The sequence below is a fragment of the Collimonas fungivorans Ter331 genome, assembly GCF_000221045.1.
GTDB classification, from domain to species: Bacteria; Pseudomonadota; Gammaproteobacteria; order Burkholderiales; family Burkholderiaceae_D; genus Collimonas; species Collimonas fungivorans_A.
Genome location: NC_015856.1, coordinates 3,326,321 through 3,383,991 on the forward strand (window position 1 = coordinate 3,326,321; position 57,671 = coordinate 3,383,991).

Annotated in this window: 49 protein-coding genes and 1 pseudogene (2 of these 50 running past the window's edge); 19 read left to right on the forward strand and 31 right to left on the reverse strand. The window is 60.2% G+C overall.

Annotated elements, in window-relative coordinates; all coding sequences use genetic code 11:
* Positions 1-1,277, reverse strand: the beginning of a protein-coding gene (locus CFU_RS14450; protein ID WP_041742100.1) for a xanthine dehydrogenase family protein molybdopterin-binding subunit. Its footprint begins 1,552 nt before the window's first position; the window shows 1,277 of its 2,829 coding nt (coding positions 1-1,277); it begins with the start codon at positions 1,275-1,277; its stop codon lies beyond the left edge, outside the window.
* A gap of 313 nt (positions 1,278-1,590) precedes the next feature.
* Here CFU_RS14450 and CFU_RS14455 point away from each other — a divergent pair, with 313 nt between their 5' ends.
* Positions 1,591-2,715 (forward strand): glycerophosphodiester phosphodiesterase, encoded by a 1,125-nt coding sequence (locus tag CFU_RS14455; protein WP_041742101.1) that lies wholly within the window; start codon positions 1,591-1,593, stop codon positions 2,713-2,715.
* Between the two features lie 77 nt (positions 2,716-2,792).
* Here the strand turns inward: CFU_RS14455 and CFU_RS14460 are convergent, their stop codons facing one another.
* From CFU_RS14460 to CFU_RS14510, 11 genes are all read right to left on the reverse strand, one after another.
* Positions 2,793-3,056 (reverse strand): PAAR domain-containing protein, encoded by a 264-nt coding sequence (locus tag CFU_RS14460; RefSeq protein WP_014006782.1) that lies wholly within the window; start codon positions 3,054-3,056, stop codon positions 2,793-2,795.
* 10 nt (positions 3,057-3,066) lie between these two features.
* Complete coding sequence (locus CFU_RS14465; protein WP_014006783.1) at positions 3,067-4,737, reverse strand: type VI lipase adapter Tla3 domain-containing protein; 1,671 nt, start codon at positions 4,735-4,737, stop codon at positions 3,067-3,069.
* Positions 4,734-7,034 (reverse strand): T6SS effector phospholipase Tle3 domain-containing protein, encoded by a 2,301-nt coding sequence (locus CFU_RS14470; protein WP_014006784.1) that lies wholly within the window; start codon positions 7,032-7,034, stop codon positions 4,734-4,736. Before CFU_RS14470 ends, CFU_RS14465 begins: the two co-directional genes overlap by 4 nt.
* A 19-nt stretch (positions 7,035-7,053) precedes the next feature.
* Positions 7,054-9,855, reverse strand: coding sequence for a type VI secretion system Vgr family protein (locus tag CFU_RS14475; RefSeq protein ID WP_014006785.1), 2,802 nt, complete (start codon positions 9,853-9,855; stop codon positions 7,054-7,056).
* 512 nt (positions 9,856-10,367) lie between these two features.
* The gene (locus CFU_RS14480; RefSeq protein ID WP_041742102.1) at positions 10,368-10,580 is read right to left on the reverse strand and encodes a SymE family type I addiction module toxin; all 213 of its coding nucleotides are present in this window, start codon (positions 10,578-10,580) and stop codon (positions 10,368-10,370) included.
* A 223-nt stretch (positions 10,581-10,803) separates the two neighbouring features.
* Positions 10,804-11,655 carry an ABC transporter permease gene (locus CFU_RS14485; RefSeq protein ID WP_014006787.1) on the reverse strand — a complete coding sequence of 284 codons (852 nt, stop codon included), beginning with the start codon at positions 11,653-11,655 and terminating at the stop codon, positions 10,804-10,806.
* A gap of 34 nt (positions 11,656-11,689) precedes the next feature.
* A complete protein-coding gene (locus CFU_RS14490) occupies positions 11,690-12,499 on the reverse strand; it encodes an ABC transporter ATP-binding protein (protein WP_014006788.1) in 810 nt (269 codons plus the stop codon).
* Between the two features lie 106 nt (positions 12,500-12,605).
* Positions 12,606-13,643, reverse strand: a complete 1,038-nt coding sequence (locus CFU_RS14495) for an ABC transporter substrate-binding protein (protein ID WP_014006789.1) — start codon at positions 13,641-13,643, stop codon at positions 12,606-12,608.
* 177 nt (positions 13,644-13,820) lie between these two features.
* Positions 13,821-14,417, reverse strand: coding sequence for a recombination mediator RecR (gene recR / locus CFU_RS14500; RefSeq protein WP_041742103.1), 597 nt, complete (start codon positions 14,415-14,417; stop codon positions 13,821-13,823).
* Positions 14,418-14,471: 54 nt separating this feature from the next.
* On the reverse strand, positions 14,472-14,792 hold the full coding sequence (locus CFU_RS14505) for a YbaB/EbfC family nucleoid-associated protein (RefSeq protein WP_014006791.1): 321 nt from the start codon (positions 14,790-14,792) through the stop codon (positions 14,472-14,474).
* 98 nt (positions 14,793-14,890) lie between these two features.
* Entirely contained in the window at positions 14,891-17,002 is a 2,112-nt protein-coding gene (locus tag CFU_RS14510) for a DNA polymerase III subunit gamma/tau (RefSeq protein WP_014006792.1), read from the reverse strand.
* Positions 17,003-17,236: 234 nt separating this feature from the next.
* Here CFU_RS14510 and CFU_RS14515 point away from each other — a divergent pair, with 234 nt between their 5' ends.
* Positions 17,237-18,883, forward strand: coding sequence for an isovaleryl-CoA dehydrogenase (locus CFU_RS14515; protein ID WP_014006793.1), 1,647 nt, complete (start codon positions 17,237-17,239; stop codon positions 18,881-18,883).
* Between the two features lie 92 nt (positions 18,884-18,975).
* On the opposite strand, the gene CFU_RS14520 is transcribed toward CFU_RS14515, so the two are convergent.
* The 4 genes from CFU_RS14520 to CFU_RS14535 form a co-directional block, all read right to left on the reverse strand.
* Positions 18,976-21,423: a penicillin-binding protein 1A gene (locus CFU_RS14520; RefSeq protein WP_014006794.1), complete on the reverse strand. Its 2,448-nt coding sequence runs from the start codon at positions 21,421-21,423 to the stop codon at positions 18,976-18,978.
* A 62-nt stretch (positions 21,424-21,485) separates the two neighbouring features.
* The gene (locus tag CFU_RS14525) at positions 21,486-22,313 is read right to left on the reverse strand and encodes an alpha/beta fold hydrolase (RefSeq protein ID WP_148264849.1); all 828 of its coding nucleotides are present in this window, start codon (positions 22,311-22,313) and stop codon (positions 21,486-21,488) included.
* A gap of 133 nt (positions 22,314-22,446) precedes the next feature.
* Positions 22,447-24,867, reverse strand: coding sequence for a DNA internalization-related competence protein ComEC/Rec2 (locus CFU_RS14530; protein ID WP_014006796.1), 2,421 nt, complete (start codon positions 24,865-24,867; stop codon positions 22,447-22,449).
* Positions 24,868-24,883: 16 nt separating this feature from the next.
* Positions 24,884-25,681 (reverse strand): TatD family hydrolase, encoded by a 798-nt coding sequence (locus tag CFU_RS14535; protein ID WP_014006797.1) that lies wholly within the window; start codon positions 25,679-25,681, stop codon positions 24,884-24,886.
* Between the two features lie 149 nt (positions 25,682-25,830).
* Here CFU_RS14535 and CFU_RS14540 point away from each other — a divergent pair, with 149 nt between their 5' ends.
* The 5 genes and pseudogenes from CFU_RS14540 (at position 25,831) to CFU_RS14560 (ending at position 31,495) form a co-directional block, all read left to right on the forward strand.
* Positions 25,831-26,820 carry a flavin reductase gene (locus tag CFU_RS14540; protein ID WP_014006798.1) on the forward strand — a complete coding sequence of 330 codons (990 nt, stop codon included), beginning with the start codon at positions 25,831-25,833 and terminating at the stop codon, positions 26,818-26,820.
* 65 nt (positions 26,821-26,885) lie between these two features.
* Positions 26,886-27,836: a LysR family transcriptional regulator gene (locus CFU_RS14545; protein ID WP_041742105.1), complete on the forward strand. Its 951-nt coding sequence runs from the start codon at positions 26,886-26,888 to the stop codon at positions 27,834-27,836.
* A gap of 228 nt (positions 27,837-28,064) precedes the next feature.
* Positions 28,065-29,351 carry an MFS transporter gene (locus CFU_RS14550; RefSeq protein WP_014006801.1) on the forward strand — a complete coding sequence of 429 codons (1,287 nt, stop codon included), beginning with the start codon at positions 28,065-28,067 and terminating at the stop codon, positions 29,349-29,351.
* A 67-nt stretch (positions 29,352-29,418) separates the two neighbouring features.
* Positions 29,419-30,105, forward strand: a complete 687-nt coding sequence (locus tag CFU_RS14555) for a DUF2848 domain-containing protein (protein ID WP_014006802.1) — start codon at positions 29,419-29,421, stop codon at positions 30,103-30,105.
* Positions 30,106-30,137: 32 nt separating this feature from the next.
* Positions 30,138-31,495: pseudogene (locus tag CFU_RS14560) on the forward strand (amidase).
* 69 nt (positions 31,496-31,564) lie between these two features.
* Here CFU_RS14560 and CFU_RS14565 read toward each other — a convergent pair.
* From CFU_RS14565 to CFU_RS14580, 4 genes are all read right to left on the reverse strand, one after another.
* The gene (locus CFU_RS14565) at positions 31,565-32,446 is read right to left on the reverse strand and encodes a DUF1223 domain-containing protein (protein WP_014006805.1); all 882 of its coding nucleotides are present in this window, start codon (positions 32,444-32,446) and stop codon (positions 31,565-31,567) included.
* A gap of 26 nt (positions 32,447-32,472) precedes the next feature.
* A complete protein-coding gene (locus CFU_RS14570) occupies positions 32,473-33,228 on the reverse strand; it encodes an SDR family oxidoreductase (RefSeq protein ID WP_050808752.1) in 756 nt (251 codons plus the stop codon).
* A gap of 83 nt (positions 33,229-33,311) precedes the next feature.
* Entirely contained in the window at positions 33,312-33,614 is a 303-nt protein-coding gene (locus tag CFU_RS14575; RefSeq protein WP_041742106.1) for a 4a-hydroxytetrahydrobiopterin dehydratase, read from the reverse strand.
* Between the two features lie 79 nt (positions 33,615-33,693).
* On the reverse strand, positions 33,694-34,692 hold the full coding sequence (locus tag CFU_RS14580) for an alpha/beta hydrolase family protein (RefSeq protein ID WP_014006808.1): 999 nt from the start codon (positions 34,690-34,692) through the stop codon (positions 33,694-33,696).
* A gap of 115 nt (positions 34,693-34,807) precedes the next feature.
* Here CFU_RS14580 and CFU_RS14585 point away from each other — a divergent pair, with 115 nt between their 5' ends.
* A complete protein-coding gene (locus CFU_RS14585; RefSeq protein ID WP_190275260.1) occupies positions 34,808-35,377 on the forward strand; it encodes an NADPH-dependent FMN reductase in 570 nt (189 codons plus the stop codon).
* A 162-nt stretch (positions 35,378-35,539) separates the two neighbouring features.
* Here CFU_RS14585 and CFU_RS14590 read toward each other — a convergent pair whose 3' ends face one another.
* Entirely contained in the window at positions 35,540-35,896 is a 357-nt protein-coding gene (locus CFU_RS14590; RefSeq protein WP_014006810.1) for a DUF1304 domain-containing protein, read from the reverse strand.
* Between the two features lie 86 nt (positions 35,897-35,982).
* Entirely contained in the window at positions 35,983-36,633 is a 651-nt protein-coding gene (locus CFU_RS14595; protein WP_041742107.1) for a glutathione S-transferase family protein, read from the reverse strand.
* A 370-nt stretch (positions 36,634-37,003) separates the two neighbouring features.
* Here CFU_RS14595 and CFU_RS24565 point away from each other — a divergent pair, with 370 nt between their 5' ends.
* The gene (locus CFU_RS24565; RefSeq protein ID WP_014006812.1) at positions 37,004-37,405 is read left to right on the forward strand and encodes a hypothetical protein; all 402 of its coding nucleotides are present in this window, start codon (positions 37,004-37,006) and stop codon (positions 37,403-37,405) included.
* A gap of 9 nt (positions 37,406-37,414) precedes the next feature.
* Here the strand turns inward: CFU_RS24565 and CFU_RS14605 are convergent, their stop codons facing one another.
* The 6 genes from CFU_RS14605 to CFU_RS14630 all read right to left on the reverse strand — a co-directional run bounded on the left by CFU_RS14605 (position 37,415) and on the right by CFU_RS14630 (position 43,548).
* A complete protein-coding gene (locus CFU_RS14605) occupies positions 37,415-37,633 on the reverse strand; it encodes a hypothetical protein (RefSeq protein WP_148264850.1) in 219 nt (72 codons plus the stop codon).
* A gap of 47 nt (positions 37,634-37,680) precedes the next feature.
* Complete coding sequence (locus CFU_RS14610) at positions 37,681-37,905, reverse strand: 2-phosphosulfolactate phosphatase (RefSeq protein WP_148264851.1); 225 nt, start codon at positions 37,903-37,905, stop codon at positions 37,681-37,683.
* A gap of 104 nt (positions 37,906-38,009) precedes the next feature.
* Complete coding sequence (locus CFU_RS14615) at positions 38,010-39,899, reverse strand: S53 family peptidase (protein ID WP_050808602.1); 1,890 nt, start codon at positions 39,897-39,899, stop codon at positions 38,010-38,012.
* 504 nt (positions 39,900-40,403) lie between these two features.
* Positions 40,404-41,396 (reverse strand): DMT family transporter, encoded by a 993-nt coding sequence (locus tag CFU_RS14620; RefSeq protein ID WP_014006814.1) that lies wholly within the window; start codon positions 41,394-41,396, stop codon positions 40,404-40,406.
* 157 nt (positions 41,397-41,553) lie between these two features.
* On the reverse strand, positions 41,554-42,309 hold the full coding sequence (locus tag CFU_RS14625; RefSeq protein WP_014006815.1) for a 2OG-Fe dioxygenase family protein: 756 nt from the start codon (positions 42,307-42,309) through the stop codon (positions 41,554-41,556).
* Positions 42,310-43,548, reverse strand: a complete 1,239-nt coding sequence (locus CFU_RS14630) for an argininosuccinate synthase-related protein (protein ID WP_041742110.1) — start codon at positions 43,546-43,548, stop codon at positions 42,310-42,312.
* Positions 43,549-43,685: 137 nt separating this feature from the next.
* Between CFU_RS14630 and CFU_RS14635 the strand changes: the two genes are divergently transcribed.
* Positions 43,686-44,639, forward strand: a complete 954-nt coding sequence (locus tag CFU_RS14635) for a LysR family transcriptional regulator (RefSeq protein ID WP_041742111.1) — start codon at positions 43,686-43,688, stop codon at positions 44,637-44,639.
* Between the two features lie 396 nt (positions 44,640-45,035).
* On the opposite strand, the gene CFU_RS14640 is transcribed toward CFU_RS14635, so the two are convergent.
* Genes CFU_RS14640 through CFU_RS14650 form a run of 3 tightly spaced genes read right to left on the reverse strand, consistent with a single transcriptional unit; the run spans position 45,036 to position 48,234 of the window.
* Positions 45,036-45,563: a response regulator gene (locus CFU_RS14640; RefSeq protein ID WP_041742112.1), complete on the reverse strand. Its 528-nt coding sequence runs from the start codon at positions 45,561-45,563 to the stop codon at positions 45,036-45,038.
* Positions 45,560-47,464 (reverse strand): ATP-binding protein, encoded by a 1,905-nt coding sequence (locus CFU_RS14645; protein ID WP_014006819.1) that lies wholly within the window; start codon positions 47,462-47,464, stop codon positions 45,560-45,562. Before CFU_RS14645 ends, CFU_RS14640 begins: the two co-directional genes overlap by 4 nt.
* A complete protein-coding gene (locus CFU_RS14650) occupies positions 47,461-48,234 on the reverse strand; it encodes a helix-turn-helix transcriptional regulator (RefSeq protein ID WP_014006820.1) in 774 nt (257 codons plus the stop codon). The genes CFU_RS14645 and CFU_RS14650 overlap by 4 nt, the downstream gene beginning before the upstream one ends.
* A gap of 159 nt (positions 48,235-48,393) precedes the next feature.
* On the opposite strand from CFU_RS14650, the gene CFU_RS14655 reads away from it, so the two are divergent.
* From CFU_RS14655 to urtE, 9 genes are all read left to right on the forward strand, one after another.
* Complete coding sequence (locus CFU_RS14655; RefSeq protein WP_041743528.1) at positions 48,394-48,891, forward strand: SgcJ/EcaC family oxidoreductase; 498 nt, start codon at positions 48,394-48,396, stop codon at positions 48,889-48,891.
* Between the two features lie 478 nt (positions 48,892-49,369).
* Positions 49,370-49,600: a hypothetical protein gene (locus CFU_RS14660; RefSeq protein WP_238531317.1), complete on the forward strand. Its 231-nt coding sequence runs from the start codon at positions 49,370-49,372 to the stop codon at positions 49,598-49,600.
* 45 nt (positions 49,601-49,645) lie between these two features.
* Positions 49,646-50,590, forward strand: a complete 945-nt coding sequence (gene dapA / locus CFU_RS14665) for a 4-hydroxy-tetrahydrodipicolinate synthase (protein ID WP_014006823.1) — start codon at positions 49,646-49,648, stop codon at positions 50,588-50,590.
* A 166-nt stretch (positions 50,591-50,756) separates the two neighbouring features.
* Positions 50,757-51,839 (forward strand): calcium:proton antiporter, encoded by a 1,083-nt coding sequence (locus tag CFU_RS14670; RefSeq protein ID WP_041742113.1) that lies wholly within the window; start codon positions 50,757-50,759, stop codon positions 51,837-51,839.
* A 347-nt stretch (positions 51,840-52,186) separates the two neighbouring features.
* Entirely contained in the window at positions 52,187-53,440 is a 1,254-nt protein-coding gene (gene urtA / locus CFU_RS14675; RefSeq protein ID WP_041742114.1) for an urea ABC transporter substrate-binding protein, read from the forward strand.
* A gap of 157 nt (positions 53,441-53,597) precedes the next feature.
* Positions 53,598-55,202: an urea ABC transporter permease subunit UrtB gene (gene urtB / locus CFU_RS14680; RefSeq protein WP_041742115.1), complete on the forward strand. Its 1,605-nt coding sequence runs from the start codon at positions 53,598-53,600 to the stop codon at positions 55,200-55,202.
* Entirely contained in the window at positions 55,199-56,344 is a 1,146-nt protein-coding gene (urtC, locus tag CFU_RS14685) for an urea ABC transporter permease subunit UrtC (protein ID WP_014006827.1), read from the forward strand. Before urtB ends, urtC begins: the two co-directional genes overlap by 4 nt.
* Positions 56,341-57,207 carry an urea ABC transporter ATP-binding protein UrtD gene (gene urtD / locus CFU_RS14690; RefSeq protein ID WP_014006828.1) on the forward strand — a complete coding sequence of 289 codons (867 nt, stop codon included), beginning with the start codon at positions 56,341-56,343 and terminating at the stop codon, positions 57,205-57,207. Before urtC ends, urtD begins: the two co-directional genes overlap by 4 nt.
* Positions 57,208-57,213: 6 nt before the next feature.
* Positions 57,214-57,671: the 5' portion of an urea ABC transporter ATP-binding subunit UrtE gene (urtE, locus tag CFU_RS14695; RefSeq protein ID WP_014006829.1), read on the forward strand. It continues 241 nt past the right edge of the window; only the first 458 of its 699 coding nucleotides appear in the window; the start codon lies at positions 57,214-57,216; the stop codon falls past the right edge of the window.

Sequence of the window (57,671 nt, forward strand, 5' to 3'; positions counted from 1 at the left end):
TAAATCGATTGCGCGGCAGTGGCGCCCACCATCGCTACCGACGGCGAGAAATTGGCGCGGCCGCCGCCGTTGGCTTCGAACTCGCCCTTGAACGATTGCAGCAGGCCGCTCTTGCGGTCGACCGCGATGCGGTAGTGCATCTTGAAGGCGTGGCGCTTGATCGAAGTCTGGAACTGTTCGTAGCGGTCGTTGGCCAGGCGCACCGGCTTGCCGTCCGCATACAGCGAGGTCAGCAGGCCGTAGAACGGGAAGTTGTAGTGATCCTTGGAGCCGTAGCCGACCGTATAACAAGGATGGAGAAACAGCTGCTTGAGCGGGAATTTTCCCTTCTTCATCATTTCGATGGCGCTGTCCACCACTTCGCTCGGCGACTGGGTCGGCACCACCATGTGCAGGGCCTGGCTGGCGCTGTCGTACCAGCAGTTGGCGTTGTCCGGCTCCAGCGCCGCGGTATCCACCGACTGCGTATTGTAGTTGCGCTCCATGACCAGCCAGTCGGCCGGCGGATGGTCGAGCTGCTGCTGGATCTGGGCCGCGTAGAACATGCCCTGCTCGCCCAGCTTGCCGTGTTCCTGGCCGTCCGGCCAGACCGGCTGGTGCTTGCGCATCATGCTCGGGAATACCGGCGCATTCTTCAGGCTGGAGAAGACATCGTCGTCGAACGATGTCGCGCCGCCTACCCGCACGAAACGGAAAGTGCCCCAGGGGTCGCGCTCCAGCGGGCCGCTGACGGGGCCGTACTGGATCACTTCATCCTTGAATTGCAATTTGTCCTTGGCAAAGCGGAAGCGTGCAAAATCGTTGTAGATCAGGATCGCCACTGCATGGCCCAGATAGGCAGCGGTCTTGCCGGCCGGCAGCAGCATGTCTTCACCGTAGAACGCCGGGAAAGCCAGGCCGTCGCGCGCCAGGTCGGCGGCGGTGACTACGCGGTCAGGCTTGAGCTCGTCGCCGAGCAGGCCGAGGTCGAAGCCGAGGAAGTTGCGGTCGGCCTTGGTGGCGCGCAGGATGAAGGCATGCGCTTGCTGGTCCGGCCAGTGCGGCATGTCGCGGGCGCGTACGTCGCGTGCGAACACCTTGGCGCCGGTGACCTTGGCGATGCCATCGATACGAAACTTGACCTGGCCGTTGCTGCTGTCCCACTGGATGGGCGTCAGGATTTTTTCTTCAAACAGGGCGGCGAACGCTTTGCCGCTCATGGGCGCCACGTAAACCGACACCCCGGCCACCACGCTGGCCTTCAGAAAACTGCGACGCGAAAGGTCGAGTTTTGTCATGTATTTCTCCTCAAAAGCCAAGGAGCACCCCAACCGTCGTTCGCTAGCGGTTGTTGCAGATGCTCATCGGATCCATCAAAAGCCCCTGCCGGGCATTCATCTGGGGGTCGGCATTTTATTACATTGGAGAACTGGCAACATAAGCACTATGACATGATGAGAATAGATGATTTGACAGCATACGCAATCGATTTTGTAGCTAATTGCCGTGTGGCTGCAAGGATAGCCGTTTATTTGGTTGAAAGAATGTCATGTCTCTGTAACAAGTTACCCATACAATCACACACTCTCCCCCCACTCCATCTATCCAACCATGATACGAATCCGCATCCTTGGCCTGCCGCTGGCGCTGGCCGGCCTGTTTTCCCTGTCCGCCTGCGGCGGCGACGGCGGCGACCTGGCAAACAACGGCAATATCCTGGTCATCGGCCATCGCGGCGCCAGCGCATTGCGGCCGGAACATACCCTGGCTTCCTATACCAAGGCGATAGAAGACGGCGCCGACGTGATCGAACCGGACCTGGTGGCAACCAAGGATGGTTTCCTGGTGGCGCGCCACGAGAATGAAATCTCCGGCACCACCAACGTCGCGACGGTGGCCAAGTTTGCCGGCCGCAAGACCAAAAAGGTTATCGACGGCAATACGCTGGAGGGATGGTTCACCGAGGATTTCACGCTGGCGGAAATCAAGGAATTGCGCGCCAAGGAAAGAATCCCCCAGATCAGGCCGGACAATACCCAGTACGACGGCCAGTTCGAGATCCCTACCGTGGCCGAGATCATCGCCCTGGCCAAGAGCATGTCGGCCAAGACCGGCCGCACCATCCACCTCTATCCTGAAACCAAGCATCCAAGTTATTTCCAGTCGATCGGCCTGCCGCTGGAAGACCGCCTGCTGACAGCATTGGCGCAAGACGATTACAGCGCCAAGCGCGCCGTGATTTTCATCCAGTCGTTTGAAACCGCCAACCTGAAAACCCTGCGCGGCAAGATCGGCAAAAATCATCCGACCTACCGGCTGGTCCAGCTGATGGATGACGGCAGAGTGCAACCGCCCGACTTTGTGCTGGCTGGCAGCAAACGGACTTACGGTGACCTGATGACTGTTGAGGGAATGAAGGAAGTAGCGGCCTACGCCGATGGCGTCGGCCCTAACAAGCTGAGCATCATCCCGCAAGACAGCAGCGGCAACCTGGGCCAGCCCACCGCACTGGTCGGCAACGCCCACGCCGCAGGCTTGCGGGTGCATCCCTACACCTTCCGGCCGGAAAACAACTTCCTGCCGGCCAGCCTGAAAAGCAATGCGTCAGCCGCCACCCGCAATCCGGATGGGCTGGCGGCGGAAATCCAGGCTTACCTGAAAGCAGGTATCGATGGTTTCTTTACAGACGATCCGGCCGTTGGCCGGCGTGCGGTGGATACATTTAAACGCAGCTGATACCCGACCACGCTTATTCTTTTCCAAGTGACGGGGAGTTGCGGTCGCTTTAGGGGCGGGTAAGGGATGAGCGACCGTCACGTCCTTCCTGACGACGTAATGCTAGAGATCAGCGCCGCCCCGCAGGATGTCTTGTGGCCGTCGAAAGCCACGTTCTTGCCGTCGATTTGCACAGCCGGGTCGCCTTCCACGATCACGCAGTCATGATGGCCCGGCATCGGACAGGTGCAACGATCGCCGACGCAGGCCACAGGCCGCTCCATCACCAGCGATTTTTCCTGCCCGGTCACGACTTTGCCACCGTGGCTGGTTGAGTCACCTTTACGAATCACCCCGCGCATCGCATCGCTCTCATTTAAACGGGCTCACGCCACCGTGATTCTGCGCCCATGCGGCCTTGGTCGCCTCGTCCGGCGGACTGACCATCACAATGCTGGCCATGCCGTTCGGGCGCCGGTTCACCGTCGCGCTCGCCCCGCCCTGCTGATAACTGGCGATCAGTCCAAGCCCGATCTGCACCATGGGGGAACTGGTGCCGGTATTGCCAATGCGGGCGCCGATGTCATAACCCTCCTTCACCTCGTCCGGATGGGGGGCGGATGTACCTACTTGCGCCAGTGCCTGGTTCAGCGGAATCACCCATTGCTTGCTACCTGTGGTGTCGTAGAACAGGCGTTTGGGTTCTTTATTGTCTGGGAGCACAGCGACGGCCTGTTCCCAGCCGGCCTTCAAGGCTTCGGCCTGCAGAGCAGTCTTCAGTGGCTGGCCGTGATCGTCGGTCAGCTTGACATCCACCGGGCGGTGTAAATAGCCCAACAAAGGCGCGCTGTCGAATTGCTTGAGCTGCCAGTCAGTCCAGCGCACCGGGATATAGGGTGTCGGTTTAAACTCGCCCGGTCCCTGGTTGCCTATCGTTTGCCACAACTCCGGCAACTGCGCTTGCCACCAGCTTGACGACATCGTGCCCGAAGAAGTACTGGTAACTCCAGCTGCTTTTTGTTCCGCTCTGAAATGGGCCTCAAAGCTTTCGGGGCTTCGATCATCATTTTTTTTCCAAAAGAAATTCCACAGCTTGACGACGTCGTACTCGGTATTGGTTTTATTGATATTGGCCGTTTGCGCTACGGCAAACGGTCGGATCAATTTGTCTACACGATCTGAACGCGACACCAGAAACGCGCCTACACTGTCCGGCATGGCTGGAATAACATGACCTACCTCGGGAGTGTCCACGTTGCCTGGAGTCTCAATCAGCGAGCGCGTCATCGAACCGTCGGTGCTAAATATCAGTGCTGCCGGCACGTCCGGATGAGTGTCGAAGAAGGCAAACAGCTTTTCGATCATGGCTGCGCCGTCATCAGTATTGGCATCCTCCTGCCACAGGAGCAACGTCACGCCAAGGCTCGCCTGCTGGCGCCACCCCGCCAAGCTTGATGCTGGCCGAGAAGCTCTTTTCGCCTTCGGCGGCTCCCATAAAATGACGGGCAGCGGCCACTGCTCGACTGCATGGCGTGCGCCTCTCTTAAACGACAGACCTGTCACAGCACCTAGATCGGACACGCGTTGGCCTGCGCTATTCGTGTAATCTTCAGGGTTCTGCGACACATAGCTTGCGTAATTATCGGCTTTCTTTTCAATAGCCTGCCAGATTTCCTCATCGGTATTTTCGCCAACAACGACTCCCATTCCCCGCACTTCCAGTGCAAACTTCTTTCCCGTTTGCGCAAGCATTGCCTGCGCGCCTGGAAGGCTCGACACCACTGCAGCGGAAGCAGCCTGTTTTTGCGAAGACGAATCCGCGGAGGCATTCGACGACCGATGCATCCACGCCAAACTCCCACCGTAAGCCAGGAGGGCAATGCCGAGCGCAGCCAATACACCATTTCTAATACTGCTTCCCATATACATCGTCTCCTGTCCTGTTGCTTGCCAATGGTGGTAATTGCCAACCATCACATAGACGGTCCAGATGATTGCCACCAGTAAGAATCCAGCAGCATACGGCCAAATGCGCGGCCTCATCGCATGTTACCCAAATTTGCCATCCCCTGGGCGGCTTGATTCTGGTAAAAGCGCATTTCCGCTTCTCTCTGCAGGTCAGCTGCCTGTTGCTGTGCCGCCGTAGCCTTTGGTGTCAATTCACTGGTCACGAGCGGCGGCATCGTCATGGAGACAAACTGTTCGCCGGGAAATGTGCCCGTCTGATAATAATCTTTACATGCCTCAATAAAATCCCTTGCTTCCTGAGACAACCGATCTGTGTAGGCTTTGTTCTTCGTAATCACGTTAAAAGCCGCTGGATCCAATTTCCAGTCTGCAATGGCCACCAGCAGTTCCCGCCAGACAGGATCGTCCATCGTCACAGCCTGTCCGATCGCGACATCCATCGCCGTTACCCAGCGGTGATTTTCTGCAGCATGCAGCAAGCCAGAATGATAGTTATTGGCTTCGTGGGCGTCCTCGTCGGTCATCATCCGTTCACGCGCTTCTCTCGGCGTTTCTTCGCGTTCCACTGCGTATCCGGGGAGAAGACTAGCACCCATGCGCCATTTATGGGATTGGTCGTCGACATCTGTGTACTGTTTATTGAACTCCGCTTTCCTTTTTTCCAGGTCATAAAAGGGATTGATCGTATGTTCTACCGTTTTCCATTCCAGACCCGCATACTGATTGCCCAAGATCACATTCTTGGTGACGTCGTCCGGCGCCATCATCCCAGCCCTATCAGCATGTCCAGGCCTGGCGCCGCCGGTTTTACCTTTGACCTCACCGCCATACATGTCAGGTTCGCAGGGCGGTTTCAACTCTTCTCCGTTGATGAAACGGATATCGTTGCGTTTAAAGCTCGCCTGCAGTATGGCGTTCTTGCCTTGATCCCCCGCACTGGCGTCGGGACCAGGCGACAAGCGTTCGTATTGATCACGAACCGGCACCCGTGCCGGCTTGACGCCTACCAGCACTTTCTTGTACTTGCCATCGAAATTGTTGTCGCGCGTCATCCGCGTCCACATCCGCTGAAAGAAGCGCTTGCTCTCCAGAATCTTCATGGCGTCCATGGTCTGCTTGTTTGCTTTTTTTGCCGCGCCGTCGGCAGGCACTTCATCGGGAACCCCGAAAGTGCCGATGCCATGGATTTTCTTCAGCCCCACGACAGTATCCTCGGGGCAGAAGTACAAATACACCTTGCCGCGGTTATCGCGTTCGTCAAATGTCACCCAGTTCTTGCCGCTCTTGTCCAGGCGCTTGCCTTGCGTCTTGCTCCAGTCTGTCCCGGCGCGGCCACCGTGCTTGTCATGGTTGATCATCATGTCGGCCAGGTCGGGAATCGTGTAGGGCTTTTTCGTCACTTCATTGACGATGTCGATCAAAGTCTTGAGTTTGGCGTGGCCGGTTTGATTGCAGTCGTCAGTCTGGTAGAGGCTGTAGGGAGTATCGACCATTATGATGCAATCGACGCAGCGCTGCCCCTTCTGTTTCAGGATGGCCTGCGCCAGCAAGGTCAGGATCGTTCCCTGGCTATGCCCCATGATGGTGATCGTTTCATGTTCAGGCTGCATGCCTTGCGCCGCGGCAAGCGCGGAGGGCTTGACCGATCGAATCATGTTGATCAGATGCGCCAGACGCGTCGCCGCCAGGACAAAATAACGGCGCTCCGGTGCGTCAGCGGCATACATCGAGTTCCCACCCAAGGCATACTTGGTCACTGAGCGCGCGGCAAAGTCCGCTCTGAACCCCTCACCGTACATTTGTGGGATGTTGTTCGTCGCGTTTGCGAAGAAGCCTCCCGCCTTGCCGAAATGCTTATCAAGGCGATTCCCGTGTATGTCCTGATACTGGCCGCGCGTCATCAAATTGCCGTCCTTATCAGCGACACCACCTTTTACTTCTTCGGTGTTGCTTTTCCCCCTGGAGTTGAGCCGCGCAATTTCATCGTTTTGTGCACGATACCCCCAGTAAAACGGAATGAAGCTGCTTTTGGTTGTGCCAGCAATTTCCTTGCGCTGATAAAGATAGGTATCGGGGTCGGACAGTTTTTCATCGTCGATCGTACTAGGATTTTTTTTTGCTTTCAATTGGCTATATTGAGCCCCATAGCGTCCCGGGCTCAAGTCATTCCGCGATAGCCGCTCATTAAGCCCCTTGCAAAGCCCGTCTTCGACGAACGAATATACCGCGCCAGTATCGTTGACGCCATGGAGAAAAATCACGATGCCCGGCAGATCGCGCGGCAGCTGCGCTGGGCGGTCATTCCCCCGGTCGGCATAGGTGACGGCGCCGGCGGCGCCGACAACGTGATAGTCGCTGTTGGTATCGGCCATAATTATCCTTGTTGGCTTCTCATAGTGCAGGTTTCAGGATGTCAATCTTGAGGATGCGCATGGCGTCGTCCTTGACCAGGTCGGTATGGCCGTTCGCATCGCTCTTGCCCTCGATCACCCGTCCGTCGTCCATCGTGATACGGTAAGGCTGGTGAGCCGCCGCAGCCGCCGATTCTGGCGACTCGCCGGGATAGTGCAAGCGGAAACGCTGATCCGTCGGTGCGTTGTTGAAATTTGCCTTGGCCGCCTGCTGCGTCGAGGGGCCGCCCCACTGGTGCGACGCGGAGAGCAGCTTAATATCTCCGTTGGTACCCAGCGTCACGCCGCCGCCGATCTTGATGTAACTGCCGTCTTCGGCAACGAAGCGGATCGTCGGCGCCGTGATCAGCACTTCATTTTCGTTGCTGCTGATCTTGACGCCCTTTTGTGCGTTGGCCGTCAATGCATCCGTCTGCACTTGCAGGAGCATCGGCCCTTCGCCGGCAATCGCCTGAATGCCTTTGCCGCGTGCGAACAACTGCATGCCCTGGCCCGCAGTGGCATTCAGGCGCTGGCCACTCATCAATTGCAGATGCTGCTGCGCTACCTGGTCGATGTTCTCGCCGGCATAGGTCACATGCGTTTTGGGCGTGACCGCGATGGACCCCGTGGCCGCGCCGAATGCCATGATGGCTGCTGCGTCCCCGGCGCCAGCAGATGTACTACCCGCGCCACTGCTGGTTGCATCCCAATTCTTGAGTTCTGCTGCGAGCTGATTCTGGGCAGCGCCATCCGCAGCCTGGCCGCCATGCTGGCCGGCATAGTCGCCCAGAGCCTTGAACAATTCCGTGCACTCGGAGAGCAACTGGTTCAGTTCGTCGCGCTCAAGAAAGTGCCCCGTCGCCTTGTTGCGCGCGTAGGTTGTCAGGAGGATGCCTTTCGCTGCGCGCAGCGAAGCCGCAGCATCAGTGCGCAATTCCGCGCCTTCACCGCGGGCCTCGCCACTGCCGTCCGTGCGCGGTTGCGTCAGAAAACCGAGGTTGAGCTCACTGGCCGCATGCTCGCTGGCCAGCTGGCTGCTGATCTGGCCCGCAGTGTCATCAAAACGCAACTGGTTGTAGCGGTTTCCTTTGATCTCTTTCGTCTTCACGCCGGACAGAAAACGATTGCCCGGCAGCGCGCCGGTATGACTGAATGTCGCAGGCATGTTCGGCCCGTTGTGCAATACGCCGGTGACGAACATTTTATCCGGATCGCCATTCAGGAAATCCAGGGCAACCTCCATCCCTACCCGCGGCACGGTATCGTGGCCATAGTTTTTACCGGCCCAGCTGCTGCTGACCCGCACATAGGCGCTGTCTGTCTGTGTTCCGCTCGTTCCCGCGCCTTGGGCATGCGCATGATCGTCCGGATTCAAGCCCTGTATCTGTATCTTGATGCGACCGAATTCGTCACAGTGAACTTCTTCCCCTTGCGGTCCGACTACCAGCGCCGTGATCGGATAGACACGTGGCAGATCGATGCGCGGATCGTATGCCGGAGTCAATGCTACGCCACGCCGCACGCAGGTGAAGGTGTTGTTGTAACGGGTGTCGGGTGTTCCTGGCGAGAGTGTCTGGGTGATGGTCGCCAACGAACCTGCGTGCCAGCGGCTGCTGTCAAACAATGATTGCGCGCGCTCGTTGAGCTCCTTCGGCAAGTTATTCTCGCCGCGGTGATGCAAGGCGGTGACCATGAACTGCCGCTGCTCCTGCGGTTGCAGATCCACATCGGGATGGCCAGTCAGTTCGAACCAGCGGCCGACCGCCAGATCGCGCACGCCGCTCGCGCCGTCGACGCTGGCGGCCCGTAATTCGTGCGACAGCATCCGCGCCTTGGTCAGCCGGTCGTAATCCGCCCAGGAATCCCCGGCGTGCGGCACATCAATGACGCTATCGGAGAGAAGTTGCGCGAGATCGTTGCCGGCCTGTCCCTGGTCGATGATACTGGTTTGCGACGCCTGCGCCATCTTGCCACTCTTGTAATCTGCACTGGCTCGCTGGACGCTGCCGGACACCAGTTGTTGCATGGCCGACCACAGCGTCACCGAATCGCGCTCTTCAGTAGCGGCATCACGGTGATAGCGGATCGTGCCGGCGCCCGATTGCGGCAATTTCATCGGGTCATCGAAAAACACCAGCGTATGTATCGGTAAATCGCTGTTATTGGCGTTATTGCTGGCAGACGAATCCTGTTCCCGTTGGCCGGCTGCCGTGAACCAGGCAATACCTTCGCGACGGCAGAGCCGGCGGATAAAATCGGCATCGGATTCATGAAACTGCACCGTGAGTTCGCGCACAGGATACTGACTGCGATCGGTGCCGGACAGATCAAAGTCGAAGGCCCGCGCGAGCGCAGGGCTTTTCTTCTGCCATTCCTTCAGCAAGATATCAATCACGTCCACCACATTTTTAGTGCGGAACATGCGGGTATTGATCCGTCGCTCCAGCACCGACAATGCGTCGCGGATAGTTAATTGATAGGTAGCGAGCGATCCATCCGATTGCCCCGCACGCGCGTCCGTGATGATCCCGCAAATCTGATGCAGTGCGCCTCGGTCGTTAACCAGCTGAACCGATACCGGCAGCCCGATAAACGCGTTGAGCGGCAGGTTGGAGCGCGTCGACAGACAGGTCAAATGCCCTTCGATACCTGCACAAAGGCCCTCGGTAATGTCGATGCGCTGAACGACCAGGACCTGTTCGAGGGTCGTCTGGGCATTGCCCCAGTGCAGACGAATAGGTCGGTTTTCCTGATTCAACGAACCGGAGGCAAACGCTTGCAATGCGTCGGCGAGATTCACGCTGCTGCCCTCATGTAGCGAAGAACATATACGATCGGCATTTTAGTATCCTAATTGCAATTAATGGAAAATGCAGCGGTCAGGTGGATCCGGGGCGAAAACCAAACGTGCCTTACTTAAAGTCGTACGCACCCTACACGCTTGAATATTCTTGCGTAACTGTCAAAATTATCAGGTGTTGTTTCTGAAAATACGATTACCAAACAAGCATCTTTACAAGTGGGGGAGCAGGACATTCAGTGAACTCTAGCACTGGATCAGAAGGCACATGTCGATGCGAAAAGATTAACATATTTTTAAGATTTTTGTTGCGCCTTAGAAATACGTGTTTACTGTATTCATGCCGTGTCCGGATTGCCCCTTAAAGAAACACACATTGCCGCATCACAATCTTACCTGCCATGGCCAGATGACATTGCAAACAATTGTGGCATCCAGATATCGCAAGGCATGGTCCAAAAAGCCGCTCCCCAGCAACACTGTGCATAGGCGGAGCGGCTCAATCCGGATAATCAGTTATTGGTGATCACCAGGCAGCCGAGCATGATCCTGATGCGCAACGGAGTCTCCGGCATGAAACCGGCTTGCCTGGCGGTGGAACCGCATAGGCGGACCCAGAGTGCATCGAGATCGTCCTCCTGATGGAAGAAGGCTGTGGGCCGCTGCACCTGTGTATCAACTGCTATCGGCGTGCGGGTGTCTCGCGTATGATTGCGCTTAGCCATATTCAACTCCTGTGTGTTTAAGTTGTTTGTGGTTAGCGGTGCGGGGATGTTGACGCATCCTCGCGCCGCGTTTCTTGCCTTGCCTGCCAGGTCTTTGCAGGCCTGGCGTTTAATACAGTAGCATCATCAACACAAAAAATATCGCTTAAAACGCGCCCGCCTCGTTTTTAAGAAAAGGCATAGAACAAAGGCCCGATACCAATCACGCCGCTTGCGATCTTCCTCACAAACGCTCGGTCTCGCCACTCTTCGGCTGCCATTTCATCAAGCGTTTTTCTATCATGCCCACCACGGTATCGAGCACCAGCGCAAACGCGGTGAGCACCAGGATACCGGCAAACACCGTGTTGATGTCGAAGCTGCCCTCGGCCTGAAGGATCAGGTAACCGACGCCGCGCGCCGAACCCAGGTATTCGCCGACGATGACGCCGACAAACGCCAGGCCAACCGAAGTATGCAGGCTGGAAAACACCCAGGAAGTGGCCGACGGCAGGTACACCGTGCGCAATAGCTGGCGCTGGTTGGCGCCCAGCATGCGGGCATTGGCCAGCACCACCGGGCTGACTTCCTTGACGCCCTGGTAGACGTTGAAGAATACGATGAAGAACACCAGCGTCACCGCCAGCGCCACCTTGGACCAGATGCCGAGCCCGAACCACATTGCAAAAATCGGCGCCAGGATCACGCGCGGCATGGCGTTGGACGCCTTGATGTAGGGATCGAGAATGGCCGAAGTCAGCGGCGACAGGGCCAGCCACAAACCGACGCCGAGTCCGAGCACCGTGCCTATGCCGAACGCCAGCATGGTTTCGGTCAGGGTCACCAGCAGGTGCGAATAAATCTCCGCCGGAAAAGTCAGGGTGAACCAGGTGTGGTCGCCGAAACCGACTTCCACCGAACCGCTGCCGACGGTAAACCACTGCCAGATGCGCTGCAGCACCTTGATCGGTTCGCCGAAAAAAAACGCGGTCTGCGGATTGCGCGTGGCCAGGTGCCAGATAAGAAAAAACACCAGCAGCACCAATACTTGATAGGCGCGCAGGTTCTTGTAATTCGGCTTGATGGCTTTCCACATGATCTTGTTTTATCCCTGTTTCCCGGCGCCGCCCTCAGGCGGCTTTTTTCTGTTGCTGGTAACCCTTCAGCACTTCGTCGCGCAGCACGCTCCAGATCTGCTGGTGCAGCTCCACAAACCGCGGCTCGCTGCGGATTTCGGCGACGTCGCGCGGCCGCGGCAGGTCGATCACGAATTCGCCGATCGGGTGGGTGCCGGGCCCGGCCGACAGCACGATCACCCGGTCCGACATGGCGATCGCCTCGTCCAGGTCATGGGTGATGAACAGCACCGCCTTGCGCTTGGCGCTCCATAGTTCCAGCACTTCGTTTTCCATCAGCTGCCGGGTCTGGATATCGAGCGCCGAGAACGGCTCGTCCATCAGGATGATGTCGGGATCGAGGATCAGGGTCTGGGCCAGCGCCACGCGCTTGCGCATGCCGCCCGAGAGCTGGTGCGGATAGCGGTCGCCGAAGCCTTGCAGGCCGACCCGCGCCAGCCACTCTTCCCCGAGCTGGCGCGCCTTGCTTTCATCGGTCTCACGGTACTGCAGGCCGGCGATGACGTTCTGCAGCGCGCTGCGCCACGGCATCAGGGCTTCCGCCTGGAACATGTAGCCGGCGCGGCGGTTGATGCCGAGCAGCGGTTCGCCGAACACCTTGACGCTGCCGGTCGACGGCTGCAGCAGGCCGGCGCCGACGTTGAGCAGGGTCGATTTGCCGCAGCCGGTCGGGCCGACCACGGAAACGAATTCGCCTGGCGCAATCGACAGGCTGGTATCGGCCACCGCGGTATAACGCTGGGAACGGTCATCCTTGGAGATGAAGGTGCAGCTGATATTGTCGAGAAAAAGGGCTGGAGTCATGAGAGTCGGGATGAGCTTGTAGCGAGAAGCCGGTGGGCAGGTTTTTCGCCCACGCGGACACTCGATTCAAAAAAAGCGAGATTGCGCGTGGGCACAGCTGCCCACCCTACTTGTATTTGGCGTTGGCTTTCTTTACAAACTCGTTGGTATAAGTTTGCGACAGGTCGATATTCTTGCCAGCCAGGTCGGGATCGAATGCCTGCAAGGTGCGCAGCGCGACTTGCGGCCCGGCGTCAGGAATGGTGCCGTCCGGCGAAATCGCCTCGCGCACCTTCATGAAGGCTTCGATGTACAGGGCGCGGTCGCCCAGCTGGTAGCTTTCCGGCACTGTCTTGACGATGTCGGACGGGCCGGCTTTCTGCAGCCATTTCAGCGCGCGCACCATGGCGTTGGTCAAGGCTTGCGTGGTGTTCGGATATTTCTTGATGAAGTCGGCGGAGGCGTACAAGGTGGCCGCCGGCATCGGGCCGCCGAATACCGCGTTGGTATCTTTCAGGGTGCGCGTATCGGCGATGATCCTGATCTCGTTATTCTGCTGCATCATGGTGATCAGCGGATCGAGGTTGGCGATCACGTCGATCGAGCCGGAACGCAACGCCGACAAGGCGCCGGCCGAAGCGCCGACGCCGATGTAGGAAACGTCGGTCGGCTTCAGGCCGCCCTTGGCCAGCACGAAATTGGACATCATGCTGGTCGAGGAACCAGGCGCGGTGACGCCGATCTTCTTGCCTTTCAGGTCGGCGATCGACTTGTAGTTAGGCATGGTCTTGTTGGACACGCCCATGACGATCTGCGGCGCCCTGCCCTGCAGCACGAAAGCGACGATGTGCTGGTTCTTGGCCTGCATGCTGATGGTGTGCTCGAACGCGCCCGAGACCACGTCGGCGCTGCCGCCGACCAGCGCCTGCAGCGCCTTGGCGCCGCCGGCGAAATCGGAAATCGTGACGTCCAGGCCTTCATCCTTGAAGTAACCGAGCTGCTCGGCGATTGTCAGCGGCAGGTAATAAAACAGGTTCTTGCCGCCCACGGCGATCGCCACCTTGGTTTTCTCGGGGGTCTGCGCGAACAACTTGCCATTGAAGGTAAAGTACCCCGCCAAGAACAGGCAAAGGGCGATGCCGAACTGCTTCCAGCTGAATTTCATATTGTCTCCTCGTATATCCAGGGTTATTTCACTGCTGTTTGTGTTTGCAATGGTTGTTTTCTTTGCCGTCTTGGCGCGGCTGTCTCGAAACTGGTTACTAGTCTTCTATGATAATACTGCCCGAGCCGGTTTCATTCGGACTACTGCTATGTTTTTTTGGCATGGCGCTCCGCTCAGTCAGGTTGCCCGCCGGTCCAGCATCGCGCGCGCGATGGTGCCGGCGTCGACATACTCCAGCTCGCCGCCCACCGGCACGCCGCGCGCCAGACGGCTCACCTGCAGGCCGCGGGCTTTCATGGTTTCGCTGATGTAATGGGCGGTGGCTTCGCCTTCGTTGGTGAAATTGGTGGCCAGCACCACTTCCTTGACGACGCCGTCGGTGGCGCGGCCGATCAGCTTCTCCAGCTGGATGTCCTTGGGACCGATCCCATCCAGCGGCGACAAGCGTCCCATCAGCACAAAATACAAACCCTTGAAAGTCAGGGTCTGTTCGATCATCAGCTGGTCGGTCGGCGTCTCCACCACGCATAGCAAACTCGGATCGCGCTCCGGATCGAGGCAGGTTTCGCATACCTCGTTCTCGGTGAAGGTATTGCACATCGCGCAGTGGCGGATCTGGTCGACAGCCTGCGTCAGCGCCCGCCCCAGCAAGGCGGCGCCGTCGCGGTCGTGCTGCAGCAAGTGGTAAGCCATGCGCTGAGCCGACTTGGGACCGACGCCGGGCAGATGACGCAAGGCTTCGGTGAGCAAGGTAAGACTGGAAGGAATTTTCACGGCTAGCCCTGCGTCAGGTTACGCGCGTCGCGCAACGCATATAAATACGGTTGATCAGAATGGCAGCTTGAAGCCGGCAGGCATGCCAGCGGTCAGGCCCGACATCTTTTCAGCCGACAGCGCTTCAGCCTTGCGCACTGCATCGTTGAAAGCAGCAGCCACCAGGTCTTCCAGCATGTCCTTGTCGTCAGCCAGCAGCGAAGCGTCGATCGCCACGCGCTTGACCGCGTTCTTGCAAGTCATCACGACTTTCACCAGGCCCGCGCCCGACTCGCCTTCGACTTCGATCAAAGCCAGTTGGTCTTGCATCTTCTTCATGTTGTCCTGCATTGCCTGGGCTTGTTTCATCAGCCCTGCCAGTTGGCCCTTCATCATGGTGCTTCTCCTATAAAAACAGATAATTTAACTGGTATTGCATCAAACGGCGCAAACGGCGGCCAAGCTCACGCCGGCCCGTATTGTTTCCTGCTGCTTCAGCCCAAGGGCTTGATCGATCCCGGCACGATCGAGGCGCCGAATTCACGCATCATGCTCTGGATGAAGGGATCGCTGTGCGCGGTCAGTTCCGCCAGGCGCTGGCGCTCTGCCTGCGCCGCCAGCATCTGCGCGTTGGCGGTATGGCGCACCGTACCGAGTTCGGTTTCCACCTTGACCGGGCGGCCGAAATGCTCGCTCAGCGCAACCTCCAACTTATCGACACTGCCGGCCGAGCGCAAGGTGTCGAACGGAATCCGCAGATGGAACTGGGCTGCCGGGCCGCTGCTGTCGGACTTGACCAGCTCGCTCTGCTGCGCCAGCTGATGCGCCACACCGCGCACCGCCAGGGTGGAAGCCAGCAAGGGCCAGTTGCCGTCCCAGTTCAGGTTTGGATCGGGCTGCAGCACCAGCGGCGGTAGCGGCTCCGGCGCAGCTGCCGGCTGCTGCACCACCGGTTCAGCGCGCACAGGCTGGCGGCCATTACTCACTGCGCCGTTGGCGGCAACTGAGCGCGACGGAGGGGCTGGCGGTGAATATGACTCAGTTTTTTTTTCAGCCGCCGAACTGGAAAATTCGGTGTCCGGCAAATCCATGGGCAGCGGGATCTCTTCTTCCCAAGGCGGCACAGAGGAATTCTGCGGTACTTGCTGCACATACGCCGGCGCCGCCGGTTTGGCGTCCGCCACCGCCGCGGCTGGCTGGCTGACCGGCGCTGCCGGCGCCTGGCTTGGCTGCGGCCGCGCCGGTGCGCCGCCCTTGCGGGAAGACGCTGCGCGCGCAGCTTCCAGCGCAGCCCGGGCCGGGCTCATGCCGCCGTTGCCGGCGGGGGGCGCAAGAGGTACAACTGGCGCGCTGGTGCTGAGCGTCGGCGGTGCGCTGCTCAGGCGGGCGGCGGTTGGCGCCGCCTGGGCTGGCGGTCTCGATGCAGCAGGCGCGGCTGCGGCTGGCGCAGTGCTTGCCTGCGGCCGCGGACGGCTGACCGGCGGCGGCGCCGCAATGCTGCCGTCAGCTTGCGGACGGAACGCCAGCATGCGCAGCAGGGTCATCGAAAAACCGGCATATTCGTCCGGCGCCAGGCCGAGTTCATTGCGGCCGTGTACGGCGATCTGGTAAAACAGTTGTATTTCTTCGGCGTCGAACAAGCCCGACAGCCGGATCACTTCTTCGCGTTCCGGCAGATCGTCGGCCAGGGCTGCCGGCACGCTTTGCGCCAGCGCTATCCGATGCAGCAACGTGCCCAGGTCTTGCAGCGCCGCGCTGTACGACAAGCTGCGGCTGGCCATGTCGTCGGCCACCGCCAGCAAGCCGGGGCCGTCTTTCGCCGCCAGCGCATCCAGCACGCGGATCAGGTAAGACTGGTCAAGCGCGCCGAGCATGCCCTGCACCGCTTCCAGCGTCACCTTGCCGGCGGCATAGGCGATCGCCTGGTCGGTCAGCGACAGCGCATCGCGCATCGAACCGTGGGCGCCTTGCGCCAGCAAACGCAGGGCCGGGGTTTCGAATTCGATCTGCTCCTGGCCCAGGATATTGTCCAGGTGGCTGATGATATGGCCGGGCGGCATCTGCTTCAGGTTGAACTGCAGGCAGCGCGACAGCACCGTCACCGGGATTTTTTGCGGGTCGGTGGTGGCCAGGATGAACTTGACATGTTCAGGCGGCTCTTCCAGCGTCTTCAGCATCGAGTTGAAAGCGTGGTTGGTGAGCATGTGCACTTCGTCGATCATATAGACCTTGAAGCGCGCATTGGACGGCGCATACACAGCCTGCTCCAGCAACTGCGCCATTTCGTCGACGCCGCGGTTCGAGGCCGCGTCCATCTCGATATAGTCGACAAAGCGCCCGGCGTCGATCGCCACGCACGCTTCGCACACGCCGCACGGCGTCGCCGTGATGCCGCCGGTGCCGTCGGCGCCGATGCAATTGAGCGATTTCGCCAGGATCCGCGACAAGGTGGTCTTGCCGACGCCGCGCGTGCCGGTAAATAAATAGGCGTGGTGCAGGCGCTGTTGCTCCAAGGCGTGCGTCAAAGCCCTTACGACGTGTTCCTGGCCGACCAGCGTATCGAAGCTTCTGGGGCGATATTTACGGGCGAGAACTTGGTAGGACATAGGCAGCGGATAGGGGCAGCAAGTTGTGAAAGCAAATTGTGAAATACAGACAGCATTTTACCTGACAGACGAAGCCAGCACAGTTTTTAAACTTGCCGGCCTTTCATTGGGGAACTGCCGACTGAAGCGGCGCTCTAGATAATTGCCTGACAACACCTTCCAGAGATCCGAGGCAAGGGGTAAAGTCGGGTGTAAAGTCAAGCAATACGGCCCCATAAAATCAGGAGATCACTCATGCAAGGGCAGACCCACGAAGTCACCAACCAGGTGCCTGAACTGTATGGCAACAACCTGTACCTGGACGACACCATCCTGCAGGCAGGCGTGCAGCGCCTGCACGGACAATGGCGCGCCGAGCAGCTGGCGCGCTACGGCGCCGAACTCGGCAGCAAGGAAAGCTGGCAGCTGGCCGAACTGGCCAACCGCCACCAGCCCGAACTGAACACTTTCGACCGCCTCGGCAACCGCATCGACGCCGTCGAATTCCATCCGGCCTGGCATGCGCTGCTAGGCATGCTGCGCCGCCAAGGCCTGCACGCCCTACCCTGGATCAAGCCGCAAAGCGGCAGCCACGTGGCGCGCGCCGCCGGGTATTTCCTGCACGCCCAGCTGGAAGCCGGATCGCTCTGTCCCACCACCATGACTTTCGCCTCGATCCCGGTGCTGCAGCAGGAACCGGCCTTGTTTGCCGCCTTGCAGGCAAAATTGTTGTCATGTGAGCATGACAGCCGCGACCTGGCGCTGGAGCACAAGAACTCGATCCTGCTCGGCATGGGCATGACGGAAAAACAAGGCGGCTCAGACGTCCGCAGCAATACCACCACGGCCGTCCCGCTGGAGGGCGGCGGCGGACGCGGCGCGGGTTACCTGCTGACCGGCCACAAATGGTTTTTTTCGGCGCCGATGTGCGACGCCCACATGGTGCTGGCGCGTACCGAGATGGGCCTGAGCTGCTTTTTCGTGCCGCGCTGGCGGCCCGACGGCAGCAAGAACCAGGTGCAGATACAGCGCTTGAAAGACAAGCTGGGCAACCGCTCCAATTCCAGCAGCGAAGTGGAATTCCGGGAAGCCTTCGGCATCATGGTCGGCGACGAAGGCCGCGGCATCCCGACCATCATCGAAATGGCCAACCACACCCGCCTCGATTGCGTCATCGGTTCCGCCGGCCTGATACGCCAGGCGCTGGTGCAGGCGCTGCATCATGCGCGCCACCGCAGCGCTTTCGGCCGCCATCTGGCAGAACAGCCGCTGATGCAAAACGTCTTGTCCGACCTCGCCTTGGAAAGCGAAGCGGCGACGCTGCTGATGCTGCAGCTGGCCAGCGCTTTCGAACATCCGGACGATCCGCTGCAGCGCGCCTGGCGCCGTATAGTCACGCCCGCCGCCAAGTTCTGGGTCTGCAAGCGGGCGCTGGAATTCAGCGGCGAATGCATGGAAATCTGGGGCGGCAACGGTTACGTCGAAACCGGCCCGATGGCGCGCTTTTACCGCGAAGCGCCGGTCAATTCGATCTGGGAAGGTTCGGGCAACGTCATGTGCCTGGACGTGCTGCGCGCCATTGAACGCGAGCCGGCCGGTTTCGGCTTGCTGCTGGCGCAGCTGGCCGAAACGGCGCGCGACCATCCTGGCCTGCGCGCGATGCTGGACGATCTGCAGAAAGACCTGGCGACGCCGGCTGAACAGCGCGAGATGCTGGGGCGCCGCTTCGTACAGCGCCTGGTGCTGACGGTCCAGGGCGCCTTGATGCTGCAGCACGCGCCTTCAGTCATTGCCGACGCTTTCATCGCCAGCCGCAGCGAAGCGATGGGCGGACGGGTCTATGGAACCTTGGCGGCGGCGCATCTGCAGCAGCAGATTTTGCAGCGGACCTGGCTGCAGTAGACAATGGTCCAGGGACTTGCTGCTCCCCAAAAAAAACCGGCGATACTCTTAGCGAGCATCGCCGGTTTTTTTACGCGAATCTTTATATAGACTCAATGACCGCTGAACAACTTCAGGATATTCTGCTTCTCGTCTTCCTGCGGATTGGTTTGCGGCACAGGTGCTGGAACAGGCAGCCCATCCGGACCGATTTCCACCGGCGCTCCGCTGGCGCTGGCGCCCAGTCCAAGCGAAGCGATGAAGCCGTTGCCCGGCGTGAAATTGTCGAAGTAAAACTCGTTGTTGATGGTAGTGACGCCAGCCGGCATAGGCATCTGGTATTCCGGCACGCCACGCAAGGCGCGTCCCATGTACTCGGTCCAGATCGGCAGCGCCAGCTGGGCGCCGAATTCGCGGCTGCCCAGGCTCTTCGGCTGGTCGTAGCCCATCCAGGCCACCGCCACCAGGCTGTTCTGGTAACCGGCGAACCAGCCGTCGAAAGCATCGTTGGTGGTGCCGGTCTTGCCGGCCAGGTCGGTGCGGCGCAGTATATTTGTGCCGGCGCCGGTGCCGCGCTGCGCTACCGATTGCAGCAGGCTGGTCATGATGTAGCTGTTGCGCGCATCCAGCACCCGCGTTGCGTTCTGGCCGGCGACCTGCGGCTCGACCTTGGACAGCACGGCGCCGCGGGAATCGGTCACTTGCGAAATCAGGTAGGGATTGACGCGGTAGCCGCCGTTCGCCAGCACCGCATAGGCGCCGACCAGCTGCAGCGGCGTCACCTGTCCTGCACCTAAAGCCAAAGGCAGGTAAGGCGGCGTCTTGTCGAGATCGAAGCCGAAATGGCTGGTGACGAATTCCTGGGCGTACTTGACGCCGATCGCATCCAGCAGGCGGATCGACACCAGGTTCTTCGAACGCTGCAAGCCGGTGCGCAACGGCATCGGGCCGTCAGGCTGGTCGTCGTCCTTCGGTTCCCACGGTCCCTGGCCAGGCGCGCCGGGGAACGACACCGGGGCGTCGTTGATGATGGAAGCCGGGCCAAAACCCTTTTCCAGCGCGGCCGAATAGATGAACGGCTTGAAGGTCGAACCGGGCTGGCGCCAGGCCTGGGTGACGTGGTTGAATTTATTCTGGTTGAAATCGAAACCGCCGACCAGGGAACGGATGGCGCCGGTCTGCGGCGTCAGCGACACCATGGTAGCTTCGACCTGCGGCAGCTGGGTGATCTGCCAGCCTTTGGCGGTATTGATGACGCGGATCACGGAACCCTTCTGGATCTTCAGGTTCTTGCCGGCTTTCGCACTCAGGGCCGAAGCGGCAAGGCGCAAGCCTTCGCCGCTGATGGTGACCGCGGTATCGTTGCGCAGCATTGCCTGCACCTGCTTGGGATCTGCACTCAACACGACGGCCGGCACGATGTCGTCATTGTCGGGCTTGTCTTGCAGGGCATCTTCGATGGCCTGGTCGCGCTCGTCGCCGCCGGCCGGCAACTCGATGGTCGCCTCCGGTCCGCGGTAGCCGTGGCGGCGGTCGTAATCCATCACGCCTTTGCGTACCGCGTCATATGCTGCCTGCTGGTCGGCGGCATTGAGGGTGGTCGTCACGCTCAAGCCGCGCGTATAAGTATCTTCCTTGAATTGCGCGTACAGCATCTGGCGCACCATTTCGATGGCGTATTCGGCATGCACGCTGTAGTTATTGCCCTTGGTCTTGACCTGGATGTCTTCCGCGATGGCCTGGTCGTACTGTTCCTGGGTGATGAATTCGAGGTCGCGCATGCGTTTCAGGATGTATTCCTGGCGCACCCGGGCACGCTTCGGATTGACCACCGGGTTGTAGGCCGAAGGCGCTTTCGGCAAGCCGGCCAGCATCGCCGCCTGCGCCAGCGTGATGTCCTTCAGGTCCTTGCCGAAATAAGTACGTGCGGCAGCGGCGAAACCAAACGAGCGCTGCCCCAGGTAGATCTGGTTCATGTAGACCTCCAGGATCTGGTCCTTGCTCAGGGCGGTCTCGATCTTGTAGGCCAGCAGGATTTCATAGATCTTGCGGGAATAGGTTTTTTCGCTGGACAGGAAAACGTTGCGCGCCACCTGCATGGTGATGGTGCTGGCGCCTTGCGAAGCACCGCCGTGCATGATGTCGGCCAGGCCGGCGCGCAGAATGCCGATGACGTCGATGCCGCCATGCTGGTAGAAACGCGCATCTTCAATCGCCAGCACCGCATTCTTCATGTCGGCCGGGATGTCGTCCAGCTTGACCAGGCTGCGCCGCTCCTCGCCGAACTCGCCGATCAGGACGTGGTCGGCAGTGTAGATGCGCAGCGGCACCTTGGGCCGGTAGTCGGTGATAGCGTCCAGCGCCGGCAGCTGCGGCGTCATCACCACCAGCGCATATGTCACCAGCAAACCGGCTATCACCACGCCGGCCAGGACCAGCCCGCCAATGGTGAGCAGCAGTGCATGTGCCACGCTGCCCTTGCCGTTCTTACGGGCCTGGCCAGAGCGGGACTTGTTTCCGGGCTTGTGTGCGTCTTGCTGGGTTTTCTTTGTTGATGACATAGCAATATTCGAGGGAAATAGCCCTGTATCCTACAACATGCCGGGGATCGGACCTCGAATGGCTACGAATTGTTACGAATCGACGGGCCCGGAGCCCGCTGTGCTAGCAAGGCTTGGATCATCTGACGCGTGGCGGCTGCCGCCAGTTCCGGCGTTTCCATCGGAAACAGGTGGCCGCCGGGAATTTGCCTGAAATATCTGCCGACCAGGCGCTTGGTGGCATCCAGCCCGGCCTGCCGGCATTCGACCGAATCGACGCCGCCGACAAAACCGATAGGCACCGGAAAACCGCCTTTCAACACATTGCCCATGTCGTGCGGCAGGGTCCGGTAGACGGCGGTTTCGATATCGCGCCGGAAACGCAGGACCACATTGCCCTGCTCTTCTTCCAGCCCGTAGGTAATATAGTCGCGCAAGACTTCCGGCGCCCAGTTGGCGAATACCTGCTTGCCGGCGAAATGCTGGTAGGCCGCCTCGGCGCTGGGCCACAGGTTGCGCCGCTTCACCGAAAACCGCGCTTGCGAGACCCGCTTGTCCAATCCCAGCGCCTTGGCGCCGCGCAGCAGGCTGGCGCGCCAGCCGACCACCACCGGCGTGTCCAGCATCACCACGCAGCTGACCAGATCCGGGCGCCGCTGCGCCGCCAGCAACGCCAGGCCGCCGCCCATCGAGTGGCCGACCAGGATCACCGGCTCGGCATAACGCGCCGCCAGCTCGTCGATCAGTTCCTGCACCAGCGCCGGCCAGCCGTCGGTGACCGGGTATTTGGGATTATGGGCGTGGATATCGAGCGAACGCACGTCGTAGTCGTGGCCGAGGAAGTCAAGGAACTGGCGATAAGTCCCCGCCGGAAAACTGTTGCCGTGGATGAAGTGCAAAATCGGATGCATAGCGTGTTTCATGAATAAAACAGAAAACCTGTCTTGATGGGGTCTCATTTAAAACCGAAAGTGGCGATCTTCCAAAGGGAATATTAGAACTGGCACTCAGAACGGCGTAGCTTTTCCGCCGGCACTAGCCGGCTCAACGGCCGTACCAGTAGCGCCGATGCTGGTTCCTGTACGTATCGACGCTGACGGTATCGCCGAATTTCAGCAAAATTGCACCGTCTGTATCGCTGCGCAGATTTGTGCTTCCCAATGCCTGGTAACGCTCCAGGATTTGCTGTTTCGGATGACGGAAACGGTTGCGGTAGCCAACCTGGAACAGGACGATTTGCGGATCGACGGCGGCCAGGAACGAGGCTGTCGACGACGTGCCGCTGCCATGATGCGGCGCCAGCAGCACCGTCGATTTCAGTTGCCCGGCATGGCTGGCGAGCAGCTGTTTTTCCTGCGCCGCCTCGATATCGCCCGGCAGCAACACTGTATGCTGGCCGTGGCTGATCTTGAGGGTGCAGCTGACCGTATTTGCCTTGGGTTTCGCAATGGCCGCCGGCGTCGCCAATGCCGGATACTGCTCAAGATCCGGATACAGCATGTCGAATTTCACGCTACCCCACTGCCATGCCTGGCCGTCATGGCAGCGCTCATGAACGGCCGCGGCCCTGGCGATAGCGTGGTCCGGCGCCAGCGAGGAATATACCTTGGCCACCTCGATGCTGTCCATGATCGACAGGGCTCCGCCGGAATGATCATTGTCGGCATGCGACACGATCAGCGCATCCAGCGCAGCGATGCCGCGCGCCCTCAGGTAAGGAACGATGATGCGGCTGCCTGCATCCGATGCCGGCGAATAATAGGGTCCGCTGTCGTACAGCAAACGGTGCTCGGCGGTCTCCACCAGTACCGCCATGCCCTGGCCGACATCAAGCGCCGTGACCCACATTTCGCCGGGAGCGGGACGATAGCCGTGATCCAGCAGCAACGGCAGCCAGCCGGTCAGCGCCAGCCAGCGCAGCGGCCATCCGCGCGGCGCCAGCAGCCACAGGGTGGCCAGCAGCGCCAGCGCAAAAGTCCACGCTTGCGGCAACGGCGCCTGCCATACCGCAAACGGCAGCAGGCTCAGCCAGTTCAGGAAAAGCGCCAGCTGTTCCACCAGGACATGGGCGCCGCGCCACAGCCAGGTCGACAGCGGCGCCGGCAGCACGCCGGCGATCAAGGTCAACGGCGTCACCGCCAGGCCGATCAGCGGAATCGCCAGCGCGTTGGCGAGCGGACCGATCAGCGAGACGCGGCCGAACAGCAAGGCTGTCAGCGGCAGCAAGCCGATGGTCACCGCATATTGAGTAGCGCCGGCAGCCTTCAAGCCTTGCCGCCAGCGCGCCGGCAGCGACCGGCTCTCGACTGGAATGGCCAGGCTGCGGCCGGCGCTGGTGTACAGGATCACGCCGACCGCGCAGAAAGACAACCAGAATCCCGGCCACAGCAACGCCCAGGGATCGGCCAGCAAGACCGCCGCCAGCGCCGCGCACAACACGTGCGTGACGCTGGCGATGCGCCCGCTCCACAAAGCCAACGCCACCACCAGCAGCATGTACAAGGTACGCTGCGCGGGGATGCCGAACCCGGCCAGCGCGACATAGCACAAGGCCGCCAGCGCGCCGCCCAGCGCCGCCGCTTTTTGCGCCGGCAGCAGCAGCGGCAAGGCCGCCCCGGTGAAAAAGGAACGGCGCCACAGCGCCGCCGTGACGACGGCGAACATGCCGGCAATCATCGTGATGTGCAGGCCGGAAATGGCGACCAGGTGGCTGATGCCGGTGCGGTTGAACACTTCCCAGTCGGATTGCTCTATGGCGCGCTGGTCGCCCACAGCGAGCGCCACCAGCACGCCGGCATAACGATGTTCGGGCAAGGCTTGCAAGATCCGATCACGCAGGCGGCTGCGCAGCACTTCAACCAGGTTGCCGGGACTGAACACAAATGCCTGCAGCTGCCGGTTATGCTGGTCGGGACGGACGTAGCCGGTGGCGCGCAGATTGCGTTCCAGCAGCCATGCTTCATAGTCGAAACCGTGGGGATTGGCGTTGCCATGCGGACGCTTCAGTCGCACCGTCAGCTGCCAGCGCGCGCCGGCCTGCACCCGGGGTTGTTCGCCGTTTTGCGCCTGGTACCAGCCCAGCGCCAGGCGTCGGGGAACGGGCGGCTGTTGGCCATCCTGATCCAGCGCTTTTTCCACGGCAAAAGTAAAACGGACGCCGCTCTCCGAATATGAGGGCAAGCTGTCGACCGTGCCGATCACGCTGATATCGCGCCCCTCCCACGCCGGCGGCAATTCATGCCTTAAATGATATTGTGCGAACAATCCGGCCCAGGCAAAACCGAACAAGGCGCCGGCCAGCAGGCAGGCAGCCGATCTGAAATAAGGGTCAGGGATTTTGTGGGCAACCGCCAGCAGCACTAGTCCCAAGGCCAATAAGCCACACAGCAGCCAGACTGCGGGCAATACTGCCTGAGTTTGCAAAAAGGCAACGCCAAGGACAAAACCGATAACGGCGCTGCGCATGCCCTCAGCGTGTTGCTTAAGCCAGCGCCGCCAAACGCGGCAAAGCCGCGCGGGCGTTGTCGGCTGTCGCCCGCGCCAGTTCGGGTACCGCCATCCCGCGCAGCTCGGCCAGCACGGTGCCGATGCGGGGAACCTGCTGAGGCTGGTTGGTTTCCGGATGCAGCCAGGCCGGCGACATGTCGGGCGCGTCGGTCTCCAGCACCAGCGCCGCCAGCGGCAGCTGGACCGCCAGCCGGCGGATCTGCAAAGCGCGGCTAAACGTCATGGCGCCGCCGAAACCGAGCCGGAAACCAAGCCCGATGAAAGCTTCGGCCTGCTGGAAACTGCCGTTGAAAGCATGGGCGATACCGCCCTGCACCTTGATCCGGCGCAAATGCTTGAGCAGGATGTCTTGCGAGCGGCGCACATGGAGCAGCACCGGCAGGTCGAATTCGCGCGCCAGCTTCAACTGTTCGACGTAGAAATGCTCCTGCTTTTCGCGGTTGGGCCCGCTATCCATGCCGGGAACAAAAAAATCGAGGCCGATTTCGCCTATCGCCACAAAACGCGGATCGGCCATTGCCGCGCCGATCGTCGTGCGCAGCGCCAGCAAATCGGCCTCTTCGGCCTGCGGCACGTAGAGCGGATGAATGCCGAGCGCATAAGTGCAATTCGGCAGTTGCTCGGCCAGCGTTGCGACCGTGGCGAAATTGGCGCGTTCGACCGCAGGGATCACGATCCAGTCGACACCCTGCTGCGCCGCCGCTGCCGCGGCTTGCGCCTGTTCGCCGCCGAATTCAGCGGCGTCAAGATGGCAGTGGGTGTCTATCCACATCGGCGGGTCTTTTCAAAAGGGATTGATAGATTGCCATCCTAGCATGGGCAAACATTGCCTTGTATAAGCTTGCGGATAAACAATCCCATCGTTCCGGCTCAGAGCCTGATAACATGATGCCAAAAAGTATTTGTTAGAAAGCAATGTAGATGTCCATACCGTCCACCCCGTTCGACCAGCGTGAATTCCGCAATGCGCTGGGAACCTTCACCACCGGCGTCACCATCATTACCGCCTGCCAGGCCGACGGCAAGCTGGTCGGCGTTACCGCCAACAGCTTCAATTCGGTCTCGCTCGATCCGCCGCTGGTGTTGTGGAGCTTGTCCAAATCCTCGAACAGCCTGGCAGCCTTCGAAGCCGCCGAATACTGGGCGGTGCATATCCTGTCGCACGACCAGGACCAGCTGGCCACCCATTTCAGCAAACGCGCGCACGACAAATTCGCCGGCCTCGACCTGGAAACCGGCATGGGCGGCGCGCCGCTGCTGGACGGCTGCACCACCCGCATGCAATGCAAGACAGCTTACCGCTACGATGGCGGCGACCATATCATCATGGTCGGCGAAGTCATGCATTTCGAACATTCCGACATCGCGCCCCTGGTGTACCAGCGCGGCAATTACGCCGTCGCCACCCGCAAGGAACTGGCCGACGAAGCCGAAGCCCTGATCAAGGCCACCGCCGCCTCCGACAGCTTCGATGAAAACTCGATGAGCTACCTGCTCGGCAGCGCCTATTTCCATCTGTACGGGAAACTGCGCGAATTCGGCGCTCTGCAAGGCTTGAACGACGCCGAATTCTTCGTGCTCAACACGCTGGCCGCCCGCAACGGCCGCAGCCTGGCGGAACTGAACCGCCTGTTCGTGTATGCCGGCCATACGCCGCTGATCAATGTGCTGGACGACATGACCGCGCGCGGCCTGCTGCAAGTGGTGGTGGACCAGGGCGAGCGCACCGAGCGCGGACTGTTTTACCTGACCGCCATGGGCCAGGCCATGGCGCAGGAAATCGCCAATGCCGGCAAAAAAACCGAACTGGCCCTGCTGGGCAGCCTGGGCGCGGTCGATACCATCGCCTTGCGCACGCTGTTGCGGCGTTTCATCACGCTCACCGACGACGGCAAGCTGCCGGGCGAATAAGCCGCTGGCATGACAACGGCAATGCGTTACACTGGAATTTCACTGATGGATTGCCGACGGCACCGATGAACATCCGCTTCCTCGAAACCTTCGTCTGGCTGGCGAAGTTGAAAAACTTCCGGCTGACGGCGGAAAAACTGCACACCACCCAGGCCGCGGTATCGAGCCGCATCGCCACGCTGGAGCAGGATTTCGGCGTGCGCCTGTTCGACCGCGGCGCGCGCGAAGTGGCGCTGACCACCGACGGCAGCAAGGCGCTGGTGTATGCCGAACGCATCGTCAAGCTGATGCGCGAAATGAAAGAGGACATGTCGGCGCGCGACAACTATTCCGGCGTACTGCGGATAGGCGTGATCGAATCGATCGTGCACAGCTGGTTCCCGGACCTGATCGGCCGCATCCATAAGCTGTTTCCGCAGCTGGAAATCGAAATCGCCAGCGACACCACCATCCATCTGCGCGAACAGTTCAGCAAGGGCGACCTCGACCTGGTGCTGCAGGCGGAACCGGTGATCGCACCGAACATTCGCAATCTCAAGCTGTGCGAACTGCCGATGCGCTGGGTCGGCAGCAGCAAGCTGGAAATCGGCAGCGAAACCCTGAGCCTGTCGGACCTGGCGGCCTTCCCGCTGGTCAGCTTCGCCCGTAATTCCGGCCCGCACACCATCATCGAGCAACTGTTTTCCAACAGCGAGCGCGGTTCGCTGCATATCAACTGCATCACCTCGGTGGCGACCATGATACGGCTGGTCAGCGACGGTTTCGGCGTCGCCGTGGTGCCGCCGGCGATCATCCAGCGCGAGCTCAACGATGGCAGCCTGCAGCTGCTGCGCGTGGATGCCGATTTCCCGGCCCTGCTGCTGATGGCCTCATTTCGCAACGATCCGGAAAATGCCTTGACCGAGACTATCGCCAGCATCGCCCAGCAAACCGCTTCCGAATTCGCACTGAATTGGGGCCCGGAAATCGCCCGCTTGCCTGCTGAGCCGCTGGAACTGCCCTTTCCGCCGGCCTGACCGCAACCGGCACCATTTGCGCGCACAGCCCTTCCAGACGCCCCACTTTTGCTCATAAGATTTTTCAATCAATCGCGCTGACAATTTCTTGTTGGACAGCCGCCAGCCGGGTACGCATACTCGATTCATCCGGCGGCCAGTTCTGGCTGCCGGTGACGGACGCCATAGAAGCGCCGCGCCATCCTTCGCCAGCCATGGCGGAGCAAATCCATTTCCGGGTGACATCACATGAGCAATAACCTCAACATAGCGCCGGACGCGCTGGAAGCGACCTACAAGAAAATCGCCTGGCGGCTGATCCCCTTCCTGGTATTCCTGTTCGTGCTGGCCTGGATCGACCGGGTCAACGTCGGTTTCGCCAAGCTGCAAATGTTGCAAGACTTGCAGTTCAGCGAAGCGGTCTACGGTCTCGGCGCCGGCATCTTTTTTATCGGCTATTTCTTGTTCGAAGTCCCCAGCAACCTGCTGCTGGAAAAAATCGGCGCCCGCAAGACCCTGGCCCGCATCACTATCCTGTGGGGGTTGACCTCGATGGCGATGGTGTATGTCAAGACACCGGCCACTTTCTATCTGATCCGTTTTTTCCTGGGCGTGTTCGAAGCTGGCTTCTTCCCCGGCGTGGTGCTGTACCTGACTTACTGGTTCCCGGCCGCCAAGCGGGCCCGCGTCAACGGCTTGTTCATGACCTCGTTTGCGATCGCCGGCGTGGTGGGCGGGCCGATCGCCGGTTTCATCATGAGCCGCATGGATGGCGTCGGCCATTACGCCAACTGGCAATGGCTGTTCCTGCTGGAAGGCATCCCGTCGGTGCTGGCCGGCATCGCGGTGCTGCTGTACCTGCCGGAAAAACCGGCCAATGCAAAATGGCTGAGCCTGCCTGAACAGCAGGCTGTAGGCAAGGCGCTGGCGGCGGAAAACCACGACCACAAACATGCTTCCTTGCGCGACGCCTGCCGCAATTACCGGGTCTGGATCTGCGCCGCGGTGTATTTTTGCGTGGTCAGCGGCAACGCCACGATCGCCTTCTGGTCGCCGTCCATCATCAAGGAAATCGGCGTGGCCGGCAACCTGCAGATCGGCCTGATTTCGGCAGTGCCTTTCCTGGCGGGCACCATCGCCATGATCTGGAACGGCATCCACTCGGACCGCAGCGGCGAGCGGCGCCTGCATTGCGCCTTGGCGACGCTGGTAGCCAGCATCGGCCTGATACTGACCGGTTTCTTCATCGGCAATGCAGTGCTGGCGCTCTGTGCACTGACCCTGGCCGCGATCGGGATCCTGGCTGCATTCCCGGTGTTCTGGTCGATTCCTGCCGCATTCCTGACCGGCACCGCAGCCGCCGGCGGCATTGCACTGATCAATTCGATCGGCAACCTGGCCGGTTTCGCCGCGCCTTACCTGATCGGCTCCCTGAAAACCACGACCGGCAGCGTCGCTTCCGGTTTGTACTTCGTCGCCGCGCTGGAATTCTGCGCGACGATCCTGGTCTTGCTGTTCATCAAAAAAGGTCGCTAATCCCTAACTCTCCATTCACCGGCGCCGGCGGTTTCCGCCGGCTGCCTTCTTTAAAACCGGAACCATCATGCACATTTCCTTTCAGGTCGACAGCGAGCAAGGCTCGTCTCGGCTCGACGCCGACATCCATACCCTGATCGTGGCCGGCTGGGCCGGGCGCGACCATGCCGCCATCGAACACCATATCGAAGAACTGGCGGCGCTCGGCATCTCGCGCCCCAGCGCCGTGCCGCTGTATTACCGCATCGCCAGCAATCAGCTGACCCAGGCCGGACAGGTGCAGGTGGTCGGCCCCGATTCATCGGGCGAAGTGGAAACCTTTGTATTCGCCGCCGGCGGCGAGCTGTATGTCAGCATCGCTTCCGACCATACCGACCGCAAGCTGGAAGCGCACAGCGTGGCGCTGTCGAAACAGGCATGCGTCAAGCCGGTCGCGACCGGCGCCTGGCGCCTGGCCGAGGTCGCCGAGTATTGGGATGAACTGGTGATCCGTTCCTACATCGAGGAAAACGGCGAGACGGTGCTCTACCAGGAAGGTCCGCTGGCCTCGCTGCGCACGCCGCAGGACCTGATCGCGGGCTATACCAATGGCGCCGCCATGCTGCCGGCAGGCAGCGGCATGACCTGCGGCACCGTCGCCGCGATCGGCGGCATCCGTCCGGCGCAGTCATTTACAATGGAACTGTTCGATCCGCGCCGGCAACGCATTTTGCGTCATAGCTACCAGGTTGAGGTTCTGCCTGAAATAGCTTGAATATCGGATTCCACACCATTTCACGAGGCCGCATGACTACCACGCCACCTACCCTGCAATCCCTGGCCACGGCGCTAAGCCGGAATACCGTCAGCTCGGCCGCCCTCACCGAAGCCGCGCTGCAACGCGCGCTCGATCCGTCCGGCGAAGGCGGCCGGGTATTTACTGAGCTGTATGCCGCTCAGGCACGGGCGGCGGCGCAAGCTTCCGACCTGCTGCGCGCCAGTGGCCAGGCGCGTTCGCCGATAGATGGCTTGCCGATTTCAGTCAAAGACCTGTTCGACGTCGCCGGCAGCACCACTCTGGCCGGTTCGGTGGCGCTGCGCGACGCCGCGCCGGCCAGCGTCAGCTCGCTGGCGGTGCAGCGCCTGGTGGCGGCCGGCGCGGTCATCGTCGGCCGCACCAACATGACCGAATTCGCCTATTCGGGCCTCGGCATCAATCCGCACTACGGCACCCCGCGCAATCCCTGGGACAGAAGCACCGGCCGCATACCGGGCGGCTCCTCGTCCGGCGCCGCGGTTTCGGTCAGCGACGCCATGGCGGCCGCCGCCATCGGTTCCGACACTGGCGGCTCGGTGCGCATCCCGGCCGCGCTATGCGGACTGACCGGTTTCAAGCCGACTGCGCGCCGGGTCTCGTTGCAAGGTGTATTGCCGCTGTCGACGCAACTGGATTCGATTGGTCCAATCGCCAACAGCGTCGCCTGTTGCGCCACCCTCGATGCGATACTGGCCGGTGAACCGGTAGTGCCGCTGCAGCCGTATTCGCTGTGTGGCCTGCGCCTGGCGTTGCCGACCACGCTGGTGCTGGACGGCATGGACCACCATGTCGCAGCAGCATTTGCCGGTGCCCGCCAGCGGCTGCAGGCGGCAGGAGCGCTGATCGAGGAAATCGAGGTACCCGAATTTGCGGCGCTGGGGGCAATCAACGCCAAAGGCGGGTTTACCGGCGCCGAGGCCTATGCCTGGCATCGCGCGCTGATCGCAGAGCGCACCGCTGCTACGATCCGCGCGTGATTTCACGCATCTTGCGCGGCAAGGAAATCAGCGCAGCCGACCTGATTGACCTGTTCGCGGCGCGCAAGCAGTGGATCGCGGCGGTCGAACGCAGGATCGCGGGCTACGATGCGCTGCTGCTGCCGACCGTGCCTGTCGTCGCGCCGCTGATTACCGAACTGGAAGCCAGCGATGAAGCGTATTTCGCCGCCAACGGCCTGATCTTGCGCAATCCGTCGGTGATCAACTTTCTCGACGGCTGCGCGCTCTCCTTGCCTTGCCATGCCGCCGGCACTGCGCCGGTCGGACTGATGCTGGCCGGCGCCGGCGGCAATGACCGCAAGATCCTGGAAATCGGGCTGGCAGTGGAAGCTGCGCTGGCAGCTGCCTGATCCGGGCCGCAGACAAAAAACCGGACCAATCTGATTGATCCGGTTTTTTTATTTACATATGATTTCGCGTCAGTGATCGACCGCCAGCCTGGCCACCTGCAATACCTCCCCGCTGCTGGCATTCTGCACAAAAGCGACGATGCCAAAACGGTCGGCGCGAACGTCAATGCCTATGCTGTCGAGCGCGATTTTTTCATTGATCTGGACCATGCCATCCTTCAGCGCAAACGGGCCCAGCCAGCGCCGCACGACATAGTCGTGGTGCAGCGTCACGCCACCGTTCTCGCCGGCCGCCACCTTGGATACCAGCTGGTTTTCGTAGAGCGCGATGTAAGCGTCATGGCTATCTTTGGAAGGCTGGCGCAGCTTGACCTTGGCCGACAAATCGAAATTGCGCGGCGCCGTGCCAGACAGCTTGATGGCGATGTCGGCCGGCGACGGCTGCTCCGCGATTTTAGCGGCTGCGGCGTCAAACGCCTTGTTGGCGCTCCATTGCCTCAGCTCGCGGCCGCCGACGAAAATTTCCGGCGTGTACACCACGCGGCTGTTGGTGAATGCCGCCAGTTCCTGCTGCCGCACGGTGAAGCGATGGTCGCCGAACCTGTCCTTCCAGCCCAGGCTGTCCCAATAATCGACATGCAGGGCCAGCGGTACGATGCGCTCCGCTCCGGCCTGGCTTGTCCTGGCTTGCGCACCCAGCCTGGACAACCACTGGTCGGCCGGTGGGCAGCTGTTGCAGCCTTCGCTCGAATACAGCTCGACCAGCGCCACCCGATTGGCCGGACTTTGCGCGCTGTAGTCCTGCGCCTGGGCAGCCGATGCAAGCCCGACCCCAAGCATCGTCAACACAAGCTGTTTTGAAACATTGATAAGGATCCGCACCTGACTCTCCTGGCTGTTCATCTGTAGCTTGGTCGCGCTGCGCGTCAGTTCCTTACAGACCAGCTTCAATTCAAGCCTGGACCTTGCCAGCTCTCCTATGGCGCCCGATACAAATTGATCACGTCGCGCTCGACCCGCACCAGGTTTTGCCCCGCATCCACCACAAACTCGGCGCCGTTGAAAGACGGCCTGGTCAGCAACAGGATGGCGTCGGCGATTTCTGTAACCGGCGCGATATATCCGAGCGGCGTCGAGCGGGCCGAAGAATATTCGAAATCGGCCTGGCTCTGGTCGCCGCTGGTCGTCATCAGGCCGGGATACAGGGCATTGACGCGCAGCACCGGCGCCGCCGACATCGCCAGCATCGCGGTCAGGTTGCCCAGGGCCGCTTTGGCCACGGTGTAGCTGAAATCCTCGGGATGGAAATTGGCGTGCACCTTCTGGTCGACAACATTGATCACCACGCCCTGCTGGGCGCGCTGCCTGGCTTGCCGGTGAAACGCCTGGGTCAGCAGCAGCGGCGCGCGGCAGTTCACCTGCCATGAACGCTCCAAATCCGGCAAGGCAAAATCGGCCAGCGTATCCGGAAAAAAAATCGCGGCGCAGTTGACCAGCACATCGAGCCGGCCGAACCTGGCGTAGACCGCTTCTATCATTGCCGTCAGCTGCTCCGCCGCTTGCAGGTCGGCATGCAGGGCGACCGCGCTGCCGCCGCCGGCTTCGATGGCTCGCACCGTATCCAGCGCTTCTTGCTGCGAACTGCCGTAGTGCACCGCCACCGCATAACCGGCTTGCGCGAACCGCTCGGCGATCACGCGCCCGACGCGCTTGGCGGCGCCGGTGATCAGCACGGCGGGCGCTGCATGGTCCGGCTGGCGCTGCTGGTTGAGCTGCTGGTCGAGCTGCTGGTTGAGCTGCTTATTGGCGTGCTTGTTCAATTTTTGACGGCAGCGCCGGCGTGACGGTCCATGAATTGCGCCAGGCGCACGTCGAGATCGGTAACGCCGTTGGCGTCATGGGTCGTCAGCAATACGGCTACGCGGTTATAGACGTTGGACCACTCCGGATGGTGGTCCATTTTTTCCGCCAGCAAAGCCGCCTGGGTCATGAAGCCGAAAGCCGCGTTGAAGTCGGCGAACAGGAAAGTCTTTTGAATCGCATCGCGGCCATCGACTGCGGCCCAGCCGTTCAGGCCCTGGATTGCGGCTGCAGCGCCGATATGGGTGGAGCTTGGCATTGAAGTATCCGTTCGTGAAAACTTCAATTCTATAACCGGAAGCAGCCGAATGCTTAAAAGATGCGCGACCCAGGGCTGTTCAATCGGGTTTCGGCAGTTTTCGGTTAAAAAAGTCGACAATTTCGGCATTTAATTGCGCGTGCTCCGCAACCCGGTCCACTCCCGGGGCGTCTACGCACAGGTACGGCGTCCTGGCCTTCATGACAGCGCTGCAAGGCGCGATAAATACGTAGTGACCGCCGGCAAGCTCGCCATGCTCGACGCTGGCCGGCAGCAGGCTCAGGAGATGGTCGGTGTTCCATTGATTGCGCAAGACCTGGTCGTCGCTGGCTTTATAGATGCGCAACGGAATCGTCACGTCGCTCACGCTTTTGGCATCGAACATGACGCTGAACGGCGCCATGGCCACCGCGGCGCGCACCCGCTTATCGGTCGGCACGCTCCAGCCGGGACGGGTAATCCGGAGTTTCGCATGGTCGCCGTCTGGACACACTTCATGGTCGTCGGCGTGCGCCGCGCAATAAGCGCTGTATAAAGCGGGGTCCGGTTTGGCGCCGGCCATCACCATGGTGGTATAGGCGCCGGCGGAGAAGCCGGCCATGCCGATGCGCCTGGCGTCGATCGCGGCGCCGATCCGCTGGTCAGCCAGGACCGCATCCAGCGTCGCTGCTGCCTGCCACGGACGGCCGATAATCTGCACGTCGCTGAACCTGCCCTCGGGCTGGTCATAGCTGTCGCCAAGATGGCGCGGCGCCGCCACTATATAGCCATGTCCGGCCAAGGCTTCCGCCAGGTCGCTATGGCCGAATTCGCTGCCGCCGCTGCCGTGCGACAGGATGATCAGCGGATGCGGCCCGGCGGCGATGGCGGCGCCGCGCGTGGCGTGGATGGTATAGGGGCCGGCCTGCCATTCGACCTGCGGTTCGGCGGTCGGATACCAGACCGCCACCGGCACCGCATACTCGCCGCTGGTGGTGAGGCTGAGGAAGCCGATATTCGTCTGCCCGCCAGAGGCTAAGGCCGGCGCCGCGAACACGCTGCAAATCAGGGTCAATATCACCGCGGACAGAAAACGCATGTCATCTCCAGGTTAAACGAAAGATCCGGACCGGATGCTGCAATCCGGCATAGCGGCAATTGTATGGCGTGGCCGCATTACGCAACTGACCAGGATTGCTGATTTGCTTGGCATAATGGGGGTCCGTGAAACTTCTTCGGACACCGTGAAATTCCTCGCCATCTCAGGCAGCCTGCGCGCTGCCTCCCACAATTCGGCCCTGCTGCGGGCCATGGCGCGCCTGGCGCCGGACGGCGCCAGCGTGACGCTGTACCGCGGCCTGGGCGACTTGCCCCTGTTCAATCCGGATATCGAAGCCAGCGACCCGGCCGCGGTGGCAGATCTGCGCAGCCGCATCGTGGCTGCCGACGCCCTGCTGATCGCCAGTCCGGAGTACGCGCACGGCATTACCGGCGCCATGAAGAACGCGCTCGACTGGATGGTGGGCTGCGAAGCTTTTGTGCTGAAGCCGGTGGCCTTGCTGAATGCCTCGCCGAGGGCGGTACACGCCCAGGCGTCTCTAAGGGAAATCGTGACGATGATGTCGGCGCAGATTGTCGAACCGGCGTCGGTCACCGTCCCCATCCTTGGTTCGCATCTCAGCGAAGACCAGATCGTCCTGCACCCGGAGATTGCCGCAACGCTGCGCGGCGCCCTGCTCGCGTTGCGCGCCGCCGTGCTGGCGGCACGCTCGCAGCCTGAATAATCTAGTGTGGTGTTTCGCACATAATGGCGCTTAAGAAATGGCAGATTTTCGTGTCAGGCTAGGCGCGAACCGGAGCGATAGCAAGCTATCGCGAGGATTTGCAACGACGCATGGCGCGAAAAGATGCCGTTTATTAAGTGTCATTATGTGCGAAACACTACACTAGGCCAATGTCAGCAAGCCCAAAGCGACGATAGCCGGTACCGCCTGCACGTACAAGATCTTGCGGCTCACGGTGAGCGCACCGAAGATGCCGGCGACGACCACGCAGGCCAGGAAAAAGATCTTGATCGCATAACCCGGCGTGCCCAGGCACAAACCCCAGGCCAGGCCGGCGGCCAGGAAGCCGTTGTACAAACCCTGGTTGGCGGCCAGGGCCTTGGACGCCGCCGCGAACTCCGGCGTCAGCCTGAAGGTCTTGAGGCCCAACGGCTTATCCCACAAAAACATTTCAAGCACCAGGAAATACACATGCAGCAAGGCGACCAGGGCAATCAGCAGGTTGGTGACAGTATTCAAGACAGGCTCCGTTTTTTTTTAAATGATGATGCCGGCTGCTCCTGTTTTTAAACAGGTAGGCGGCAGGCGATGTGAAAGTCTGCTTTTCAGGCCTTGGCCGCAACCTGGCTGGCATGCTGCGCCGCCAGTTCAGCGTCGAGCGCCTTGACGCGCTGCGCGGCCGGGCGCGCGTTGACCCGGTCGATATACGCCTGGATCAGCGGCGACATCGGCACCAGCTGGAATGCCGTGGTCCAGGTCAGCGCGGTGCCCCACAGGACATCGGCGGCGCTGAATTTTTCGCCCAGGATATACGGTCCCTTGGCTAGCTGGCCGGTCAAGGTGGCCAGCATCGTATCGAAATCGCCGTAAGGGCAGGTCGACGGCGCCGCCGGCGGATGCTTTTGCGCCCGGTCGACCACCGCCGGCTCGAAACAGGAACCGTAGTAGACCATCCAGCGCAGGTACGGGCCGCGCAGCGGATCGTCCAGCGCCGGCGTCAGGCCGGCATCCTGGTACAGGTCGGCCAGGTACAGGAAAACCGCGACCTGTTCGGTAATCAGCGCTTCGCCATGGCGGATCGCGGGCACCTTGCCCATCGGATTGATCGCCAGGTATGCAGGACCGCGCTGCTCACCCGCTTTCATGTTGAGCGCGTGCAGCTGGTAGTCGGCGCCCAGCTCCTCAAGCAGGATGCGGGCGCCGGTCGAGCGTGTATTCGGCGAATGGAAAAACGTTACGCGGCGGTTCGGTGTCATGGCATCTCCTGGTTTTATTTTTATGGCGCTTCGGTCAGTAATATATCCCAAGCGCGGCCGACACATAGCGAAACAACTAGATAAAATTTTTACCTTGCATTAGTCGGAATCCTCTATTCCGGCTGCGCCGGATCGTGCTCTATTGATCTATTTGCAAGCCCGCGGCAGTCCTTGCAGCCGCTGCGACCGCCCCTGTAAAAACAGGAATTTTCATAGGGAAAACGCAGCAGGCCGCGGCTCCACGCTGCGATCTGCATGCCAGCCTGGCGCTGTAAGGCAAATGTGAAAAGTGTAAGCAAATGCACGGGACACATTCCTGAAATTCCCGCTTCGTAGAATCGATAGCACTGGACCACTTCAGGAGCGCAAATTGAAGCACCCTCTCAGCATCGCAGCGATCATCGCCGGCCGCTTTTCATCGTTCGCCAGTCCGCCCTCAAGGACTCTTGGCGGTCCTGACATCATTCTCAAGAACGCGCCGCCGGCCCCAAGAACGGAAGCCGAACCAGCCCCGCGCGCCGGGCTGGTGTGGAGTCCTGGATTCTGGAATTATGTGGGCGGCTGGTATGTATGGGAAGCCGGCCACTGGGAACTGGAGCGCGACAACCAGTTTTACCTGAAGCCGGGCTGGCAGAAAGTGATCCACGGCTGGCAGCTGCAACGCGGCGAATGGCGCGTCACTTCAGTCAGCTTCATCAAGCAGGGAAATGCTGCCAGGGCGGCAGACGATGCTCCGGAACTGCAATACGATCCGCTTGCGGCGTTTCGCTAGTACAAAAATCTATTGCCCGGCCTGCTTTGCCAATGCATCGCGGCGCTGGCGGCTGCGTTCCTGGCAGCGAAAACAGATCCAGCGCTTGGATTTGTTGCGCAACACGAAATCGCCTTCCGTCACCGCGACTTCACCCTGGTGATGCGAGCAGAATCGCTTGCCGGTAACGTTTGCCGTGGCCTGTGTCACCAGCGCCAGCCGGTCTTGTCGTTGCAGATAGGCAGTCATTGCGGATTCTTCCTTCATTGCTTGCCCGGTCCAGGCCCGGGCGATTGCTATTTTCCAAATGGATTGATGCTCACGGCGTCTTGCGCTTTGGCCGACAAGGCTGATGCAGCGGCCTGCGCGGCGCCGGACGGTAATCCGCCCCGCTCCCCGGCTGTCACCGCAACCTGGGTCCCGGTTTTCGCTATCGAATCGTCTACCGAAAAAACCGCATAGATGCCGCCGGCGCCCAATACAAGGGCGGCGATAATCCATCTGAGATTCGATCTGTTCATGTCCGGCTCCGATCAGTACGGGTACTGCCATCTCGTCGCCGGCGCGGATAAAACCTGTCCGCGCCGGCGATTTCAAACATGCTGACTACAAAAACCGCGGACGATTAACGTGCAAAGTCCGAGGTGTTCTTGACGAAGGTATTCAGGTTGCCAATGTTCAGGCTACCGAAACCGGTAGTTGCATCCCAGCCTGCTGCAGCCTTGTAGCCGTACGAGCTGCTGGCGCCGTTGGTGCCGGAAGTCACGTCATGCAGCAGCGAGGCGTTGGCGGCAACCGGGAAGTACTTGTAGAAGCTGGCTGCCGGGAAACCCAGGGCATTGTTGTTGGCCGATTGCAGGCGGGCCCAGACGCCGGCGAAGATCGGCGCCGCCAAGCTGGTGCCGCCTACCGTACCGGTCTGGCTGTTGTAGTAGATGGTGGCGCCGCTGGCGCTGGCAGCGTCAAACGCGATGTCCGGCAAGCCGCGGGTAGTCTTGCCGGCAGCAATCACACCCGACTGGTAGGATGGCGCCGCTTCGTACTTGCTGTAGCCGCCGCCGGTTGCCCACAGGCGCTTGGTGGAATCGTAGTCGCCCGCGTCGTCGTAGGTGCCGATCGCGCTCAGGCCTTCGTTCCACACGGTCTCGCTGCTGTAGGCGCCGGAGTTGGTGTACAGGGTTGTACCGCCGACTGCGATGACGTAAGGCGAAGCAGCCGGTTCGCTGACATCATAGGTCGATTTGTTTTTCGGTACGCCAGGCGCGCCGGAAATCGAACTGGTCTGGCAGTTGTAAGTACCTGCATCTCCGGTTGAAATGGAGAATGTCTGGCCTTGCGCAACTGCTTGCTTGAACACGTTGTCGTCGGCTGCCTGCGTGCCGTCGCTATGGGTATCCGATTCGCAGCCGCCGAGCGAAACGTTGATGACCTTGGCCACGTTGTCAGTCACCGCACGGTTGTAGGCTGCGGTGATGCCGCTGAAACTCATGTCAGGCGATGCGTAGAAAATCAGTTGCTTGACGCCGCCGGAAGTGCCGGTGATGGTCTGGCTGTCCAGGTTCCATTCGACTTGGCCGGAGGTATCGCTATAGTCGGCGCCGGCAGCGCCGGTTTTCACCACCAGAGTATTGACGGTGGCCAGGCCCTTGGCTGTAGTGAAGGTTTTCAGGTCGGTAATCGTCGGGCTGAGATCGCCTGCCGAGATGATGCCGACTACGGTGTTCGAAGCAGTCGGCGTGGTGCCGACGCTATAGATCGCAGGGAACTGCACAGGGCTGTGCGCTGTCGCCACCGGCGTTGCATTGACCGTGACTTTAGCTTGTGCGCTCACGCCGGCTTCAGGCGTCTGCACCCAGCGATGGTGGGTCTGGGCGATCGCAACGTTTTGCAAACCCAGCACCGAATCGACGATGCCGCTCAGTGCGGCAGGCACTTGTGCTGCATCGGTATTGGCGAACACTTTGCGGCCGTCCTGCTGGAAGCGTTTCAGCGCTGTGCGGAAGCCGGTTTGTACAGTGGCGGCGGTGCCGTCGGCTGTCACCAGATGGCGGTTCGGCGCGACCTGGATGTTGACAAAACCGGACTTGCTCAGATGGGCAACCACTTTCGCCACATCTTTTTCCGTAGGCGCATATTCTGCGGCGAATTGCGCCGGTGTCAGAAACTTGCCGTAGGAAGCAGTGCCAGGTGTATGCAGATCCTGCAGGAACTTGTCGAGCTTGGCTTCATTGCGCAGGTTCAGACTGAGCGTCACATGGACCGGTTCGCCTTGCGCCAGCTGCACGGCGGTTGCGGCGGGGGTTACCACGCTGGCATCGGCTGCCACGCTCTTTTGATTCGCTTGGACTTGCGGCAAGAACGCTTGGGTCTTGGTGGTGACCCAAGCGCTGTTGTCCGCCACGGCTGCGTGGACAGACAATGATGCAAACACCAGGGACAACGCCAATGACAACGCCGAAGCCTGGGGAATCGCAAAATTTGCTGCTAGTGCTTTCGCTGATATTTCCGATTTCATTTGCTTATTCCTCTTGAATGGAACAGATAAAAGACGCCGCAGCCCTGCATTGCGATCGGCAATGCAAAGTTGATTTGGCGCTGGAGTCTGCATCACCGGTTGTGATGCAGGGGTTTAACGAGACGTGATGTCCGTTAACTGGATGGCCGCAGCGAGAGCGCTGGCGATGCCGGAAGATCAGGGGGAGCCGCGGTGCGATGTGCCGCAGCTGATGAGCAGCGCGAGCGGCACGGGCGAATGGAGATCGAATTGAATCTGGTGCAAATCATGAGACTTCCCTCTTGAGGATTAACCACGGCATCAATGACTCTTTTGGAGCGGACGCCGTGTGAAAAATCAACGCTTCACATCTTCTTTTTATGATTCAAAACTATCTGACTGACGATCCAGAATAAATCAATTGCGCCTAAGAAACAATAGCAATTCAACTGATATTTTCTTCTATCGAATCACGTATTTCGTTGCATCCCTGCTTTCGTTAAAATCCCGCTCAAACCCTTGTATTCATTGGCTGGAATCAATTCCCGCACCGATGATGGGAGCATTCTCCGGCTTGATATTCCGTGTCGAAAAAAACGCACCAAAATTAATCATCGAACGCGGCAATGTGGCCCATAAAGTGGCGCCGACAATCAAGGCGCCGCCAACCCAGGACAGCGCGCCAAGTTTTTCGCCGAGCCAGAAAGAAGCGAACAACGCGCCGAACACCGGCTCGCTTCCCATCAACAGGGAAACCCGGGTCGGGTTGCTGCGCCGCAGTCCATAGTTCTGCGCAAAAAAAGCAAAGATGGTGCAAAACAACACCAGGTAAATCGTGCTCACCCAGAAGCTTGGATCGCTCGGCAGCGGCGGCAGCCCGCCTTGCATGAACAGGCTGGCGACCAGCAGGCAGCCGAAACCGACTACACCGGATTGCACCGCGGTCAGGGTCAGGTTGGACATGTCCTTGTCGACCGTCAGGCGTTTGGTCATGACCATCATGAAGGCGCGCAATAAAGCCGCCGCCAGCATCAGGCCGTCGCCCAGGTTGAATGTGAGGTTGCTGCCGATGGTCAGCAGCCAGGTGCCGAGGAGCGAAACAAAAGCCACCACAAAAGCGCTGATTGGCGGCCGTTGCGCCATCACCAGCCACTCGACGAAAGGCGTAAAGACCACGCACAGGCTGATCAGGAAAGCGGCGTTCGAAGCCTGCGTCAGCGCTACGCCGAAGGTTTCACAAATGAAGATGGCAAGCAGGATCAGGCCCAGCGGCACGCCGGCACGCAACGCCGCCCGTCCTTCGGGCCTGGCCAGCTGGCGCAGGCTGGGCAGCAGCAGGAAGAAGGTCATGCAGAAGCGGATCGCGACAAATCCCAGCACCGGATAAAACACCAGCGCGTCCTTGGCGACGCCATAGCTGGTGCCCCAGACGATCGCAACCAGCAGCAGCAGCAAATCGGCGAACCAGAGACCTTTGGCAGATGAGTTGGGGGATCGGCTGGCAGATGAGATCGTCACTTCGCTTTACTCCGGATAGCGCCATCGGCGCTATCAGTTAGGAAAAAAAAACGTTCCGCCTAGGTGGAGGCTGAGCGGAACAAACGGCGGGAGCACCGAGGATATTGGTCAGGGGTAGATCACGCTTAAATAAGCTCGCTTAATCAAGCACGCTTAACTAAGCTTGGGTTCTGGTATAGGCAATCACCAGCACGTCTCTGAATGCTTCACGCTTGGCTTCATACGGCAGCACCTTGGTCACGCCGTGCATGGTGCGGGCATCGTCGGCCAGCATCAGGTCCATCGGATCGGTCAAGGTGTAGCGGCACATCAGCTTGCCGGCGACATCGGTAATATAGGTTTCGCCGCCGGCCACGTTATGACGGCGCACCATCATGGTCACGATGTAGTCGACGCCGTCGCGGTGCAGTCCTTCCGGCGTCGGGTTGCCTGGAACATGGGAACTGGCGCGTATGCGGTAAGGGTGCAGGCGGATATTCCATTTGCCGCTGTCGCCCTCGACCTTGTCGAACACTTGCGCCAGCGACAGCAGCAGGCCGGACAGGAAAGGGTTGTCGATGAAGTGCTGCTCGAGCGGCTCGAAGTGGCGGGCAATATCGCCATTCAGTTTATTGATGTAGCTTGGCTGCACGTATGGCGCGTGCGGCAGCTGCTGCAGCACGCCTTCGGCGCTGTCCAGTTCGAATGCGCTGTAGCGGCGGAAGCGATAGTTGCCGTTGTCGCCCATGTACTTGTCTTGCGGCAGGTTGTTCCAGCAGCTGGCGAATTCGTCCCAGGTTGCCGGATCGACATCGCAGGCAGCTTGCACGGCGCGGCCCGACATCACGCTGAATTGCCGCCGGCGCAGTTCGTTGCTGAGATGGTCGATGATGGGCGAGGCGATCCTGATGGGCGCCAAGACGTCGATTTCCATTTAGTTTTCCTCGGCCAGCAGCTTGCTGGCATCCAGCACGGAATTCGTCGGCAAAGAAAGCTGCCGGCTGGAGCGCTGCGCGGCAATATCCTTTTCCCAGCTGTCGCGGTCGGTCAGGTATAGCGGCGCATCGGCGCGGATCGCGCAGACATCGGCAGCGCCGGCGCGCAAGCGGTAGTTGACGGTGCCGCTGACATATTGCACGGTTTCCTGGATGAAGCGATCGGTTGCGGCGCGCAAAGGCGTGAACCAGCGCCCTTCGATGGCTTCCCGCACCCACAATTGTTCCATGTGCAGTTTTTCGCGCAGCAGTTCGGCGTCCAGCACCGCGGTTTCCAGGTGCCGGTATGCTTCCAGCAACACCATGGCGGCCGGCGCTTCGCGTACTTCCAGCACCTTCTCGCCCTGCTCCAGATGTTCCAAGCCGCAATAACGGCCGATGCCGAAGGCGCCGACGCGGCGGTTCAGGTGTGCGATCAGTTCCACCAGCGGCAGGACCTCGCCGTCGATGGCGACCGGGCGGCCGCCGTCGAACCTGATCGACAGCTCGCTGCTGACAGGCGCCGGATCGACCGCGGCAGTCCAGTCAAACAACGATTCCGGCACCCAAAACGATTCCGGATTGTCGAGCGAACCGGATTCGAATTCGCGGCACCACAGGTTGGCGTCGCCGCTGATGCCGCGCGCCTGGAAGTGCGGCAGGCCGGCTGCGCGCAAGGCTTCGATTTTTTCTTCGCGGGAAATCGCAGTGTATTCGTAAGGCGTGCCGTAATAACCGGCGTAGCCAAGTTGCGCAATCGCGCCGTTCAGCCGGCGCAGGGTGTTCTGCGACTGGTTGGCGGTATGGACGATGGCGTTGCAGCCGAGGCGCAAGGCGGTTTCGACCGCGAAGCGGGCGATGATCGGGCGCGACAGGGACGAGCTGATCGGATAGATGCCCATGTAGCGGGCATTGGCGCGGATCGCCGGCAGTACGGCATCTTCGGCGAACGCTTGCTGGCCGTCGATCACCAGCAGCTCGGCGCCGAAGTGCGCGGTGATCTGCTGCAGGTCGGCGGCGTTGATGCCCTCGCCCAGGTCTACCGTCAGCGCCGTCACGCGGCAACCGCTGTCGACCAGGCACTTCAAGGCATAAGTACTATCCAGTCCACCACTGAACAAAGTCAGGACATGCTCGCAGTGAGCCGCAACCAGTTTCAGGTCGTCGATGCTGCGTATTCTTTTTAGCGGCTGAATCATGGGCGCTCCGACGTTCAAAAAACTAGATGGTATGAATAAATCAATAAAAACAATCACTAATGAATGTAATTATGTTTTATTCCAGCAAATACGATAATCTATGTATTCAGAACAACACTTGTGCACGGCGGGAACAAATGGGAGCTAATCGCTATATCAAGCTGATGCCGGACATGGCGGTGTTCGTCCGGGTAGTGGAAACCGGCAGTTTTTCGACTGCGGCTCTGGAACTTGGCATGACGCCTTCGGCTGTCAGCCGCCAAGTGTCGCGTTTGGAGCAGGCATTATCCGTCAGATTGCTGGAACGCACCACCCGCAAGCTGCGCCTGAGCGAATCCGGCAGTGAAGCCTACCAGCGCTGCCTGGAAATGGTGGGCGCGGCCAAGGCGGCGATGGAAGTCGCCGACAAGTTCGTGGCGGTGCCGCAGGGCCTGCTGCGGGTCGGCATGCCAAAAGCCTTCGGCAAGGGCGTGGTGACGCCGCTGATCGCCAGTTTCCTCGAAAGATACCCGCAGGTCGATGTTCAGCTGATACTTACCGACCGCCACGTCGACCTGATCAACGACGATGCCGACCTGGTGATCCGCATCACCAGCCAGCCGGCCGACGGCCTGGTGGCGCGGCCGCTGATGTCGATCGACCAGGTGCTGTGCGCCACCCCCAGCTACCTGGCCCAGCACGGCACGCCGAAACAGCCGCAAGACCTGTGCAGCCACAGTTGTCTCTATCTAGGCGAAAATCCAGGCGACTCCGACTGGCACTTCATGCGCCAGGGCGAAACCACCATCATCAAGGTGCGCGGCCGTTATATCGTCAACCACAGCGAAGCGCGCCTGGATGGCGTGCTGCAAAACCTGGGCATCGGCTGCCTGCCCTACTTCATCGTGCGCAACGCCCTTGAGCAGGGGCTGGTCAAAGCCGTGCTCACCGACTGGGAATTCATCGCCGCCTACCAGGGCACGGCCTTCATACAGTATTTGCCGACACGCTACCTGGCGCCCAAGATGCGCGTCTTCATCGACCATCTGGCGTCGCACATGGAAGCCGACCTGAAACCGCTGGACCGGCGGCGCCTGGCGTCCGACAAATGAAGCGGCTGGGCGGCGGCAAGCTGATCCTGGCGGCTGCCGGCCTGGCATTAAAAGCGCAGGGACTGGATGTGATCGACGTCGGCTAGCGGAATTTGGCCGCCTCGGTCTTGAGCCAGGCTGAGAGTTGGAGGCGCATGGGTCGATGGCATTGGCAGATTGGCGCTCTGCATGGGCCGGCTCGGGCGCTTCCGAGCATGGGCAGCGCCGGACGGCATCGCGCGAGATGCCCAACCGCTTGGCGATCTCCCTCAGTGGGACTTGGTCCCGAAGGTGCCAGCGCCTGATTATTCCTAGTAATGCGACGTCGATCACTCCGCCCCCTACGCATTCTGACAAGTAGGATTGTGCGCTAAACGTGGATCATCCATTAGCCGTGGGTAAAGGAAAATCGCAGTATTATTTATGATCGGAATCTGTTTCCGTTCCTTCGAGCCGGCGACTGATACTGCCTTCTGCAAGCGGGCGGCTCTGAAACCTGATCGGAGCTAGAGATTCACCCGGCGACAACACTTGCAGCCGCCTGTATAGCGCGCGGGTCTCAAGGAGATTCCACACGCGCAGCATCGCCTCGATGGTATCGAAAGGTTTGGTCAGGAAATCTTTTGCCCCCAGCGACAACGCACGGCGCCTCGCTTCCATCGTTGCGTCCGCGGTGACAACCAACACAGGACGATAGTCGTATGGATCGCCGCGGCGCTTCAACTGTTCAAGCACGGCGTAGCCGTCAAGCTCCGGCATCATCAGATCCAATATGATCAAGTCGGGATCGAACGCAGCATATAGATCCAACGCCTTTTGCGCATTGGTCGTGCTGACGACGTGGGTCAAGCCTTCCCGCGTGAGCAAGTCTTCCAGCAGCCGCAGGTTCGCAGGCTGATCATCAATGATGAGCACGCGCGAAGAAAGTAAATCGTCTTCATTCATTGGATAATCCAATCGAGCAGTTTAAAGAATTGTTGCAGATTAAGCGGTTTGGCCAGGTAGCCTGCAATAGCGCTATCGTTCAGCAGCGAGATCGCCGCTGAATCCTTGTCTCCGTTTAGGATCACTACAGGAACCTGCGCCAGGGCTGCGTCGCCGCTTATCGCGCGCAATAACGCCTCTCCGCTCAAATCCGGCAAAAGAATATCCACCAGCAGCACGTCCGGCAAACATTGCCGCGCAAGCTGCAAGCCTTCCTGGCCGGTACTCGCCGTGTACAGGCGCCAATGCGGCCGCCGTGCTGCCAATGTCTCGATCAATGCCCGGTTGGACGCATCGTGTTCTATGCATAGCACGGTACGCGTAGTGGTTGGTTCCAGGGGATGAACGGCAGGCGTTCCTACTGTAACCACAGGTACCGCTTGTGCGGGCAGTACCGAATGAGGCAAGCTAAGTGTAAATACGGTTCCTTTTCCCTGGACGCTATCGGCAATGATGTCACCGTGCATCGCTTGCATCAGGCTTTTCGAAACCGCCAAGCCCAATCCAGCACCTTCGCTAGTTCCCCGCTCCGCCCCCAGGCGGTCGAACGGTGTAAACAGGCGCTCCGTCAAATCGGCGGAAAGCCCTGGACCATCGTCCTCTATGGCGACACTAACCGTATCGCCATATGCAGCAACTTGAATGCGTACCTGCCCATTTGGCGAGTTGTACTTGATTGCATTGGACAACAGGTTCAATAATACTTGCATCAGGCGTTGGCGATCTGCCAGCACGGCCAGCTGCTCAGGGCATACAAGCTGATCTAAATGAATCTTACGCTGAGCGGCGAGCGGCGCAACCAAAGTGAGTGCCTCCGCTAATAAGGACGCAAGCTGAATCGGCTGTACTTGGATGGAGAATTTACCGGCCTCGATGCGAGCAATGTCCAACACTTCATTGATCAGTGTCAGCAAATGCCGGCCGGCTCGAGTGATTTGTGCTGCATTCTCGCTGGCGCGGATATTGGCTTGATCGTCCTCCAGCAATTGCGCGAAACCCAGAATGGCATTAAGTGGAGTCCGCAGTTCATGGCTGGTGCGGGACAAAAATTCAGTTTTTGCCTGGCTTGCAGCCTGCGCCGCGGCGGCACGGTCGGCCAGCAGCAGGCTGGCTTTATGCAGGCGCTCGGCAAGTTGTCCAAGTTCGTCGGCTGCAGCGTCGGTCGTCTCAAGCTGCATGCCGCGCGCCAGTCGTTCTGCATTGTCTGCAGCGAACCGCACCCGCCGCACCACGCGCATCATGAACATCAACATGGCGCTCGCGCCGATGATACCGACCAGAATAGTCGCCAGATTCATCAGCAGGTTGCGATGCAGCGCATCCTGAACGGCAGCAGTGCGCTGTTCTACCAACTCCGATTCACGCACAGTCATCGCGCCAATCTGTGTACGCAATTCATCGAGAATTTTTTTGCCAGCCAACAACTGGGTGCGCAAATCATCAGGAGTTGCGCCCTCCAGGTTCCGCAGCACGTCCAGGCTGGCAAGTTTTTGTTGTATCAAAGATAGCACGCGTCCCAGACGCGCCACTTGAACCGGATCACGCACGTTCGCCTGCAATGCCGCAATGGTCACCGGAAGTTGTGCCACGGCCGCATTGTATGGCGCCAGGAAATCGTCCCGGTCTGTCAGCAGGAAACCCCTTACCCCGGTCGCAGCTTCAGCAATTAGTGTGTGGAGTGATTGGATATCGGATTGCACTTTCAGCGTGCGGCGCATCTCTGCAGTCGAGTCGGCAGTTTGTTGTTCAAGTTTGTAGCTGGTGATCACTGAACCTAGCAACATGATGAGTGACGAAGCGATGATTGCACCGCTTTTTAACGCAAGCGACCAATCTTTCCAGCGTCGGTAAAATTTTCTCATGCGTCGAGTCCATAGTCCGCTGCGCAGACGGCGGCTTGGGTGCGATCCCTGAGATCAAGCTTGTGCAGGATACGCTCGACGTGGATCTTGACGGTGCCGGTGGCAATGCCGAGTTGTTCCGCCATCGCAGCATTGGTCATGCCGCGAGGCATCAACGAAAAAACCTGCAGTTCGCGCGCCGTAAGCGTTTTCAGCTCGGCCGCCTTGTTTCCTGCAATACGAGCCGCAGGCTTGCTTGTCACAAGCAGAGCCATCGCTAGCATGGTGCCGAGGACTTGCAGCGTAGCGAGATCGTCGGCATGCGGCGAAGGTACCTGACGTGCGCTGATCAACGCTAGCGCTCCTACGTTCTTGCCGCCAAAGCATAGTGGTATCAATACTTCCAGCCCCACCGTCTTTTCGCGGCCGATTCGCAAGCTGCTCTGTACATCCTGTCGGACCAGCGGCAACTGCCTATTCTGTAACAGGGTACGCAATGCCCCATTGACTGCCAGGCGAGCGCCGACAGGAGGCACCGGACCTCGCCCGGCATAAACGTGCAATCCGTCGTCCTTCATAAAGAGCAATACGCCGTCTTCCACCGACAACAATTCAAGCGCTTTACCGAGAATTATCGCGAGAGCTGCTGCCTGATTGCCGTCCACAGCGAGCGCCCCGCCAGCATCGGCCAATAAACGCAACCGCGTGGCGCTGCCTTCTGCATGGCGATACTGCACGCGCGCGGTCCTGGCATTCGGAGGCGTATCGGATTGGTCAGCAGGTGTCTTCATTAAAAAAATCTATTTGTCGTCGGTAGCTGGATTATATGCCAATCGGCATAGTGCCCATCCCCCAACCAGCTGATTTCAACTGGCGATTTCATATCCATACTTCACTCGTCGTCGCTTCCATTGCTGCGGCGCACTCCGATTGTTTTTTTAGAGGGCAACATGAAAAAAATCTTAGTAATCACAGCACTGCTTATCAGTACCACCGTATACGCAAAAGATGTCGAGACGCCAAGGGTCTACCGCGAAGTTGCTGCGGCGCCGACGAATTCTCGCGAAGCCGAAGTTGCCGCGCTGTTCGATCGATGGAATGCGGCTCTTGCCACTGGCAACGCCGATCAGGTTACCAAGCTGTACGCAGCCGACGCTGTATTGGAACCGACTGTATCAAACGAGGTTCGGACTACGCCTGCCGAGATAAAGAGTTATTTCGTAAAGTTCTTGCAGATGAAACCGCAAGGGACAATCAATTATCGGCAAATCCGTTTCCTCGGCGATAACGCCGCACTCGACACCGGGGTATATACATTCAACCTGACGAAAGACGGCAAGGCTAAAAAAGTCCACGCGCGTTATACCTACGTATATAAGAAGGTCGACAGTGAGTGGAAGATCTTAAATCATCATTCGTCTACGATGCCGGAATTGGTGGATGACTGACGTGCAAAGGGAGTCTTGATTTCTCCGAGTTGATTTACGAAGACGCGATTGTCCGTTCAAAAGTCTGGCGCACACGGGCGGGCGCTTGCCATTTCCACTACAACCCAGAAGTGGCAAGCCCGATGCGCGCAGCCGATGGCTACAAGATCTGTTCTGGCGTTCGCTGGGCGTCTCTCCGAGCAAATACCTGTCTGCAAAAAACGGTCTGGCCTGAACCCTCAGGCCGGGCAGGAACTGCATGCGATTTTTACGCGGCGTTTACAAGCCCGCCATCCCTTTTTAGAGAATCTTTACGTCCTGCCTGCTAACCTGTAATTACCGCAACGACCAGTAGATATCCTCTATGAATCAGGTAATCCCAGCAGCATGGCGCTTCTCTTCGCTTCCCGCTGCAGTCTCAAGAAAAATCCAGGCCCCCGCCTTGCCTCTCTTCTCGCATTCCTATCGCCAGCCGGCACTCCCCATTCAAAAAGATTTCATGATGCGCATCACCGTGGATGCCGCTTCGGTGGCCGAGCTGCGCCGCGTCATCGTCAGCACCTGCGGCGACCTCATGATCTACATGCGCGTCAAGCCGGTCGACCACGCCAGCAAGATGAAATTCTGGCTGTGCCTGAGCAAGAGCTCGATCGACGCCGTCATCGGCAACATCATGCGCGCCTTGCCGCAAGCAGAATTCGGCCGCATCACACCGCTGCTGCCGGCATGAACGGCGCCGCCAAATCATTCCCACTCCTACTGAAAACAGCACATCATGTCCATCTTTGAAGGTATCTGGGTTCCTCTCGTCACGCCTTTCCGGCAGGGCAAACTCGATCTCTACGGCGCCCAGCAACTGGCCTTGAATCTGTCCGCCGCCGGCGTGCACGGCCTGGTGGTGTGCGGCACCACCGGCGAGGCCGCGACCTTGAGCGAGCACGAGCAAGAAAAAATGTTGTGCGGCGTAATGGAAGCGGTGCAAGAGCGCTGCCCGGTGGCGATGGGCATCAGCGGCAGCGACACGCGCGCGGTCACGGAAAAAATCGAGCGTTTGAACGCCTTGCGTCCGGCCGCTTTCCTGGTCTCGGCGCCGTCCTACGTGCGGCCTTCGCAGGAAGGCATACGTTTGCATTTCGAAGCGCTGGCCGCAGTCGCTGAAAGTCCGCTGATCCTGTACAACATCCCGGCCCGGACCGGCGTCAATATCGATGTCGCTATCGTGAGTGCATTGGAACAGCACGCCAATATCGTCGCGATCAAGGAAAGCAGCGGCAACCTGGGACAAACCATGGAACTGATCAACCGCACCGACCTGCGCATCCTGTGCGGCGACGATGCTTTGCTGTTCAATACGCTGTGCCTGGGCGGACATGGCGCCATTTCCGCCGCCGCCCACATACGGCCGGACCTGTTTGTGCATTTGTTCGAACTGGTGCGCGCCGCACAGCTCGGTTCGGCGCGCGCCCTGTTCAAGCAGCTGCTGCCGATGATCCAGCTGCTGTTCTCGGAACCGAATCCCGGTCCGGTGAAGGCAGCGCTGGCCATGCAGGGGCAGATACAGGACGAACTGCGCCTGCCGATGACAAGGATGTCGGCGGCGGGCCGGGTCAAGCTGGCCAGGGCGCTGGAAAAATTGATGACGGTGCCGGTTGCAGGAAAAAACGCACAGCCGGAATCGGCCGTGCGCGGCAAATCCCGGCTGCTGGGGCTGGTGCGATGAGCGGTCCTATCCTTGGCGGTGGCTGATTTCAACCCGGATCCCGCCGGCGCTTGCAGGAAAAACAGGCGCCGCGCGATTCCTGCGCCGGACTGATTTGCTTGAGCGCTCAAACCGGGCTTTCCACGCAATACTTGCAAAAAATGCTTGATGCGTGTCCAATCGCCATATGAAAATTTCTCCTGCACTCCCCATATGGTCCATCGCGGCTCCGGTCGTCGGCTGGCTCTTGCTCGGCGGCGCGAGCTTTAATCTCGGCGGCGTTTATACGATATTGCTGGTGGCAGGCCTGCTCGGCAGCGTGCTGGCGGCGGTGTATCACGCCGAAGTGGTTGCGCACCGGGTCGGCGAACCGTACGGCACGCTGGTGCTGGCGCTGGCGGTGACCCTGATCGAAGTGGCGCTGATCGTCTCGCTGATGCTGGCCGGCGGCGAAGAAACCACGGGGCTGGCGCGCGACACCGTGTTTGCCGCCATCATGATCATCCTCAACGGCATTGTCGGCATCTGCCTGCTGGTCGGCGCCAGCCACCACAAGGAACAGAGCTTCGGCCAGCTGGGCGTCAGCGCTTCGCTGGCGACGCTGGCGGCGATCGCGGTGCTGACGCTGGTGCTGCCCAACTACACCTCGACGGCAGTCGGTCCGTTCTACAGCGCCAGCCAGCTGGCGTTCATCGCCGTCATCTCGTTGATACTGTACGGCACCTTCGTGCTGGTGCAGACCGTGCGCCACCGCGACTACTTTTTACCGGCGGAAGCAGTCAACGACGAAGACGCCCACGCAGCGCCGCCGACGGTCAAGGTGGCGGCGATCAGCGGCGGGCTGCTGCTGGTTTGCCTGGGAGCGGTAGTGCTGCTGGCGAAATCGCTGGCGCCGGCCCTGGAAACCGCGGTGGCCAGCGTCGGCGCGCCCAAGACCCTGGTCGGCATCATCATTGCCGCGGTGGTGCTGCTGCCGGAAGGGCTGGCCGCGGTGCGGGCCGCGCGCGCCAACCGCCTGCAGACCAGCCTCAACCTGGCGCTCGGGTCGGCGCTGGCCAGCATCGGCCTGACCATTCCGGCGGTGGCCATCGTCTCGCTCACCACCGGCTGGACCTTGTCGCTCGGCCTGGACGTCAAATCGACCGTGCTGTTGCTGCTGTCGTTCATCGTCGCCACGCTGTCGCTAGGCACTGGCCGCACCACGGTCATGCAAGGCACGGTGCACCTGGTGATTTTTGCGGTCTACCTGTTTACCACTATCGTTCCTTGAGTTAAAGACCGGAGCTGGCCCGCCAGTTCCGGATTTCCTGCACCAATCGGCATCATTGCTACGCTGGCCATCGCGCTGCAGCATTGGGCGGCACCATACTGGTGCGCCTATCCCGCACCAAAATCCCGTCTCACCAAATATGGGCGCCGCCTTTCTCGCTTGCGCCAATATTGCTCCAAATCCCAATAGTTCTCGCTGAATCCGGCGCACGGCGCCGCCGCTCCTCACTGGCATGCATTCTGCTAATGACATTGTGTAATCAACGCATCCCCGTCCCAGGTTTGCCGCGTGCTTTCTTTACTCGTGTTTTTTCTGTTTTTTATAACTCACTACCGGAGGAGAAATTCATGTCACGTCGCACCGTTCTGAAAGCTACCGCACTCGGCGCTTTCGCCTTGGCCGCCAGCGCATGGCTGCCGTCTGCCTTTGCCGCGGACACCATCAAGGTCGGCATCCTGCATTCATTATCGGGCACCATGGCTATCTCCGAAACTTCGCTCAAGGATGTAGCCTTGATGGCGATCGAAGAGATCAATGCCAACGGCGGCGTGATGGGCAAGAAACTGGAACCGGTGGTGGTCGATCCGGCCTCCAACTGGCCGCTGTTTGCGGAAAAGGCGCGCCAGCTGATTTCGCAGGACAAGGTATCGGTAGTGTTCGGCTGCTGGACTTCGGTCTCGCGCAAATCGGTGCTGCCGGTATTCAAGGAGCTCAACAGCCTGTTGTTCTATCCGGTGCAGTATGAAGGCGAAGAACTGGAAAAGAACGTGTTCTACACCGGCGCCGCGCCTAACCAGCAAGCGATCCCGGCGACTGAATACCTGATGTCGAAAGAAGGCGGCGGCGCCAAGCGCTTCGTGCTGCTGGGCACCGACTACGTGTATCCGCGCACCACCAACAAGATCCTGCGCTCCTTCCTGCACAGCAAGGGCGTGAAAGATGCGGATATCGACGAAGTTTACACACCGTTCGGTCACTCCGATTACCAGACCATCGTCGCCAACATCAAGAAGTTCTCCGCCGGCGGCAAGACCGCGGTGATCTCGACCATCAACGGCGATTCCAACGTGCCGTTCTACAAGGAACTAGGCAACGCCGGCCTGAAGGCAACCGATGTGCCGGTGGTAGCGTTCTCGGTGGGTGAAGAAGAATTGCGCGGTGTCGACGCCAAGCCGCTGGTGGGTCACCTGGCTGCATGGAATTATTTCGAGTCGGTGAAGAACCCGGTCAACACTGCTTTCATCAAGAAATGGAAAGCCTACGCCGTCGCCAAGAAATTGCCGAACGCCAGCACCGTGGTCACCAACGATCCGATGGAAGCGACCTATGTCGGCATCTATATGTGGAAACAGGCTGTGGAAAAAGCCAAGTCGACAGACACCGATAAAGTCATCGCCGCCATGTCCGGCCAAAAGTTCAAGGCGCCGTCCGGCTATGAACTGGAAATGGACGCAACCAACCACCACCTGCACAAACCGGTAATGATCGGCGAAATCAAGGCTGACGGACAGTTCAACGTCGTCAACAAAACCAAGACCACGATCCGTGCGCAGCCTTGGAGTCCGTATATCCCGGGTAATGAAGGCAAGCAGAAGCTGTAACCCGAGTATTCGGTAGGGTGGGCACGGTTTTTGTGCCCACGCGTATCAACAGCGTGGGCACAAAAACCGTGCCCACCCTACATGCAGTGCTCAATTAAGCAAGTGCCATTCAACTCTGCCTCCATTTAACTGCTTTCAGGTGGCGCTAAACAGACTAATGAAAATCTCAAGAAAAATTCTTCTCATTGCAAGTTTGTGCCTGCACATCACGCTGGCGCACGCCAAGATCGATCCGGCGCTGCTCAAGCCGCTGGCTGGCGACGATCCTGACGCGCGCATTGTTGCGGTCAACCAGATCGCGGCGCTGGCCAACGATGATGCGCTGAAGATTCTCAATGCCTTGAATACCGACGCCCTGTACGCCCGACCCGACGGCACGGTGCTGATTGTCGGCGACACCCAGGCGTTCAATCCCGCCACCGACCAGACTTTGGCGACTCCCGACGATGCAGAGGGCATCAGCGTCAACAACCGCCTGCGCGGCGTAGTCGAGGGCGCGCTGTCCGGCCTGAAGCTGTTTTCGGCCAACCGCAACCAACGCATGAGCGCTGCCACCGAACTGATAAAAACTGCCGACCCGGCGCAAATCCCGCTGGTCAGCAAAGCCCTGCACCAGGAAAGCGATCCTGAAATCCAGGCCGTGCTGCAGCAGGTGATCGCCACCGCCAACCTGCACTCGGCCGACGCCGCCACCCGCAAGGCCGCGGTGCAAACCCTGGCCGGCAGCACCAACGCCAACCTGCGCCCGGCGCTGCAAAACCTGCTCAACAAGAATCCCGACGGCAGTTACATCGAACCCGATCCGGCAGTGCGCATCGAAGCGGTACGCACCCTCGGCGTGCTGGACCGCCATCTGGCCACCGTCGACTTCATCGGCAAGGTGTTCTACGGCATTTCGCTCGGCAGCGTGCTGCTGCTGGCCGCGCTCGGGCTGGCCATCACGTTCGGCCTGATGGGCATCATCAACATGGCGCATGGCGAACTGCTGATGATAGGCGCCTACACCACCTATGTCTGCCAGTTGCTATTCCGCCAGTATTTCCCGGGCGCGCTGGACGGCTACTTGCTGGTCGCGCTGCCGGCCGCCTTCATCGTCACCGCCGCCGTCGGCATCGTGCTGGAGCGGCTGGTGCTGCGCTGGCTGTACGGCCGGCCGCTGGAAACCCTGCTTTGCACCTGGGGCATCAGCCTGATGCTGATGCAGCTGGTGCGTTCCATCTTCGGCGCCCAGAACGTCGAAGTCGCCAACCCCAGCTGGATGTCGGGCGGCGTCACCGTGCTCGGTTCGCTGGTGCTGTCGTATAACCGCATCGTGATCATTTTCTTCGCGCTGTTCGTCGTGCTGGCGGTGTGGCTGATCCTGAACAAGACCCGGCTCGGCCTGTTCGTGCGGGCGGTCATGCAGAACCGCCGCATGGCGTCCTGCGTCGGCGTCTCGACCGGCAAGATCGACATGATGACTTTCGGCCTCGGCTGCGGCATCGCTGGCCTCGGCGGCGTGGCGCTGTCGCAGCTCGGCAATGTCGGCCCGGACCTGGGGCAAGGCTATATCGTCGACTCTTTCATGGTGGTGGTGCTGGGCGGCGTCGGCCAGCTGGCCGGCACCGTGATTGCCGCCTTCGGCCTGGGCGAAGTCAACAAATTCCTGGAGCCGGTGGCCGGCGCAGTGCTGGCCAAGATCGCCATCCTGGTATTCATCATCGTCTTCATTCAAAAACGTCCGCAAGGCCTGTTTGCACTGAAAGGCAGGAGCGTCGAATGAGCACAACAACTATCCCGGCACCTACCCTGCAGCAAATCGCGGCGGCGAAGACGCCTTTGTTCTCGCGCCCGGCCTGGAGCGGCATCATCTTCTGCAGCGTGATCCTGGCCTTGCTGCCGGTGCTCAACCTGCTCTTCCCTGCCGGCCATGTGCTGCACATTTCCAGCTACACGGTAGCCCTGGTCGGCAAGTTCATGTGCTACGCCATGGCGGCGCTGGCGCTCGACCTGGTGTGGGGCTACACCGGCATCCTGTCGCTCGGCCACGGCGTGTTCTTTGCGCTGGGCGGCTATGCCCACGGCATGTACCTGATGCGGGCCATTGGCCGCGACGGCGTCTACCAGAGCAACCTGCCCGATTTCATGGTGTTCCTCGACTGGAAAACCTATCCCTGGTTCTGGTCGCTGACCGACCACTTCTGGTACTGCATGGCGCTGGTGGTGCTGGTGCCGGGCGTGCTGGCTTTTGTATTCGGCTATTTCGCCTTCCGTTCGCGCATCAAGGGCGTGTATTTCTCCATCATCACGCAAGCCATGACCTTCGCCTTCATGCTGCTGTTCTTCCGCAACAATACCGGTTTCGGCGGCAACAACGGCTTCACCGATTTCAAGCGCATCCTCGGTTATTCGATCACGGCGCCGTCGACCAAGGCAGTGCTGTACCTGATCACGCTGGCATTTCTGCTCGGCGCCCTGCTGCTGTGCCGCTGGATCGTCACTTCCAAGCTGGGGCGCGTGCTGCAGGCGGTGCGCGATTCGGAATCGCGCCTGATGTTCATCGGCTACAACCCGCTCTGGTTCAAGCTGTTCGTGTGGACCTTGTCGGCCGTGTTGTGCGGCATTGCCGGCGCCCTGTATGTGCCGCAGGTCGGCATCATCAACCCGTCCGAGATGTCGCCGGCGAATTCGATCGAAATGGTGATCTGGGCCGCGGTCGGCGGCCGCGGTTCGCTGCTGGGGCCGATCATCGGCGCCTTCTCGGTGAACGGCTTGAAGAGCTGGTTCACCGGCGCCTTTCCCGATTTGTGGCTATATGCGCTGGGCTTGATTTTCATCCTGGTCACGCTGTTCATGCCGCAGGGGATCCTGGGCCTGGCCGACAAGCTGAAAATCAGATTCAAGAGCGGCAAGGAGAGAGCATGAGCCAGCGCATTAGCCAAATTTATAACCCGGCGCAGCCATCCGACAAGGTCGACAACGCCCTGCATGCCGACTACGGCACCTCGTATGCGCGAATCAAGCCGGAAGGCGTCGACACCACCCACGGCGCCATCCTTTACCTGGAAAACATCACGGTTTCCTTCGACGGCTTCAAGGCGCTCAACAACCTGAACCTCGACATTTCGGTAGGCGAACTGCGCTGCATCATCGGCCCCAACGGCGCCGGCAAGACTACCATGATGGATGTCATCACCGGCAAGACCCGGCCCAGCGCCGGCACCGCCTTCTTCGGCCAGAGCATCGACCTGACCAAACTGACCGAATACGACATCGCCCATGCCGGCATCGGCCGCAAGTTCCAGCGGCCGACGGTGTTCGAGCAGCACACCGTGTTCGAAAACCTTGAGCTGGCGATGAAGATGGACAAACGCGTGAAAACCACCCTGTTTTCCCGGCTGAGCTCGGAACAGGTCGACAAGATCGACGCCTGCCTGCGGCTGATCCGCCTGAACGGCAACGAACGGCGGCTGGCCGGCCTGCTGTCGCACGGCCAGAAGCAGTGGCTGGAAATCGGCATGCTGCTGATGCAGGAGCCGCAGCTGCTGTTGCTGGATGAACCGGTGGCCGGCATGTCGGATGCGGAAACCGCGCGCACCGCCGAGCTGCTCAACGAACTGCGCGGCAAGCATTCGATCATGGTGGTCGAGCACGACATGGGTTTTGTCGCCGAAATCGCCCAGCAGGGCAAGGTCACGGTGCTGCACGAAGGCTCGGTGCTGGCGGCCGGCAAGATGTCGGAAGTGCAGGCCGATGAGCGCGTGATTGAAGTTTACCTCGGGCGCTAGAAGATCATGCTCAACGTTGAACAACTGAACCAGTATTACGGCTCCTCGCATACCCTGCGCGGTGTCTCGCTGTCCCTGGAAAAAGGCAAGTGCCTGGCGCTGCTGGGCCGCAACGGCGTCGGCAAGACCACCCTGCTGAAATGCCTGATGGGCGTGCTGCCCAGCGCCAGCGGCAAGGTGACGCTGGAAGGCCGCGACATCACCAGCCTCAAGCCGCACCAGCGCGCCGCGCTCGGCATTGCCTACGTGCCGCAGGGACGAGAAATCTTCGCCCGCCTGTCGGTGGAAGAAAACCTGCTGATGGGCATGGCCACCAAATCGGGCAAGAAGGCTTTGCTGATCAAGGATGAAGTCTACGAACTGTTCCCGGTGCTGAAAGAAATGCTGCAGCGGCGCGGCGGCGACCTGTCCGGCGGCCAGCAGCAGCAGCTGGCGATCGCACGCGCCTTGCTGGCCGAGCCCAA

Excerpts from the sequence above, each read along its gene's own strand:
- CFU_RS14655 (WP_041743528.1), top strand. The coding sequence starts at position 48,394 with ATGAAAAAAATCTTAGTAATCACAGCACTGCTTATCAGTACCACCGTA.
- CFU_RS14585 (WP_190275260.1), top strand. The coding sequence starts at position 34,808 with ATGGGGGTCCGTGAAACTTCTTCGGACACCGTGAAATTCCTCGCCATC.
- CFU_RS14460 (WP_014006782.1), bottom strand. The coding sequence starts at position 3,056 with ATGCGCGGGGTGATTCGTAAAGGTGACTCAACCAGCCACGGTGGCAAA.
- CFU_RS14495 (WP_014006789.1), bottom strand. The coding sequence starts at position 13,643 with ATGAAATTCAGCTGGAAGCAGTTCGGCATCGCCCTTTGCCTGTTCTTG.
- CFU_RS14515 (WP_014006793.1), top strand. The coding sequence starts at position 17,237 with ATGCAAGGGCAGACCCACGAAGTCACCAACCAGGTGCCTGAACTGTAT.
- urtD (WP_014006828.1), top strand. The coding sequence starts at position 56,341 with ATGAGCCAGCGCATTAGCCAAATTTATAACCCGGCGCAGCCATCCGAC.
- CFU_RS14610 (WP_148264851.1), bottom strand. The coding sequence starts at position 37,905 with ATGAACAGATCGAATCTCAGATGGATTATCGCCGCCCTTGTATTGGGC.
- CFU_RS14575 (WP_041742106.1), bottom strand. The coding sequence starts at position 33,614 with ATGCCAAGCTCCACCCATATCGGCGCTGCAGCCGCAATCCAGGGCCTG.
- CFU_RS14505 (WP_014006791.1), bottom strand. The coding sequence starts at position 14,792 with ATGATGAAGGGCCAACTGGCAGGGCTGATGAAACAAGCCCAGGCAATG.
- urtA (WP_041742114.1), top strand. The coding sequence starts at position 52,187 with ATGTCACGTCGCACCGTTCTGAAAGCTACCGCACTCGGCGCTTTCGCC.
- CFU_RS14465 (WP_014006783.1), bottom strand. The coding sequence starts at position 4,737 with ATGAGGCCGCGCATTTGGCCGTATGCTGCTGGATTCTTACTGGTGGCA.
- CFU_RS14550 (WP_014006801.1), top strand. The coding sequence starts at position 28,065 with ATGAGCAATAACCTCAACATAGCGCCGGACGCGCTGGAAGCGACCTAC.
- CFU_RS14625 (WP_014006815.1), bottom strand. The coding sequence starts at position 42,309 with ATGGAAATCGACGTCTTGGCGCCCATCAGGATCGCCTCGCCCATCATC.
- CFU_RS14455 (WP_041742101.1), top strand. The coding sequence starts at position 1,591 with ATGATACGAATCCGCATCCTTGGCCTGCCGCTGGCGCTGGCCGGCCTG.
- CFU_RS14545 (WP_041742105.1), top strand. The coding sequence starts at position 26,886 with ATGAACATCCGCTTCCTCGAAACCTTCGTCTGGCTGGCGAAGTTGAAA.
- CFU_RS14535 (WP_014006797.1), bottom strand. The coding sequence starts at position 25,681 with ATGTGGATAGACACCCACTGCCATCTTGACGCCGCTGAATTCGGCGGC.
- dapA (WP_014006823.1), top strand. The coding sequence starts at position 49,646 with ATGTCCATCTTTGAAGGTATCTGGGTTCCTCTCGTCACGCCTTTCCGG.
- CFU_RS14630 (WP_041742110.1), bottom strand. The coding sequence starts at position 43,548 with ATGATTCAGCCGCTAAAAAGAATACGCAGCATCGACGACCTGAAACTG.
- CFU_RS14510 (WP_014006792.1), bottom strand. The coding sequence starts at position 17,002 with ATGTCCTACCAAGTTCTCGCCCGTAAATATCGCCCCAGAAGCTTCGAT.
- CFU_RS14635 (WP_041742111.1), top strand. The coding sequence starts at position 43,686 with ATGGGAGCTAATCGCTATATCAAGCTGATGCCGGACATGGCGGTGTTC.
- CFU_RS14580 (WP_014006808.1), bottom strand. The coding sequence starts at position 34,692 with ATGCGTTTTCTGTCCGCGGTGATATTGACCCTGATTTGCAGCGTGTTC.
- urtB (WP_041742115.1), top strand. The coding sequence starts at position 53,598 with ATGAAAATCTCAAGAAAAATTCTTCTCATTGCAAGTTTGTGCCTGCAC.
- urtC (WP_014006827.1), top strand. The coding sequence starts at position 55,199 with ATGAGCACAACAACTATCCCGGCACCTACCCTGCAGCAAATCGCGGCG.
- CFU_RS14540 (WP_014006798.1), top strand. The coding sequence starts at position 25,831 with ATGTCCATACCGTCCACCCCGTTCGACCAGCGTGAATTCCGCAATGCG.
- CFU_RS14480 (WP_041742102.1), bottom strand. The coding sequence starts at position 10,580 with ATGGCTAAGCGCAATCATACGCGAGACACCCGCACGCCGATAGCAGTT.
- CFU_RS14470 (WP_014006784.1), bottom strand. The coding sequence starts at position 7,034 with ATGGCCGATACCAACAGCGACTATCACGTTGTCGGCGCCGCCGGCGCC.
- CFU_RS14520 (WP_014006794.1), bottom strand. The coding sequence starts at position 21,423 with ATGTCATCAACAAAGAAAACCCAGCAAGACGCACACAAGCCCGGAAAC.
- CFU_RS14605 (WP_148264850.1), bottom strand. The coding sequence starts at position 37,633 with ATGACTGCCTATCTGCAACGACAAGACCGGCTGGCGCTGGTGACACAG.
- CFU_RS14525 (WP_148264849.1), bottom strand. The coding sequence starts at position 22,313 with ATGCATCCGATTTTGCACTTCATCCACGGCAACAGTTTTCCGGCGGGG.
- CFU_RS14670 (WP_041742113.1), top strand. The coding sequence starts at position 50,757 with ATGAAAATTTCTCCTGCACTCCCCATATGGTCCATCGCGGCTCCGGTC.
- CFU_RS14490 (WP_014006788.1), bottom strand. The coding sequence starts at position 12,499 with ATGACTCCAGCCCTTTTTCTCGACAATATCAGCTGCACCTTCATCTCC.
- CFU_RS14660 (WP_238531317.1), top strand. The coding sequence starts at position 49,370 with ATGATGCGCATCACCGTGGATGCCGCTTCGGTGGCCGAGCTGCGCCGC.
- CFU_RS14650 (WP_014006820.1), bottom strand. The coding sequence starts at position 48,234 with ATGAAGACACCTGCTGACCAATCCGATACGCCTCCGAATGCCAGGACC.
- CFU_RS14595 (WP_041742107.1), bottom strand. The coding sequence starts at position 36,633 with ATGACACCGAACCGCCGCGTAACGTTTTTCCATTCGCCGAATACACGC.
- CFU_RS14530 (WP_014006796.1), bottom strand. The coding sequence starts at position 24,867 with ATGCGCAGCGCCGTTATCGGTTTTGTCCTTGGCGTTGCCTTTTTGCAA.
- CFU_RS14615 (WP_050808602.1), bottom strand. The coding sequence starts at position 39,899 with ATGAAATCGGAAATATCAGCGAAAGCACTAGCAGCAAATTTTGCGATT.
- CFU_RS14485 (WP_014006787.1), bottom strand. The coding sequence starts at position 11,655 with ATGTGGAAAGCCATCAAGCCGAATTACAAGAACCTGCGCGCCTATCAA.
- CFU_RS14645 (WP_014006819.1), bottom strand. The coding sequence starts at position 47,464 with ATGAGAAAATTTTACCGACGCTGGAAAGATTGGTCGCTTGCGTTAAAA.
- CFU_RS14640 (WP_041742112.1), bottom strand. The coding sequence starts at position 45,563 with ATGAATGAAGACGATTTACTTTCTTCGCGCGTGCTCATCATTGATGAT.
- CFU_RS14555 (WP_014006802.1), top strand. The coding sequence starts at position 29,419 with ATGCACATTTCCTTTCAGGTCGACAGCGAGCAAGGCTCGTCTCGGCTC.